A 46,389-nucleotide genomic window follows, 5' to 3' on the forward strand; every position below is an offset into this window, starting at 1 on the left:
ATTTATTTAGCATAATAGACAGAGATTGCGACAGAGACAGAGGTTGTGACGGTATAGGCGATTCATTACTGTTCTTCTTCCTTCTATTAGTAATTTTATTCTGTAGCTGTGGTGGATTCGGTAGATGCTAAACTATTTTACTAGTCGTGGCTTGTCCCCGATTTTTTCTTTGTTATACCATTAAGCTCTTTCTGCTATTCCTTAACAACCTCAAATCTTCTCGATACCTTATTATTAGAGTTCTTTGTTGTCTTAAGTTTTCTTCTAAGCCATGGTCTACGCCGATTTTCTTTTTTTCCACTTCCTTAAGATAATTTAAAAATAATTTAATTTTAAAGTAACGTATTTTGAGTAGCAGCATATTCTACTACTGTGACCTAAAAAAATAATTAAGGAGGTATTATTATGGTTGATAATGAGCGTGGCGGTTTGCTTGGTGGTTTATTTAGAGGCGAAAGTTTTGACGATTCATTGCTGTTCTTCTTTTTGTTATTAGTGATTATTTTCTGTAACTGTAATGGATTTGGTAAAAGATGCTAGATCATCACACCAGTCGGGGTTTATCCCCGATTTTCTTATTTTTACCTCTTGTTTTTCTTTACCTTTCTTAAAATAATTTAACTTTAAACATTAACGTTTTATTAACAATTTTCATATTGTGTAATAGGGTTTTAGGTACCCTATTTCTAATCAGGAGGTGTTTATTATGACTCGCAGAAGACCAGATGATTCTCTATTATTCTTCTTTTTGATATTGGTGTTTATATTCTGTAACTGTGATTTCTTCTAATCCATCATGATTGAATCGGGGCTTGACCCCGGTTCTTTTATGTCCATCTACCTTTTCCTTTCATCCTTGATATTGCTCCATTTATATACCCTATATATTCCTGTTCTTCAGTATCTCTTGATTTATAACAGCTTTTATATTTAACATACTTCTCACATTTACTATGACAATTGAAATGTCTGTTTTCACAGTACAAGCATGGTGAATTCATGGTATTCCTCCTATGCTTCTTCTTTCGCCTTCTCTTTCTGCTCCTGGACTTTCTTGTGATGCTCTTCTCTCTTTCTTCTAGCTTTTGTTGGATTTCAATTAACTCAAAATCTTTGTTCTTACCTATAAAACCTGCTATAAATTTCAAATTATTTCGTCTCCTTTCTGAGTTTTTAGCCATTCAACTAGTTCACTCTTGAACATCCTAAATTCACTTCCTACTCGATATGCTGGAAATCCTTCAATCTTAATTAATTCATAAGCCTTAGATCTACTTACTTGAAGGAATTGCTGCATATCTTTAATTGTCATAACTTCCTCTGGTTCTTTATTCTCCTGAAGAAGAACATGCAGAAAATAAATATGACAAAGACGAAGCTGAAATAAAGAATTGAAAAGTGAAATCCTAGAAAATAGAAAAATTTAAAATCCTAAATCATATATACTCATAATAGTAATTAATGCAACTAGATTTTCTATGCTAAAAGGTGGGAATTGAATTGAAGGAATATACGTGGATAAATGATTATATAATTGGTTTATTTGATATGTATAACACTGAAGATATTTATAAGCTTTAATATGTGTGGTCATATTAGAAAAAGAGGATCTACTTATTCAATAGTAGTTGATATAAGAATAGATCCTGCAATGGGTAAAAGAAAACAAAAATGGTTTAGTGGTTACAAAACACAAGATGAAGCAGAACAAGCAATGACCAAAATAATTACACAAGTTTATGAAGGAACTTTATTACTCCCTTCAGATATGATTTTAAAAGATTATCTAACAACGTGGATAGAAAAAGAAAGAAAAAACTTTCACCTTCATCAGTATCAGGCTATTTAGCAATAATCAATAAACATCTTATACTTTCTTTAGGATATATTAAATTAAAAGACATAAAACCCTACATCATAGATAAATATTATGATACTAAGTTGGAGACTTTATCTGGCACTACTGTCTTACATCATCACAGATTACTTAATAAAGCTATGGTTGATGCAGTTAAAAAATATCGTCTTATAGCATCTAACCCATTAGATGGAGTGGAAGCTCCCAAGGCTACAAAATATAAAGCAAGTGTTTTGAATACAGAAGAAATACAATTGCTTTTTAAAGCCTTAGAAGGCAATTTACTCGAAATTCCTATTAAAGTAATGTATTTCCTCAGTTTACGTCGTGGAGAGCTCTTAGGGCTTAAATGGGAAGACATAGATTATAAAAACAAAACTATTACTATACAAAGAAATTTAATTAGAGGTGGAGATGAAGGAACTGAGTTAATTTTGACAACTCCTAAAATAGAAGGAAGTAATAGAACCATAGTTCTATCAGATAATATTATTGATTTACTAAAAGTTCATAATAAAGCACAAGAAAATTAAAGAGAAGCCAAGGTAAAATATATAAAGATAAAGGATTTATTTTTTGTAATGAAGACGGATCTAATATTAACCTAGCCTCATTTAGTAAAAGATTTGGAGAATTTATAAAAGAAAGTAATCTTAAACACATAAGACTACATGATTTAAGGCATACCGATGCAACAATGATGCTACCTATCAAAAGTACCTGCCAAAGTTGCATCAGAGAGACTAGGGCATTCAAACGTGTCAATAACACTAGACCTATATAGCCATGTCATTGATGAAATGAAACAAGAAGCTACTAATAGAATAGACGATATATTATTTAATACTAAATAGCATTTAGTATATTATTTTCACCCTCATGTTTGCAAAAGCTATTTTAAAAAGATTATATTTGTAAAACAAAAAACAAAAAAACAGCCGAAGCTGTTCTATTTACTATGGCGGGAGTATGTGGGAATCGAACCCACCCAAGAAGCTCTTAACCCCTCGCGCTGGTTTTGAAGACCAGAGGACCCACCAGGACCCATCTACCCCCATAATTGCAACAAGAACTATTATACAATATATATTTACTATTTTCAAGTATTTTTATCACAATACCACATTTTTTGACTTTATTTTAGCTTATTCACAAGCAATACAAATATCATTAAATCACTATTAATTGCCTCTAAAATAATAGCCTACTCCCCACTTAGTTAATATATATTCTGCATGGCTAGAATCCTTTTCTATTTTTTCTCTTATTCTTCTAATATGAACATCTACCGTACGTAAATCACCATAATATTCATATCCCCATACTAATTTCAAAAGTTCTTCACGAGTAAAGATTTTACCTGAATTAGAAACTAAAACAAGAAATAAATCAAATTCTTTTCCTGTTAAATTTATATTTTTATCGTTTATTGTCACTTTTCTTCCTAAAGTATTAATAGTAAAATCTTGAACTGTAAAGACTTGATTACTCATCTCTGTAGTTTTATAATTTATTCTTCTTAGTATAGCCTTTATTCTAGCTTTTAATTCTAATATATTAAATGGCTTTACCATATAATCATCTGCTCCATACTCTAAAGCCAATATTTTATTTATGTCCTCACTTTTTTTTGTAATAACTATGATAGGTACATGAGAAAAATTTCTAATGGATTGACATATATTCAATCCATTAGTATCAGGTAAAACTAATTCTAATATTATTAAATCATACTCTCTTTTACTTGTTTTCTCTAAAGATTCCTTCCCCATAAAAGCTACATCAACACTATAACCATCTTGCTCAAGACTGTATTTTAAACCTTTAACAAAAGACTTATCATCATCGACAATTAATACTTTTGTATCCATTAAATCACCTCAAAATAAATAAAGTCTTTATTTACTCAATATTCTCTTATCTCCATCTCGTTTCGTAACCTTAATCTGATCAAAATATTCTAAGAGAGATAAAGCCACTTTTCTATTGGTATTTAATAAATCTCTATATTCTCCTATAGAAATTGGACCATTGTTATGGATGTATTTCTCTAACTTGTCTAAAGCAATATCATAATTTTCCTTCAATAAATATATTTCATCACTTAATTTTATAATGTCACCATTGTTTACAATAGAAACAAAAACTTCCTCTACATCTTCCTTACTCATATTTAACAACTCTAATAATTCTTCTTTCCTAGGTGGCAAAAAAGGATTTTCTTTAAATTTATTAATAATATCTTCTTTAATTTTTAGCTGAGAAGAGTTATATTTACTCTCAAATCCCTTTATGCATATGTTTTCCAATCGTTGTTCTAAATCTCCACTGTTAATTAATGAATCTATAAAGGCCTCAGCAACCTTTGGTTTAGCATTTTTTAAAAATTTACTTCTTATTTCTTCTTTTCTCATACCATTTCTAAGTGGATATTTATTATGATAAAGTTCTAATTCCTTTATAATCTTATCTTTAACTTCATTAAAATATTTCTTATGAATAGTATATAAATCCTTTGTTAGAGGAAATATTACTAATCTATCATCTTTAACAAGATGCTCTACTTCTTCTTTAACCTTTTCTTCTAACATAGCTGTAAATACAGCTATGTCTTTAATAGTAGGAAACTCTTTACTTTTATCTTCAATTATCTTTTCTATAATATCTATTGAATTACCTAATTCTTTTATTTCAAGTTCTTTCAAAGTATCTTTGTCAAATCTTTTCTTTTTCGTTGGATTTGGTTCTAAAATTTCTCCACCACCAATAGTAAACATAGGCGAATAAAATCTTATTATAAACTTGTCTCTCCTCTTTACAACAATTTCTTCTTCTAATCTAAGTTGAGCGTATGCTTCCTCTCCAGGATTTAATTCTTCTCTATCTAACAAAACAATACGGCACAAAACTTCTTTTGTTCCTATATAAAGTCTTAATCTTGTTCTGTTTTCAATGGATCTATTTATACTTTTTAATAGTTTAACTTTTACATCTAACATCATTGTATCCTTCATAGAACTAATAGGAGCTAAAACAGACCCTCTTTGAGCATCTTCTTTTTTTATTCCCGCTATATTAATAGCCACTCTTTGTCCTCCATAGGCTATATCTGCATCATTATCATGAACTTGCAGTGATCTTATTCTTCCTTTTTTATTTCCGGGGAAAATCTGTACTTCATCCCCTACTTTAAAGAATCCTGATAACAAGGTACCTGTAACCACAGTACCAAATCCAGATATGGAAAAAACTCGATCTACAGGAAGTCTAGGCATATCATTTATATCTCTATCTTCTATTTGTTCTGTTAAACTATCTATTAGGCTGATTGCCTCATCAATGCCAGTTCCTCTCGTAGATGAAACTTTTATTATTGGTGAGTTTTCTAGAAAAGTTCCTTTAACTTCATCTTTTATATCTTCTTCTACTAATTCTATCCATTCCTCGTCTACCAAATCTGATTTAGTTAATACTATAAAGCCCTTTTTAATTCCAAGTAAGTCTAATATAGCTAAATGTTCTAACGTTTGAGGCATGATCCCTTCATCTGCTGCTATTACTAAAAGTACTATATCTATACCTATAACACCAGCTAACATATTCTTAATAAATTTTTCGTGTCCTGGAACATCAATTATACCTGCTCTTTTTCCACTAGGTAAGTCAAAGTAAGTAAATCCTAATTCAATAGATATTCCTCTTTCCTGTTCTTCCTTTAATCTATCTGTATTTCTTCCTGTTAGAGCTCTTATCAATGTGGTTTTCCCATGGTCAATATGACCTGCAGTACCAATAATCACATGCTTCATTTAATGCACTCCTTTAACCTTACTTAAAGTAAATCTTAATCCATTTACTATAGTACTAAATTCCTCTTCATTTACTGTCCTTAAATCAATATATACCCTATCTTTATATAATCTAGTTATTATTGGTGTTTCATATTTCCTAAGATTATTTTCAAACTCTTGGGTACTTAAGTTATCAAGAGTTATAACTATACATTTTGTAGGTAATTTCTCTAAAGGCAATGATCCACCACCAACTTCTGAATAATTATTTTCTACATCTACTTTAAAATTTTCATCTTTAATATTATCTGTAATCTTTCTTAATAACTTATTTGCTTTATTCTCTATTTCTTCTATACCCATAGTTAACATATTTAATGTTGGAATTTGTTTGACTGCCACAGCTTCATCAAGATAATACCTCAATGTTGCTTCTAAAGCAGAAATAGTGAATTTATCTACTCTAAAAGCTCTAGTCAATGGGTTTTTTTTCATTGCTTCAATATATTTTCTTTTACCGACTATGATTCCTGCCTGAGGCCCACCTAATAATTTATCTCCACTAAAAGTTACAACATCTACACCATTTTTTAAGGATTCTTGTACTGTCGGTTCATATTCTAATCCATATTTAGATAAATCAATCAGCACTCCACTTCCTAGATCTTCAACTAGTGGTATGTTATACTTTGTTTTTAATTGATAAAGTTCTTCTGAATCTACAGAAGATGTAAATCCTAATATTCTATAATTACTAGTGTGTACCTTTAAAAGAGCAGCTGTATTTTCATTTATAGCATTTTCAAAATCCCAAAGATGAGTTTTATTTGTAGTTCCAACATCAACTAAAGAAGCCCCACTTTGTTCCATCACTTCAGGTACTCTAAAAGAGCCACCTATTTCTATTAGTTCTCCTCTAGAAACTATAACTTCTTTACCTTTTGCTAAGGTACTTAGAACTAGGAGTACTGCTGCAGCATTGTTATTAACCACCATGGCTGCCTCTCCACCAGTAATTTCAATAATTATATCTTCTAAGTGACTATATCTAGATCCTCTTGTTCCTTTTTCTAAGTCATATTCTAAATTTGAATAGTTAATAGCTATTTCTTTTATATTATTCATTATCTCTTCGTTAATTAAGGAACGGCCTAAGTTAGTATGTATCACTACTCCGGTACCATTTACTACTCTTCTAAGCTTATATGCATCTTTATCCTTTGATCTATGTTTTATTAAATCTTCAATTACTTCGATCCTTTCTATTATTTCTTCTTCAGTTACTTCTTTATTTTTAATACAAGTTCTTAATAAGTCTATCTCTTCTCTTATTGAATCTACTACAATTTTTCTTGGCATATAAGTCAAGAGTTCTCTTATATTTTCCTTGTCTAATAGTTCATCTACTTTAGGTATTAAGGTGAATAAATTTTTTTGAGCCATATAATCCCTTCCTTATCTATTATTCTACTATTAAAAAATATTCTTGTTTTTCTACTACTTCACCAACAATTCCATACTTAGTTGGTGTATCTTCTAACTCCTCCATTAATCTCTCCGCTTTATCCTTTGGGACAGATATCAATAAGCCTCCTGAAGTCTGAGGATCAAATAGAACGTCTTCTATATCTTTAGGAACATCCTTGTTTATATATATTCTATCTCCTATATATTTTCTATTAGCATAAGCACCCGCAGGTACCAAGCCCATTTGAGCATATTCTAATGTATTGATTATTAGTGGTATGTTATTATGATTTATCCTTATTGTTACTGAACTTCCCATTGCCATTTCTAAAGCATGACCTAATAATCCAAATCCTGTGATATCTGTTAAACTATTAGCTCCTCCTGCTCTATCTAGAGCCTCCTTACCATATTTATTTAATGTAGTCATAACCTTTACTGCTTCATCATAGGAATTTCTATCTGCAATTTCTCCTTTTATCGCTGTATTCACGATACCTAATCCTAAAGGTTTAGTGAGTATAAGTAAATCTCCTGGCTTTGCATTACTATTAGTAAGGACTTTATTTGGATGAACAAATCCCGCTACCGATAAACCATACTTTGGTTCGTCATCTTCTACAGTGTGACCTCCAACTAATATAGCTCCTGCCTCTTGAACTTTATCAGATCCTCCTTTTAGTATATCTACTAATACATTAGGATCTAAGCAGTTTGGAAAGCATACTATATTCATTGCAAGTTTTGGCTCTCCTCCCATAGCATAAATATCACTTAGAGAATTAGTAGCAGCTATTTGTCCAAAAACATAAGGATCATCTACTACAGGTGTAAAAAAGTCTAAAGTTTGTATAAGAGCCAATTCATCACTAATTCTATATACCGCTGCATCGTCAGAAGTATCTAAACCAACTATTAAATTATCATCAAAAGATTTTGGTAAATGACACAAAACTTGTGCCAAAACATCGGGTCCGATTTTAGCAGCTCATCCCGAACTCTTAGTTAACTGAGTTAACCTTTTTTCCATAATCATACACTCCTTTTATTTAACTGTTATCATTTCTTTTATACCTTCAAATTTCTTTTCTCCTATTCCTGAAACATTCTTTATATCATCAATACTTCTAAAAATGTTGTTGTCTCTATATTCTATTATTTTACTAGCGGTTACTTCTCCTATACCTGGTAAGGACATTAGCTCTTCTTTAGTACAGGTATTTATATTTACTTTACTTTCTACTGTAGAATTTGAATTTTCATAGTGCTCAGAATCTATCTCTTTATTAATATCTTCACCTATTTTAGGAATAAAAATTTTCTCTTCATCTACTAATTTCTTAGCTAAATTAATTCTATCTAAATCCGCATGTTTTTTCAATCCTCCAGCTAAATCTACAGCATCTGCTACTCTTGAACCTAAAGTTAGCTCTACAATTCCTGGATTATAAACTTCACCACTAATATGTACCATTATAATTTCATCTGTTTTATCTATTACAATATCTTGGTTTTCTTCATCCATTTCATTATCCAAACTAATTACTTCAACTGAATCTTTAGAGTTACTCTCTAGAGACATATTATTCCTAGGTGTGAAGTTAAATATGGCAATAGAAATAATTATAAAAACAATTAATAGTATAACTATTTGTTCTCTCTTTGTAAAGGAATCCATATATTATCCCCCTTCTCTTAGTTCTTTACAATACTTCCATATTCTACTTTATTATTACTTTTCCTCTTTTTTATATAAATAATCTTATAATTTACTTAAAAAAAAGCTGATTTTCTGGTATACTTTAATAAGAATAATAAGGTGGTGTTTTAAATGAAGAAAGCAATAATTGCAATAATAGTTTTTCTCTTACTTAATAGTTTTTCTCCTTCCTATGCAACAGATAACTTGATTTTAGCAGGAGAAGCTGGTATTTTAATTGATGGTGAAACTGGACAAGTCCTATATGAAAAAAATGCTCATTTACAACTTTATCCCGCCAGTACAACTAAGATAATGACAGGTATATTAGCTATAGAATTGGGGAAAATGGATGATATTGTAACAGTTGATCAAGAAGTTGTTAACTTAACTGATGGAAGTCATATAGCTCTAGAACCAGGAGAGCAAGTGAAACTAGAATATCTAATGTATGCACTTTTAGTTGAATCCGCTAATGATTCGGCTTTAGCCATAGCTAAACATATATCTGGTAGTATCGATGGTTTTGCTAAATTAATGAATGAGAAAGCAAAGAAAATAGGAGCCTTAAATACTAATTTTGTTAATCCAAATGGACTTCATGATGAAAATCATGTTACTACAGCATACGATCTTGCTCTTATAGCTAAATATGCTATGCAAAATGAAAATTTTAGACAAATTGTTGCCAACTATACTTATTTAATTCCTCCTACAAACAAAAAAACTGAAGCTAGACCATTGAATTCAGCTAATAAACTTTTATATAGTAATCAGAAAATTGATGTAGATGGAAAAGCTGTACCTATCAAATATGAAGGAGTTAATGGGGTTAAAACTGGCTATACTCAAATGGCACAAAATTGTCTTGTAACATCTGCTCAAAAAGGAAACCAAAAATTAATTTCTGTAGTATTAAAATCAAATGGAAGAAACGTATATTCTGATACTCATAAGCTTTTAAACTATGGATTTAATAATTTTGAAAAAGTAACTTTAGCTTATAATAATGAATTCATAGATAATATTAAAATTCAAAATGGAAAGTTACCTTTAATTGCAGGAATCATAAAAAATAGTCTTACACTCACTATCCCTAAAGGTAGTAAAGACAATATTGAAAAGAAAATTATTCTTAACGAAGCCATAGAAGCTCCTATTGAAAAAGAGCAAAGTCTTGGCAAGGTTGAATATTTCTTAAAAGGTGAAAAAATTGGAGAAACTGATATTGTTTCCAGTTTAGCTGTTGAAGAAATTCCTAAGGTAGGTATGTTTAAGAAAATATTAGATAAATGGTATATTATTCTTTTTTTAATTTTAATCATTAGTAGAAGTGTTTATCTAATAAAGAAAAAGAAAAGAAGAAAGAAGAGATCTAGTTTATATAAAGTTCCAAGCTCATTAAAATAACCTCGTCTAGTAGACGAGGTTATTTTATAATGATTATAATATAGCAATTGCCTCTATTTCAATATCTCCTCCTTTAGGAAGTTGTGAAACTTCAACTAAAGTTCTTGCAGGTTTATGTTCACTAAAATATTCTTCATATACTTCATTAATCATTGGAAAGTTTTTAATATCGGTTATGTAGATAGAAACTTTCACTACGTCCTTTAAAGTTGCATTTCCTTCTTCTAAAACAGCCTTTACATTTTCTAAACACAATCTAGTTTCTTTTTGAATATCACCCTTTAATAATTCTCCTGTTTCTGGTACTATTGGTAGCTGTCCAGAAGTATATATGATATTACCCGCTTTCATCGCTTTCATTCCTTGTGAATAAGGACCTACAGCAGCTGGTGCTTTACTAGTTGATATAGGTATTAACGCCATACTCTTCACCTCCTTACAGTATATTGTCTAAAGTAAGTTCTTCACTATCAGCCCATAATCTTTCAAGATTATAAAATTCTCTTTCTTCTCTATGGAAAATATGAACTATAATATTACCATAATCCATTAATATCCACCTAGCACTTTGATAGCCCTCTTTACTTACTTCTTCAAAGCCTTCTTCCCTCATCTTATCTTCTACTTCATCTGCTATAGCCATTGTTTGACTAGATGAGTTTCCACTTACAATTACAAAATAATCAGCAATTGAAGTCAACTTTGATATATCTAAAACTTTTATATCTAATGCTTTTTTATCATCACATGCTTTTACTACAACAGATAAACTTTTATCTAATTCCTTCACCTAATTCCCTCCTGATATTTTAATTCGCTTCATCAATGTTGTTTCTTATACTTTCTACAGCTTCTTGATTTAAGAACATTTCCTTTACTAATCTACCGCTTTCATCCTTATAGGGTATATAGTAAGATATTCCTTTAATTGTCTTTGGTTCACCCGGTAATGTTGCAGTATGCATAGCCGTGGTATCAAAAGATTTTGCTTTAACAGCAAACTTCATTATCAAATCTAATGGAATATTAGTATCTACATTATCATAATAGGTTTTTACCATCTGAGGAACTTTCATTATATTAGCTGGTTTTAAAGATTGATCTACTAAAGCTTTCATAAAAGTCTGTTGAGCTCTTATTCTACCTAAATCTTGATCTTTGTACCCTTTTCTATATCTTAAAAATTGTAAAGATTTGTCACCATCTAATACTTGTAATCCTTTCTTTAAGTTTATATGAAGAGGTGGATCTGCCACTGGATCATCATATTTCATATTCATCGGAACATCAATTTCCACTCCACCAATTAAGTTAACATATTCTTCTACAATTCCATAGTCTACCCTAACATAATAATCTAAATCTATACCTAATAAATCTTTAACAGCTTTCATTGATAATTCAGGCCCACCATATGCATGAGCATGATTAATTTTTTCTTCATACTTTCTTCCTCTAATCATAGCTTTCGTATCTCTAGGTATAGATAATAATGAAATCTGACTTGTAGATTTATCTACTTTACACAACATCATGGTGTCAGATCTGACTTTATCGTTTTTCTTTGTATCTTTCCCATCTACGCCCAATAATAAAAAGGTAATTTCATCTTGGTCATCAAGCACTCTATCTAAAAAACTTTCCTTAGAAATAGTGTCCTCCTCATCTGGCTTAAGCATATAAAAATATATAGTTCCACCATAAATTAAAACGAAAGCCATAAAAGAAATAAGAAAAGTCTTTAAGAATCTTTTTTTCATTTGTCTCACTCCAACTTTAATCGAATTTTAAGATAATTTCTAGATTTTATAGTATCTAAATGAATCAACTGACCTTTATCAATGACAAATTTAATAGTATTGTCCATAGCTAATAAGATACTTTTATCTAAATTTTCATAAGCAAGTTTTCTAACTTCATTAACACCTTTAAAATTCCTGCCTGGCTCAATATAGTCAGCTATATAAATTATTTTATCCAGAACAGTCATTCTCTCTCTACCAGTAGTATGATAATAGATGGCATCTAAAACGTCCCTATCCTTAATATTATATTCTACCTCAGCTATTTTGGAACCTATTGGTCCATGAAGGAGTTGTATATTATGCTCCATGACACTATCTAAAATTATATCAAAGTCATATGCCATTTTCAATAAATTTATTTGATCCTTAAACTTAGCACAATCATGAAGGAGTCCAGCTTTCCTAGCCTTTTCAATATCTACACCATAAATTTCGGCAAGTTCTATAGCTGTATTCATAACCCCTAAAGAGTGCTTGTACCTTTCTAATCCTATAGTTTCAATAAGTCTTTCTTCTATCCATTTTTCCATTATGAAAAATCTCCTTTATTTATATAAGCCGTATTTAGTAATATAATCTTCCACTGATTCAGGAACTAAATACTTTATTGATTGTCCCTTATTAACTCTATTCCTTATTTCTGTTGAAGAAATCTCTATTAAAGGGGAGTCTACTTTAACAATATTACTATTATGTAAAGTTTTTAAGTTTTGTATCTTCTCTACTATTTTATCATTATTATAATTAGGTCTTTCAACTACGGCAAAATTGCATAGTCCTAAAAGTTTTTTATAATCTTTCCATTTTTCTATTTCAAACAAAGAATCTGCACCTATAATAAAATAAAATTCATCTTTAGGATATTCTTCTTTCAAAGCTTCAATAGTGTCTATAGTATAAGTTATATTTTTTCTTTCTATTTCCATTGATGACACTTGGAAAAAAGAGTTAGATAAAGTTGCTAAAACAGTCATCTCTAGCCTATGGTTTAAATAAGCAACTTCCTCTATCTCTTTATGAGGAGGTTTTCCAGTAGGTATAAATAATACTTTATCTAGATTCAAACTATATCGTGTGTATTCAGCCATGATTAAATGACCATTGTGAATTGGATTAAAGGTGCCCCCCATTATTCCAATTTTCATATTTCATATCCCTCCAAAATCTCTATTAATAATTAAACTTCAGAAACATTTATTTCTGAAGTTTAATGAAATATCAATCTATCTTGGTAATTCTATTCTTTTATTATCGACTGATTCTCTATACAATACAAACTTATTTCCAATACTTTGTACAAATTCAGCCATAACTGACTCGGCTAATTCACTAGCTACTTGATTAGCATCTAAAAAGCTGTTTTTTAGTACTTTTATTTTAATGATTTCTCTTGCTTCCAAAGCTTCATCTACTTGTTTTATAAAGTTTTCTGTTACTCCATTTTTACCTAATTGAAATATTGGATCTATGTTATTAGCAATACCTTTAAGATAGCTTCTTTGTTTCCCAGTTAGCAATTAATACACTCCTCTAGTTTAAACTTCTATTTCTTTTCTGGATTGTCTTCTATGGATTTCGTAGCTCTTAGTTCCCTTCTTCCAGCCAGTTCTTGACTTTTCTTCTGGCTCATAATTTTCATTAATAACTACTTGATTTTTGGATAAACAATAATATGTTGGTTGATTTTCTTTGCAGTTTCCACAATTTAAACAGTCCATTTTACCTATAAACCCTCCATTTAGTCAAAAAATTCAAATTCATGCCCACAAATAAATACAGAGTCATATTCTTCAATACCTAACTTCTTAAGTCTTTCCACAACTCCCCTCTTTCTTATAACATTTTGGAAATATCTTAGAGAATCAATATTGTCAAAATAAGTTGAATATAACAACTTTTCTATGAAATCTCCTTCTACTATAAATTTTCCATCTTCTTTTTTTACTATAATGGATTCTTCTTTATCTTCAAACTCTTCTAATTCTTCATCGAAGGTTTCATAGTCTATTTCAATGTTAGATAATATATCCCATATTCCATACTTAAGCTCATTAACACCTTCTAATGTAGCAGCAGAAATTGAATATACTTTATATCCTTTGGATTCAAAAGTTTCCTTTATTTTTTCTAGACCTTCCTCAGCCTCCGGAATATCCATTTTATTTGCTACAATGATTTGAGGTTTTTCTCCTAATCTTGGATTATATTGAGTTAGTTCATCGTTGATCTTGCAAAAATCTTCTACAGGATCTCTGCCCTCGCTACCTGAAGCATCAATAACATGAACCAAAATCCTAGTTCTTTCAATATGTCTTAGAAAATCATGACCTAAACCTGCTCCTTCATGGGCTCCTTCAATTAATCCAGGAATATCTGCTATGACAAAGCTTTTCTCCTCATCTACTCTAACTACACCTAAATTTGGAGTTAAAGTTGTAAAATGATAGTTGGCAATTTTAGGCTTAGCTGCTGAAAGAATAGATAATAGTGTAGACTTACCTACATTCGGAAAACCAATTAAGCCCACATCTGCTAATAGCTTAAGTTCTAAAAGAATGCTTCTTTCTTCTCCTTTAGTACCAGCTTCAGCAAAACCAGGAGCTTGACGAGTAGGTGTTGCGAATTTCGCATTTCCTCTACCACCTTTACCACCTCTAGCTATAATATAAGTTTGACCATTTTCCTTTAAGTCTACAATAACCTTATCTGTTTTTTCATCTTTTACTAAAGTCCCTACTGGCAATCGCAAAATAAGGTCCTTTCCATTTCTACCATATTGTTTTTTAGATCTACCATTCTCTCCACTTTCTGCACTATAGGAACGCTTATACCGAAAGTCCATTAAGGTTCTAATACCTTCATCAGCCTTTAAAATAATATTTCCGCCATCTCCTCCATCTCCTCCATAAGGGCCTCCTGAGGGTTCATATTTCTCTCTTCTCCACGCAACAACTCCATCCCCACCTTTTCCAGCTTTTACGAACACTTTTGCCACATCAATAAACATATCATCATCCTTACTTTCTCTTGCATATTATTAGTAATTTTATTATATCAATATATATTAGACTGTCAATATTTTAGTGCCAAATTTGTATCTATGCTAATTTAATTTATTTTATTCCATTATTATAAAAATATACTACAAAAAAATATAAGCTTACCAGATGGTAAGCTTATGGATTATGCTAATTCTTCTGCAGGATAAACACTAACTTGTTTTTTATCTCTACCTTTTCTTTCAAATTTAACTACTCCGTTTACTGTTGCAAATAATGTATCATCGCTTCCTCTTCCTACATTATTACCAGGATGGATTTTTGTTCCTCTTTGTCTAACAAGAATATTTCCTGCTAATACAAATTGCCCATCTCCTCTTTTTACACCTAATCGTTTGGCTTCACTATCTCTACCGTTTCTGGAGCTACCTACTCCTTTTTTAGTAGCGAATAGCTGTAAGTTCAATTTAATCATCCATTACACCTCCCCATATTCGAGAGTTACATACTTTGGGTAACTTTCAATAACAGATTTTATACCTACTTCTAAAGATTTTAACACTATTTCAGTTTTATCCAATAATGAAAAATCTATGTCTACTGGTAAATTAACATCTAAATATCCTGTTATGTCATCTATAAAATAATCTATCTTGTCTTCTTCTACACCACATACTTCTACCAACGAAAACAAGGCTGTCTGAGTCAGTACAGATATAGCTGCACATACAATATCTTTTCCATATGCATCATAATTTGCATGTCCTTCAACAGTATATTTCCTGATATATCCCTGTTTATCCTTAAAAATCTTAATTTTTAGCATTTCTCTAGCCTAAAATCTTTTCAACTTTAACTTTAGTATATGGCTGACGATGTCCTTGTTTCTTTCTATAGTTCTTCTTAGCTTTGTATTTGAAAACAACGATTTTTTTAGCTTTTCCTTGTTCTAATACAGTACCTTCTACTTTTGCACCATCAACATAAGGCTTTCCAACAACTACATTGCCTTCTTTTGATACTAGAAGAACTTTTGAGAAATCAACAGTATCTCCTTCTTTTACGTCTAGTTTTTCTACAAAAACTGTATCTCCTTCTTGTACCCTATATTGTTTACCACCTGTCTCTATTACAGCATACATTATAACATTGCACCTCCTCTAACCAAGTCTCGCCAATGTTAGGTGCCTAAGCTTAAAACCCACATTGAGCGGCTCCACACCCAAAAATTTTAACAAAAATACGAGGGTTTGTCAATAGTTAATATCAAGTATTTTCCCTTTCCCCTCACATGTAGGACATTTTTTAAAATAGTTTGCTTCTAAAGTTCTTCTAACTTTTTTTCTAGTTATTTCTACTAGACCTAATTTAGTTATATCAACCATATTAGTTTTATTTTTATCCTTTTTCAAAACCTCTTCTAACTTATCTAAAACCATAGAGACATCTTTTTTATCTTTCATATCTATGAAATCTATAATTATAATACCACCTATATCCCTTAATCTAATTTGTCTTGCTATTTCTTCTGCCGCTTCTAAATTAGTTTTTAATACTGTATCTTCTAAAGATTTAACTCCTACGTATTTGCCAGTATTTACATCGATAGCTGTTAATGCTTCTGTTTCATCTATTACAATATATCCACCACTATTTAGACTAACTTTCCTTTCTAATGCTTCTTTTATACCTTTTTGAATATGTTCATCTTTGTTAATAGCGAAGTTCTTATCTAGCTCTAATTTTTTCCATAATCCTGAAGAAATATAATCTTCAAAAAGAAGTAGATTATCATAAATTTCCCTATTATTTACTATTATTTTACTTATATCTTCATTAAATCTATCCCTTATTACTTGGTAAACTAGATCTAATTCTCTATATACAAGTTTAGGACATGGTAAGAAATTTTTTTCTCTTTCAATTTTCTTATAAATATTAAATAGCATATTGTATTCTTCTTCTAAAATAGATTCTTCTATACCCTCAGATACGGTTCTTAAAATCATTCCCTTATTATCTTTTGTTATTCTTTTTCCTATTTGATAAAGTCTTTCAATTTCTTTAGAATCTTCGATTTTTCTTGAAAGATTGATTTTATTTGAATAAGGAGTAAAGACTATATACCTTCCTGGCAATGCAATATGAGTAGTAACTTTAGGCCCCTTGTTTCCAAAGCCTTCTTTTATTACCTGTACTATTACTTCTTCACCATTTTTAATTATATCATTTATTTTATATTCTTCTTTGGAATACATTAGTTCTTTAGGCAAAGCATTTTTTATATATAAATAAGCATTTTTACCTTCACCTATGTCTACAAAAGCTGCCTCCATTCCCATAAGAACGTTATTGACCCTTCCTCTATATACATTTCCAACCAGCTTTTTGCTGTTTTTTTCCTCAGTATAAAATTCTACTAATCTTCCTTCTTCAACTATACCTACTCTATTTATATCGTCTTTAAAATCAATAAAAATATAATTCATAAGACCTCTCCTAAACTCTATAATGGCTTATAGATTTTATTATTGTTCTCAGCATAAAGTCCTAAACGTTTTATCATAATAGAATCCATGTCAATATTTATAGAAGAATATTTATTTAAAGCTTCCATAAAATCCATAGGCTTTAAGTTTCCTTTATCTCCAGACCTTAAAAGTACATCTATAATTATATTATTATCTTCTAATTTTTTTATAACAATATTTCCTATATGGGTCTTAATATCTTCATCTTTTTCAACTCTATTTTTACCTTTTTTCCTTAACCTTGTAATTATTATTTCATCTAAATTTAACCATTCTTCAATAATATTTTCTAAGGTTAATTTATCTAAACCTCTATTAATGTCAAAGTTTATTTCATAAAAAGCCCAACTAATAAGAGAAGATATAGATTCTCCTTTTTTTAAATATACTGATTCCAGTATTTGAACGTCTTTAGGTAATACTTTATTCATCTTTTCTTTAAAATCTTCTACTGATATTTTTGTTTCTAAATCTATGTCCATATATTCCTCTTCACTTTCTATTCCTAAGGACAAAGGATTGGCTATAGAAAATTTAGGATGAGGATTAAATCCTTCTGAATATTTAATAGGTATCCCTGCTCTTCTAAAATTCCTTTGAAATAGCCTCATTAAATCCAAATGAGAAATATATCTTAAATAGTTCTTTTTAGTAAATTTTACTCTCAATATCAATTACATACACCACCTGTAAAACATTTATTTATACCACATCCTGTACAACCTAACCTACAGTCCTTTGTAAGTTCACCTTCTACAGCTTTTTTATATTCTTTTATTAAATATTCTTTAGATACTCCTGGATTAATGAAATCCCAAGGAAGTATTTCTTCTATATCTCTTTGTCTTAAAGCATAAAAGCTTCCATCAATACGAGATTCTTCAAGAGCTTCAATCCACTTATCATACTGAAAATGTTCAGACCATCCGTCAAATTTACAACCTTTTTCCCAAGCTTTAACTAAAACCTTTGACAACCTTCTATCTCCTCTTGCTACAATAGCTTCAAGATAACTTAATTTAGAATCATGATAATTAAAAGTTACTTTATTATCCTTTATGCTATTTCTCAATAAATTAATCTTTCTATTAAATTCATCAATAGAATCTTGTGATACCCATTGAAACGGAGTAAAAGGTTTAGGTACAAAACAGGAAGCACTAGCTGTTACCTTAAGATTACCCTTTCTCTCTTCCTTTGGCATACTAAAGAACATATCTTTAACCTTATACGCTAGATTTTTAATTCCCATTACATCTTCATCAGTCTCCGTAGGCAATCCTATCATAAAATATAATTTAATAGTAGACCAACCTTCTTTAAACGCATAAGATACAGCGGTTGTTAGATCTTTTTCATTTATACCTTTATTTATTACATCTCTTAATCTTTGGCTTCCAGCTTCTGGAGCAAAAGTAAGTCCTGTTTTTCTAACTTTTTCTATTTCTTTTATAACATCAATACTAAAAGAATCTAATCTTAAAGAAGGTAAAGATACTCCAACCTTTTTTTCTTCAAATCTATCCATGAGCTGTGAGATTAGAAGTTCAAGCTGTGAATAGTCACAAGAACTTAGAGAAGACAAAGAAATATTTTCATAACCTGTACTCTCTACTAATTTTTCTGCTAATTCTAATAATCTTTCAGTGCTTTTCTCTCTAACAGGTCTGTAAATCATACCAGCTTGACAGAATCTACAACCTCGTGTACAACCTCTAAATATTTCTAAGGTAATCCTATCATGAACAGTTTCTATAAATGGTATTATCATCTTTTCTGGAGAAAACATTTTATCTAAATCTTTAATCATTCTTTTCCTAATTATTTTAGGAACACCTTTCTCAGTAGGTTCCATTTTCTGTATTGTACCATCTTCTTTATATGTCACCTCATAGAATTTTGGTACATATACTCCCTCAAGTTGTGCAATTTCTTTTAGAAATCTATCTTTATCATAATTATTTTCTTTATGCATTTTATAAATATTTAATATTTCTAAAGTTACTTCTTCCCCTTCTCCTATGACAAAAAAGTCAATTATATCTGCCAGGGGCTCTGGGTTATATGCACAGGGACCTCCTGCAATTATAAAAGGATGATTATCATTTCTATTTTTAGATAATAAAGGAATATTGCTTAAATCTAACATATTTAAAATATTAGTGTAACTCATTTCATATTGAAGAGTAAAACCGAGGAAATCAAAATTGCTTACTTCTTCTTTATTTTCCAACGTAAAAAGTGGTAACCCTTCTTTTCTCATTTCTTCTTCCATATCTATCCATGGAGCAAAAACTCTTTCACAAGCAATATCTTCTTGACTATTTAATAAATTGTATAATATATGGAGCCCTAAATGAGACATACCTACTTCATATACATCAGGAAATGAAAAGGCAAACTTTACATTAACATTATTTAAATCCTTCTTTATGGAGTTCTGCTCCATTCCTATATATCTAGCAGGCTTTTCTACTTTTTTCAAAATTCTATCTAATTTCTTCGTATTTATCATCACTATTATCACCTTTCATTAGTACTGTATTTATTATATTATCACTTTTTCTTTGGTTTTAGTAGACAAATTTAAAAGAACCCTAAATTTTAAAAACCTCGAGCATAAGCCTCGAGGTTTTTATTTCATTACTATATAGTCTATAGGATTTACAGGTTTTCCTTTCACCCATACTTCAAATCGTAAATACTTATTACCATCTTTATTAGTTCCAAGAGTTCCAAGTATGTCCCCTGTTTCTATAGTATCTTTTTCTTTAACATAAACCTTTGTTAAATATCCATATACCGTATCCATATTTTCGTGGCTAACGTATATAAAATAACCTTTATTCCCTTTATCCTCTATTTTGGTTACCACTCCATCACTAATTGCTACTGGCTCTTTATTTTCTTCGGGAATAATATCTATTCCCTCGTTAAAGCTATTATTTCCTTTTATATTAATAGTTTCACCAAAGGTTTTATATATTTTCCCATCAATAGGAGGTGGATATTTAACTGTTGATTTAATATTAAATACTTCAACTGCTTTTTTGGATACATTAGAAAGCTTTTTAGCATAACCCCAAATTTTTTTCCCATCTTCTTTAATACTAAACTCATGATTAATACCTTTGTTAATTATTCCAATTATATTGTTTGAAACAGAATAATTTAACCTCTTCATTACAAGAAGTATAACCAAGATAGTTAGCACATAAATAACTTGATTTAACTGTTTTTTATAAAAATATTTATTTTTATAAAAGGGAACTTTTGAATTATAACTAATTGCTCTTCTTTTCATAATATCACCTACCTTAACTTAATACTATGATATTTAGTTAAGGTAAGTTTTATTCCTTAATTAATATTCCTTTATATTAAAATTACTATTACCTTCTTTTAATTTAAAATTATTATCTAATTTTGAAGGTATGTGGATTATTTTATCTTTAGATATAAAAATTGCTTCTACTCCATTTAATGAATTAACTAATTTCATTCCCTCATCTACGCCCAATACAAATAAGGTAGTAGATAACGCATCACCATCTATTGATTTATCTGAAACTATACTTACTCCTGTGACTTCATTATCAGTAGGATAACCAGTTTTTACATCAATAATGTGATGATATCTTTTCCCATTATGCTCAAAATATCTTTCATAATCCCCTGAAGTTACTATAGTTTTATCTTTAACTTCTAAAATACCTAGATAATTTCCTGTAAATTCAAAAGGATTTTGTATACCTATTTTCCATTGAGAACCATCTGTTTTCTCTCCTAAAGCATAAATATTTCCCCCTAAATCAATTATAGCTGAATTAACTTCATTTTCAATTAATATTCTTTTCACCTCATCAGCTGCATAACCTTTAACAATTCCTCCAAGATTTATTTTCATGCCTTTTTCTTTAAGAAACACTTTATTATCTTCTAATATTTCTAGTTTTTTATAATCTACAAGAGCTTTTTTTTCTTTTATCTCCTTATCACTAGGAATTAAATCTCTTTCCTTTTCATCACCTTTAATATTCCATAATTCTACTAAAGGACCTATAGTTGGATCATAGGCACCTTTTGAAATTTCTGCATAATATTTTGCTGTTTTAATAACATAATATACATCATCATGAACTTCAACAGGATTAATCCCTGCTTCCTGGTTTACTCTGTTTACATCACTACTATCAATAGTAGCACTCATTCTATTTTCTATTTCCTTCAATCTATCAAAGACTTTATCCATTATTTTTTCATCATTTTTATCATAAATTTTAATAGTTACGACCGTATCCATTAAAAAATCCGTCTTAGATATTGGCTCAAAGTTAGCCGATTTTTTAGTACTACAACCTGTTAAAATTAAAAGTGTTGCTATAATTAAACTGGGTACTATAACTTTTTTAAATTTCATAATACTATCCCTTCTTAATTTATTTGAAAAAACCCCAACTTTTCTAGTCAGGGTTTTTATTTTCACTATTTTGCAGTATTTAATGCTTGGCTTACAAGATCTACCATTGTAGTTCTTGTATTAGTTGCGCCAGTAATTCCATCTAAGCTTAAACTTTCAGATCCATTATTATCAATAACTAATTTTTGAACAGCATTAATAACATTAAAGGATTCTTCATAAGTATAATTCTCTGCAGACTTTCTATCTCCAGTTTTAACTCCATCCATATCTTCCACAGCTATTTCAGCATAGTCAACACCAACAATTTGTCCTTCTTTAACAACAACTTTAGCTTGTGCTAACCAACCATGACTTGCCTCTGCAGCTTTTGCTTCATATTCACCATCTTTAAATGCAGGTGTATATTCTTCTCCTTTAGCAGCTTTATCTATTAGAGCAGCTACTACTTCTTTAAAACTTTCTTTAGTATGAGTTGCTCCTGAAACTGCATCAAAATCAACTTGACTTAAATCTTTCTTTTCATTAAATTGTTCATTTAAATCTTTTATTACAGCTAATCCTTCTGGATATTTATAGTTTGATTCATTCTTTTCTTCTCCAGAATCTGCTAAATATTCATTATAACTAAATCCAGCAACTTGTCCATCTTTTACTTCTAATGTAGCCATTGGATAATTTCCGTGATCACTTACTGGCATTTTAACTAAATAACTACCATCTTTTAAATCTTTACTTGTTTCGGCAGATGTTTCAGCTGAGTCATTTTCATTAACAGGCGCTTCTTTCTTAGCACATCCTGTAAAAACAGCAGCCATTAAAACCAGCACTAATCCTAAAGATAAAAACTTTCTTTTCATTTGTTTATTACCTCCTAATATTTTAAAATAGTTTGTCGCGAAGGAATTAACATAATTCCCTTATATATTATACCTAAATCCCCATATTTTTTCAATACTTCATTTTTATTTCAAATTACTATCTTTTACTTTATTTATGGGTATATTAGCTACCAAAGCAGAGATTGGTGATATATCTCCTTCTTTTTTCATTCTAGTTAATTTTATATCTAAGCCTTCTTCATCAATTTCAGCATATTCAGATATTACTCTTATAATGTCTCCTTTAATCATTTCTAAAAACTTTGGTGATAAATCTGCTCTGTCGTGAACCAAAACAAGTTTAAGCCTTTCTTTAGCTACATTTTTACTTTTCTCTTGATTTTTACTAAACAATTTAAACAGATCCAAAGTTCCTCCCCCCTTTATTTACCAAACAATAGTTTAAGTATTTTAGTAAATTTCCCTTCATCATTACTGTCCAAATCAAGTAATTCTACTTCTTCTCCTATTATTCTTCTGGTAATATTTCTAAAGGCTTTACCTGACATGGCTTTTTCCTCTATAACTACAGGTTCTCCTTTGTTAGTGGATATGACTATAGCTTCGTCATCTGGAACAATTCCTAATAAATCAATAGCTAATATATCGATAATATCATCAATATTCATCATATCGCCTCTTTTTACCATTTCTGGTCTAATCCTATTTATAACTAATCTTGGATCTTGCAATCCTTTCGCCTCTAACAAACCTATAACCCTATCTGCATCCCTTACAGCAGAAATTTCTGGTGTAGTGACTATTATAGCCATATCTGCTCCTGCTATAGAATTTTGAAATCCTTGTTCTATTCCAGCTGGGGAATCAATTATTACATAATCAAACTCTTTCTTTAAATTATTGACCAACTCCAACATCTGTTCAGGCTTTACTGCTGACTTATCTTTTGTTTGAGCTGCTGGTAAAAGATATAGTTTATCATATCTTTTATCTCTAATTAATCCCTGCTTCAATCTACAGTTCTTTTCTACAACATCTACAATATCATAAACTATTCTATTTTCAAGCCCCATAACTACATCGAGATTTCTAAGTCCAATATCTGAATCTACTACTACTACAGATTTTCCTAATATTGCTAACCCTGTTCCTATATTAGCTGTAGTAGTAGTTTTTCCAACTCCACCTTTTCCAGATGTTATTACTACGGCAGTTCCAATCTTTTCATTCTCCATATTTCTTCCTCCTTTTCATTATTTTTTAGGTAAGTATGGCTCTATCATTACTTCGCCACCATGTACTTTTGCCACCTCAGGTAACTTATAGGAAATTATATTCTCATCTGGTGGTCTGGCAATTTTATCAGCAATCCTTAATTGAGTGGGCTGTAGATTATATGCCGCAACTATTGCTTCCAAATTTCCATCTATTCCAGCATGGGCAACTCCTCTTAAAGTTCCGAGAACTACTATATTTCCTTTTGCTTTAATAAGTGCTCCCGGATTCACATCTCCTACAATAACAATATTTCCAGAATATTCTACTACTTGTCCTGATCTTAATGTGCCATTTATGAACTTTGTCATACCTTCTTCTATACCCTGAAATATATCATTATCGGCCAAAGGATTATTAAAACTTTCTTTTAAATCATCTAAAATATCTTCTTCATTTAAGTATTCGGGTAGACCTTCCTCAGAAATACTTAAATTATATTTGTCCTTAATAATTGATTTTATCTCATTAATTTCCATGTGGGACAGGTTCCTTCCTCTAACACCTAATAATTTAGCACCTTGAAAGAAAACTATGGAATCTTTAAGTTTTTCATCTAATTCCTCTTTAACAAGATGTAAGTTGCCACTTTTTATATCAATGAAAATTCCTTCTTTGACACCTTTAAAAGTTATTACATCGTCCTTCACTTCAATTATTACCTCCAAATAATTTATCTATTTAATATTCTGCAAATTTTTCTAGATTCCTTCTTATTCTTTAAAAAAAGTGAAATGGAAGGTATTACCTAGCCAATTCACTTTCAAAAGGTAATGTTTCTTTTGTTTCATCAGCATTTAATCCAAGATACTCAGCAATAATTTCTCGAGCTAAGGGACCTGCATATCCTCCACTACCACCTTGAAAAATTACTGCCGCTACTGCAATTTCTGGTTCCTCATAAGGAGCAAAGCCTACAAACCATGCAAAATCATCATAGGTATCTCCTGTAGATGGATTAATTCCACTTTTTTCAGCAGTCCCAGTCTTAGTTGCTACTTTCACAGGAAAGCTAGCAAATATCTTCCTAGCTGTACCTTCTGTAGATACCTTTAACATACCAAGCTTAACATGTTCTAAATTATTGTAATCATTAAGTTGAATTCTTTCTGGATTGACTTTATGTTCATATACAGTTTTAGAGTTATCAAAATTCTTTATACTATCTACAACAGTAACATCATGTCTGTATCCTCCATTAGAAAGTGTAGAAATAAAGTTTGCCATTTGTATAGGAGTATAAGAATTTTGACCTTGACCTATGGTTACATTTAAGGTGTCCGATATATTCCAACCTGCTTGATTTAAATAAGTATACTTAATTTTATCAGCTAATCCTTCTCTATCACCTGGTAACCTTTTCTCTGGTTCTAAGCCCAAAGCATTTAACCTTCTTATAACCTCGCCTCTAGTTAATGGCTCTTCCATTTCTGTCCAACTAACAATCTCATCAATAACTTCCTTTATTTCAGATTCGGTTAACTTTACATCATCTTTTATATATCCTTGAATATTTCTGTTTAGATCCTTTTTTAATGAATTTTTTGTAATTATTATTTTTCTTTGAGGATCTGGTACACCGCCAGACATTTCTGAAGGAATATTGGTTTCAATACCAGTCTTGTCATTTAATCCCAACTGTTTAGATAAATTAACTATATCTTCAATATCTACCTTCATTCCTAAAGATTCTCCTGTTCTTTGGTTCTTCCCTAAAGCCACAGAATAAAAGTAATAGTTACAAGAATCTCTTAAAGCATCATATACATTTTCATAACCATGACTTCCTCGACTTTGAGTCCATATCAAACATTTAAATGGTTTATTACCTACTTCTACATACCCCATATCTCTAATAGTTTTTGTAGGACTTAAACCTTTTTCTAAAGCTGCAAGAGCAGTCACCATCTTAAAAGTCGATCCAGGCTGAACTGCTGTCTGAATAGCTACATTATACAAAGGTCTAGGGGCTAATGGATCTTCTTCGTTTTCAGGAAATAGACTTATCCAGTCTGTACTAGATATTCCTGTAGAAAATAAATTTGGATCATAAGATGGATAGCTAACCAAAGCTAACACTTCACCAGTTTTAACATCAATGGCAACTACGGCTCCAGATGTAGCATTAACGTAAGGTCTACCTTTCTTTCTATTTGTTCCAAATTTATAGTCACCCCATTTACTATCATAGGTTCCTCCTCTTTGAATTTGCTCTAAAGTTTTTCTCAAAGATTCTTCTGCGACCTTTTGTAATTTAGAATCTATAGTTAAGTAAATATTGTTTCCAGGTGTAGGTTTTTCTTCATCAATTACACTGGTAGTGTTTCCTTTCACATCTACTTCAACTCTTTTAATTCCATTTTTTCCTCTAAGCTCACTTTCAAATTTTTCTTCAATTCCCGTTTTCCCAATAATATCATTAGGAGAATATTTATTTTCATCTACATACTTTTTTATTTCATTAGGCTGACTAATCTTACCTAGATACCCTAATATGTGAGCAGCTGTATTCCCTTCTGGATAATATCTAACAGGCTCAACAGAAACTTGTATTCCTGGTAACTCCATTAGCCCTTCTTCAATTTTAGCTACCGTAGTATCCTTTATTCCATAGGCTATGTTAATTGGTTGATACGCCAGATAACCTTGTTTATCTAATTGTTCATGTAATGATAATATAGATCTACTTTCAAATTTACTTAAAATATCTGGTATTTCATATCTCTCTTTTATATGATTAAAAGCTTCTTCTGCTGAACTTCCCTCTTCAATTTTATAACTGTTATTCCACTTATTTTTATTGTTAATAGCCACATATTCAAACCCTTTAGAAATAGAAATTCTAGGATTTATTCCATTACTTAAAAGTTGTTCTTGAGCTAAAACTTTTATATTATCATCTGTAATAAAATCTTCTAGAGTCTTAGTTTTCTTTCCATAATCTATTAGTATATCTACAGGTCTCTTTTCTCCAATTGTGTCTTTTCCTGTATATTTATATAAAATTGTATTTTCTTCCTTATTTAGCTCAGCAGTAATAGGTACATCTGTTCCTTTTTCTTTTATCATATCAATTAATATTTGACCAGGAATAATAGTTTTACTGTTTCCTTTACCTTCCTCTGAAACTATAGTTTTTTCAAGCATACTTTCTAGAGAAGTACTAATGACTATGTTTACAAAATCCTCTTCTGCTGTAGTAGTTAAAGTTACTCCAGGATAACTTTTCATCAAGGTTCTCTTTTGCTTTAAATACTCTTCATCAAAAGTAAGAGAGTACTCAACTAAATTAATATCTTGAGAGAGATTTTGCCCTTCTAAAAGTTGAAATACTAATTGACGTGATATAGGATGATCAATTATTTTTCTAATAATAGTCTTATCATTGTTAATTAATTTCATTAAAGCATTTACGGGCTGTGTATCTACACCTAAACTATATTGCTTTTTCCATTTTTCTATATCCTTGTTAGGGTCATAAGCAATATTTAATCCTTCCTCCGATAATTTGGTAATTATAGGAACGTCTATTCCCTTGTTTTCCAAAGCATTTATTGCTCTATTAGCTGTAATAAATTGATAATGTTCTTTATATTCTCCATGCTGATAATAAGTACCCAATATTTCTGGTAATAAATTGTTATTAATTATAATATCAATAACCTTATCGTTGGGGTTTAAGTTTTCGTTTAAATAATCTTCTTCATTCTTATATTTAAATACATTTAATTCTATAGGGAATTCATCTACATAACTAACTCCGTCTTCTTCTAAAAGTCTAGCTAAAGATAATAAGGCTTTATTTTTTTCTGTCCTATCTTTCCTAATTAATTCATCTTTTAAAATTTGAACAGTAAAACTAGGTTTATTTCCAGCAAGTAATCTTCCATACCTATCTCTTATTTCACCTCTAGGTGCCGTAGTATAAACCTCTTTAAGCCTTTTATTATCAGCTGTATATCTATATTCATCCCCTTTGACTATAGTTAATGTAGCCAATCTAAAAGATAAGACAAGCATCATTAGTGAAAGAAATATTATTAATATATTATATCTATTCTTTAACTTTTCTAATAGCTTCAATTAACTCACTCCTATCTTCTGCCAAACCTTATAGAAGGCACTATTAATATTTTAGAAAAAATCTTGTAAATTCCAATAGATATTAAACTATTGTATAAAACTTCAATAGATACTATGTTTTTAATTAAAGGTAGAAAAAGAATCTCTCGTGATAAAAAGAACATAAAAACATAATAAGCAAAATTATAAAACAGTGTTGACACGATAGAAATTAAAATAGGTATTAGCACACTATCCTTGGATAGTTTATTTTCAGCTAATCCTATAAAATATCCTACGAAGAAATAAATAAATCCATTGATTCCTATAACAGGACTAAATATAATATCCTGTAACAATCCCATTATTAAGCCTGTAAAACTTCCATAATACTTTCCTCTTAATAAAGAAATAATAACAACAACAACAAGGGTTGTATTTGGAACAACCCCTAATATGCCAATATACGGAAGTATAGTGCTTTGTAATATAAAATTAATTATTATGGTTAAAAATATTATAAGTATTGTCACTTTCATCCCCCGATTACTAATCCGAAATTACATATACTCTATATAACTTCTTAAAGTTTATGGCTGGATTAATGGTTATTCTCTTTATTAAATCCTCATCATGTTTAACTACCTCACTTACTTCACCAATGTATAAATCTTTAACAAAAGCTCCTCCTAACCCAGATGTATATAGCTTGTCTCCTTTTATGACATCTGCTTTACTATCAAAAAGATATCCGCTTATTTGTCCATCTATGCTTCCAGATAAAACTCCTCCGTCTTGAGTCCTAATTATCTTAAAAGATATGTTACTAATTTCATCAATTATAGTAACCACTTTTGCCCAATTATCTCCTACATCTATTACCCTTCCAACTATGCCCTCTTGGAAAACATTTTGATCTATTTCTACACCTTGAATAACTGTAGCACCCTTCTTAACACCATCTTTTAAACCTTTATCAATAGTGAATCTATCATACCAGTTACCAGGTTCCTTTCCAATTATTTGGGAAGTAATTAGGTTGTAGTTAGTTTCTTCCATTAATTTGGCTTCATTCTTTAAGTAATCTGTCTTTCCAATAATATCTTCATACTTTCTATTATCTCGCTCTAATTGGGTGATTTTTTTCTTCAGCTCTTCATTCTCTCTTTTTAATTTCGATATATTTTTTATAGTTTCAAAAAAATCCGTGACTTTTTTTCCAGCATTATATACTATTTTCTCAATAGGAGATAACATATTACCAATTATCTTCTCAAACTTCGTTAAAGCCATCCTCTCACTACTTGTTGCCCCAATTATAATAATTAGAATGATAGCAACACTGGTTACTACCATTCTATCCCTATATTTTTTGAAAAAAGACATATCATCACCACTTAGCCTATTCTCTTATTATTAGTCAATGTTTTCTTAAGGACTTCAATGCTATCAAGAGCTTTTCCAGTACCTATAGCTACACAATCTAATGGATTTTCTGCAATATGAACAGGCATTCCTGTTTCAGCTTTAATTAGTCTATCAATTCCTTCTAGTAAAGCCCCTCCTCCCGTTAACATTATACCTAGTTCCATAACATCAGCCGCTAATTCTGGCGGAGTCTTTTCTAAAGTAGATTTAATTGCTTCCAAAATACTATATATAGGTTCTTTCATTGCTTCATAAATTTCTTTAGAAGTTATCTCTATAGGTTTTGGAAGACCACTAATTAAGTCTCTTCCTCTAATTTGCATTTTAGACTCTTTAGCTTTTATATCAGCTGAACCAATAGTAATTTTTACTTCTTCAGCTGTACGTTCTCCTATCATTAAACTATATTCTTTCTTTATATAGCTTACTATGGACTCATCCAATTCATCTCCACCTACTCTAATGGACTTACTTGTTACAATTCCTCCTAAAGATATTATCGCTACCTCTGTAGTTCCACCACCAATATCTACTATCATACTTCCTGTTGCTTCTTGAACTGGTAGACCTGCTCCTATAGCGGCAGCCATAGGTTCTTCTATTAAGTAAGCATCCCTAGCTCCAGCATGAATAGCAGCTTCTTCTACAGCTCTTTTCTCTACTTCAGTTACTCCACTAGGTACGCAAACTACTACCCTTGGCTGAAAAAGAGATCTTCTTTGAGTAGATTTTCTAATAAAATATTTTAACATGTTTTGAGTAACATCAAAATCTGCTATAACTCCATCTCTTAAAGGTCTTATAGCTACAATATTTCCTGGAGTCCTACCAATCATTTTTTTTGCTTCTTCTCCTACGGCTAATACTTGCTTTGTATTAGTCTGAATCGCAACTACAGAAGGCTCTCTTATAACTATATCTTTTCCCTTTATATATACTAAAGTATTTGCAGTTCCTAAATCAATACCCATATCCTTTGAAAATGCACTAAATAATCCCATTTTATTTACTCCTTCCTTTCACAAAGCCTAAATTAGATTTTTTTCCTTAAAACTTATATATCTATTGTCTCCAATTATAATATGATCTAACACTTTTATACCTACTATATTTCCTGCTTCTATAAGTCGATTGGTGATATTAATATCTTCATTACTTGGACTAGGATCTCCACTTGGATGGTTATGTATTAGTATCATAGAATTCCCACTTCTTTTTATTGCTACATTAAAAACCTCTCGTGGGTGAACTATGGAAGCATTTAAATTACCAATAGATATATTTTCAATAACTATAACTTGATTTTTAGTATCAAGTATAGCAATTTTAAAATGTTCTTTCTTTAAGTATCTCATTTCACCCATTAGTAAATCTACTAAGACTGAAGGAGATGTAACCTTAATCTTGCTTTCAGTTCCTCTACTGTTTAATCTTTTTCCAATTTCAATAGCTGCTAATATTTGAGCTGCCTTACAGCTTCCAATTCCCTTTATCTCGGTCAACTCTTCTAATGTAGCATCTGTTAAAAATCCAATGCCTCGATTATCTAAACTTAAAATTCTTCTAGCTAAATCTATAGCTGTATCTTCTTTATGTCCTGTTCTTATGATTATTGCTAACAATTCTACATTAGATAAAGTTTCTACTCCATAATTATATAATTTTTCTCTAGGCCTTTCACTTAAAGGAAGATCCTTTATAGTGTAGCTCTTACTAACATCTAGTTTTCCCCCCATACCCTCACCTACTCATTTATAATATATTTAATTTATAATATATTTATATTAAAAAATTTATTCAGCAAGTGGTCTAATTTCCCTAAGGGTAACCCTACTACATTTGAATAACATCCCTCTATTCTTTCTACTAAAATTTCACCATATCCTTGAATTCCATAAGCACCTGCTTTGTCTAGATATTCCTTAGTGCTAATATACTTTTTAATCTTATCTTCAGATAAATTTCTAAATTTTACTTTTGTTCTCTCATAATCTACTAACTTAATATTGGTATTTACTTTAATAATACTTATACCAGTAATAACATAGTGTTCTCTCCCACTTAATAATTTTATAATTTCATAAGCTTCTTTTTCATCTTTTGGCTTTCCTAAAATGTTTTTTTGAAAAGCTACAATAGTATCAGCTCCTATAACAATCTCGCTTTCGTTAAATCTTGTACTAACTTCATAGGCCTTCTCAAAAGCCAAAGACATAGCTATTTGTTCAGGTTCTTCTCCACTAATAATTTTTTCTTCAATATTGCTTTCTACAATAACAGGATTTAACTTATATCTATTTAATAACTCTCTTCTTCTAGGAGAAGAAGAAGCTAATATTATCTTATCCATAATATCTCCTTTACTTAAGCTAAAAAAATACATTAAAAGTTTTTTTTAAGTTTTTTACTATAAAAATAGACGCTAGCCCTACAAAATATCCAGTAAAAAGACTGGTTAACAACAATATTGGTAAATATGAGTAAATCTTCATGTTGTTCATTATAATTACAGCTATGGTTACTTGAGCAAAATTATGAGCTACTGCTCCAAAAATGCTAACTCCTATTAAACTGAAAATTGATGGAAAATATTTGTATACTAGAAACATTAAAATACAGCTTAGTATAGCACCAGATAGGCTATAAAATAGACTAGATATACTGCCAGTAACTAAAGTAAACACCAAGCTTTTTAATATACCTACTATTAAAGCTTCTTTAAATCCAAAAATAACCAGCGTTACCAAAATTACCATATTCGATAAACCAAGCTTTGCACCTGGTACTATAACAGGCATAGGCATTGCAGACTCTATAACGCTTAAAGCTAATCCCACAGATACAAGTAGAGATAAAAAAATTATCTTTTTCATTTTCTTCATAACTATCAATCTTCCTCTTAATGACTAATATAATCAACATCTCTTTCTTCTTCTAAACCTTTTATCTCGATTACTAATTTATTAGGTAGACATACTATGACTTCACCTGGTTTTGAAATATATCCCTGCTTAACATCTAGTTCATCAGGACAACTAGCTTCAATAACCCTTACTTTTTCATCTCCAATTTCAATTAAATTATAGCCAAACTCAGTTTCAATAGGGAATGTCTTTCCAATTATTTTTTTATCAAATATAATTTTTTTATACTCCTTACCATTTACTTGAATACTTACATATTTCTCTTTATAGTTGATTGCTTTATTCTTTATAAATCCTAATGAAATAAGACTAATTACTACTATAAAAATTATCAAATATTTGTCACCTTTTGTCAATAGTACCACCCTTTTTAATATAGATCTATGCCCATTCCATATCATATTTAGTTTACCATTTATACTTTTTATTTACAAGTTACAATTTAATAAAAACAAAAGAGCCTAATAAAAGGCTCTACTGTTTTACTGCTATACTCTTCTTTAAAGTTGAATAAATGGCTTTTGTCGGACATTTTTCGGCACAAATTCCACAATTTGTACATTTATCATAATTTATCCTTGCCAAGTTATTCTCAAATGTAAATGCACTAACAGGACAATTTTTAACACATATTTGACATCCTATACATCCTATACCACATTGACTTCTTACTTCTTTACCTGAATCATTACTTTTACACTTAACCATTACCTGTTGATCATAAGGAACTAAATCAATAATTTTCTTTGGACAAACACCTATACACATCTTACATGCAGTACATTTTTCTTTATCTATTACGGCTATTCCATCTACTATTTCTATGGCTCCAAATTGACAAACCTCTTTACAAGTTCCACATCCAAGACATCCATAAGAACAAGCTTTACTTCCTCCTGCCAATATATTAGCAGCTCTACAGTCTTTTAAACCTTCATACCTATATTTTTCTTTAGCTTTTTCACAATCTCCTTGACAAAGAACCACTGCAACATTTCTTGCTACATTTGCAGCATTAACGCCCATTATATTCGCAACCATTCCTGCTACCTTTTTACCGCCAACACTACATGCATTAACAGGTGCTTTTCCTGTAGCAATAGCACTTGCTAATCCATCACAGCCCGGAAATCCACAAGCTCCACAATTGGCTCCTGGTAAAACACTCCTCACTTCTTCTACTTTTGGATCTACTTCTACAGCAAATACTTTAGAAGCTATAGAAAGGCTTACTCCAAACAATAAACCTAATCCACCTAACACAATAATTGGGTAAATTATTCCAGTCATATTCTTACCTCCTAAACAAGTCCATTAAAGCCTAAGAACGCTATAGACATTAATCCTGCTGTAATTAAGGCTATTGGAAAACCCTTTAATGATTCTGGAACATCTGCTAGTTCAAGCTTTTCTCTTATTCCAGATATAAGTATTAATGCTAAAGTAAAACCAAGTGAAGCACCTACAGCATTAAAAATAGTTTGTATTAAATTAAAACCTTCTTGTATATTTAAAATTGCTACACCTAAAACTACACAGTTGGTTGTAATTAAAGGTAGATAAACTCCTAGCGCACTATATAATGTGGGACTCATTTTCTTAATTACCATTTCAACAAATTGAACCAATGCAGCTATTACTAGAATAAATACTATAGTTTGTAAATATTCTAATTCTAGTCGGTGTAAAATAGATTTTTGTATTACATAAGTTATTATGGATGATAAAGTAACTACAAATGTAACCGCAATACCCATTCCTGTTGCAGTTTCTGTCTTGTTAGAAACTCCTAAGAACGGACATATTCCTAAAAAACGAGCCAATACAAAGTTGTTAACAAAGATAGTACTTATCAATATGGTAAATATGCTCATTTAGCCTTCCTCCTTATCTATATTTCACTTGAAGCTTTTTTCCTTCTAATATTATTAAAAATACCAATTAATATACCAAGTAAAATAAAGGCACCTGGTGGCATAATAAAAATTAATGCAGGCTGGAAACCAGGTCCAAATAGACTTTTTCCAAATATGCTACCGGCACCAATTATTTCTCTTAGACTACCTAGTATAAGTAGTGCCATAGTATATCCTAATCCCATGCCAAGACCATCTACCACAGATGCTACCACACCATTCTTTGAAGCAAATGCCTCTGCTCTTGCTAAAATTATACAGTTTACTACTATCAACGGAATAAAAAGTCCTAGGGATTGATAAATTGATGGAGCGTAAGCTTTCATAAACATTTCAATAATAGTAACAAAAGTTGCAATAACTACAACGAAAGCTGGTATACGAATCTTATCAGGTATTACATTACGAAGTAACGATATAACTAAGTTTGAACCAACTAAAACTACAATAACAGATAATCCCATGGCTACACTGTTTACAGCAGAAGTAGTAACAGCTAAAACAGAACACATACCTATTAGTTGTACAAATATAGGATTATCTTTTATTAAACCATTATAAAAAACTTTGGATAATTTCAACGTTCACACCTCCACACAGTTAGTTTACAAGTTTTGAAACAAATACTTCCCTTGCAGCATTAACTCCTGCTAAAACAGCATTAGTAGTAATAGTGGCACTTGTCAATGCTTGCACTTCACTTTCTCCAGAAGGATTTTTACTTGCATATAATTCATTTGTTACAGATTTATTCTTGAAGGAATCAGAAAAATAGGATTTTGTTGAATTCGCACCAAGTCCTGGTGTTTCACTATGATTTAGCACCTTCATTCCAGTAATCTTTCCTGCTAAAGAGAAACCTGTAATCATAACTACATCTCCTCCATATCCACTGGAAACACTTTTTATTGTATATCCTACTAAAGTGCCATTACTATAGGCTTCTGATATTTCTAAAATATTTGAATTGGCATTTTGGATTTCCTTTAATTTATTTTCATCTAAAGTTCTAAATTCATCAGCCTCTGCTACTATCTCTTTCTGAGCTTGTTCATTGGCTATTTTATCTGCCTCTGCAATTCTTTCTGCAGTTATATTATTGGATACAGCCAAAACTCCAGCAGAAATTACAGTTATCAATAATAAAATTAATCCTAACTTTAATGTTTCGTTCATTTATTTCACCTCCCCAAATACTTTAGGGCTTGTAAATTTTTCTATCAATGGAGTAGCCACATTCATTAATAAAATTGAATATGAAACTCCCTCTGGAAAGCCGCCTTTAATTCTAATTAAAGCAGTTAAAACTCCAGCCCCTATACCAAATATTAATTGTCCCATCGGTGTAACAGGGGATGAAGAATAATCTGTTGCCATATAAAAAGCACCTAATATTAATCCACCGCCTAACATGTGATACATTAGATGTTCTGTTTCAACTCCTAAAACTAATAACATAACAAAGGTTGTAGCTAAATATGCAAAAGGTGTTTTCCAACTTATAACTTTTCTAATTATTAAATAAGCTGCACCAATTAATAATAATAAAGCTGAAGTTTCTCCAAGAGCACCACCAATATTTCCAATAAACATATCTTTTACGGCTGGTAGAGATGCCCCTGCTTCTGCTACAGTTGCTGAAGCTCCTGCATCTGCCATACCATATTTCATTATAGATAAAGGAGTAGCTGCTGTCACAGCATCTGGTCCTGGTGAAACAAAGCTTGACATTATAGTAGGCCAAGAAGCTAATAACATAGCTCTTGATGCAAGTGCTGGATTCATAAAGTTTGATCCAAGACCTCCAAAGAATTGTTTAACAACTATGATACCAAAAGCAGAACCTATAACTGGTATCCACCAAGGTGCATTAGCAGGTAAGTTAAAAGCAATTAAAATTCCCGTGATTACTGCACTATAATCATTTATTGTTATTTCTTTTTTAAACAGTTTTTGTATAGTAGCTTCAAAAAATATAGATGATGCTATAGATATTAAGATTAATTTTAATGCATTAATTCCAAAAAAGTAGACACTACCAATTATTGCAGGTATTAAAGCTATAACCACATCTAACATTATCCTCTTAACAGACTCATTTGATCTTATATGAGGAGATGAAGAAACTATTAACATATTATCTAGAACAGCAGTATCTGTTTTAGAAGAATTGATTACTTTGCCTTCCATTGCATTTCCTCCTAACAACTATGATTTTTTCCTTTTTGCAATTATTTCTCTTTTTGCAAATCTTATAGACTCTACTAATGGTCTTTTAGCAGGGCATATAAATGAACAGCCTCCACATTCAATACAGTCTAAAGCATGATATTTTTCCGCCCTTTCAAATTGACCTTTAAGAGCATACCCACTAATATAAAGAGGTTGTAGTTTTACTGGACATACCTCTAAACATTTTCCACACTTAATACAAGGTGAAATAGGTTGAGGCGCTGCTTCTTTTTCAGTTAAAATTAATATTCCTCCTGACCCCTTTATTACTGGCACATCAGCAGTAAATTGGCTTAATCCCATCATAGGTCCGCCCATTATGATTTTACCTGGCACTCCATTAAATCCACCACATTGTTCAATAACTTCTTCAAAAAGAGTTCCAATCTTTACAATTAAGTTTTTAGGTTCTTTTACTCCATTACCTGTTATAGTTACTATCCTTTCATATAAAGGTTCCCCTTCTAATATAGCCTCAGCTATGGCTTTAGCAGTACTTACATTATTTACTACGCAGCCTACATCCATTGGCAATCCACCTGAAGGAACAATTCTACCAGTAGTAGCATTAATTAGTCTTTTTTCATCTCCTTGAGGATATTTTGCCTTTAGTGTAACAATCTGAATATTATCTTCATCCTTTATTACTTCCTTTAAGGCCTTAACAGCATTTAATTTATTGTTTTCAATACCAATAAATCCTTTTTCAACTCCTACAGCTTTCATTATAGCCTTTAAACCAAATATAATCTTTTCTGGCATTTCCAACATAAGCCTATGGTCAGCTGTTAAATATGGTTCACATTCAGCACCATTTAAAATTATTGTATCAATTTTTTTATCTGAAGGAGGTGATAACTTTACATGAGTTGGGAAACCTGCTCCTCCCATACCAGTTATTCCTGCTTCTTTAATAATTTCAATTATCTCTTTTGAAGATAATTTATCCAGATCGCCTTTTGGTTTAACTGATTCATCCATTTCATTAGTGCCATCTGATTCTATAACAACACAATTAGTCCTAATCCCTGTAGGTGTAGTTATGGTTGTTATATTTTTTACAGTACCAGCTACACTTGAATGAATTGGAGCAGATACAAAAGCTTGAGACTGTCCGATTTTTTGTCCAACCTTTACTTTATCTCCTACTTTAACTAAAGCTTCACAAGGTGCACCCGTATGTTGGTGTAAAGGAATATATACAGTTTCTGGCTCTTTTGCATACTCTAATGACAAGTTTTCTGTTAACTCCTTATAATGTGGTACATGTACCCCACCTTTAAAAGTGAGATTATCAAGTTTCATTCTTTTTCCACCTCTTTATCCATATTATAATTAAACTTTTATTAAAATAAATAAGCCCAAATTATGTGTGTGGGCTTATTGTATTCTTTTATTTTATTATAACATTAATTTAATTCGTTGTATATAAAATTGGTCAAATTAAAGACTGTCAATTATTCTTCAAACATAAGCTTAAACCGTTAAAATATCTCTTATACACCACTTATCCACAAGAAGGTACCATCTTATTTTTTAACATTTTCTGACTTATTATGTTTATTTTTACACAGTTCTCAATATCTATTCTTATACTGTATCTTATCAGTATATCCAGCATAACAATTAATGTTTTTTAAATAACAATCATAGTATTTTTTTGGTAATTTTCTATATTGTAATTATGTTTGGATATTAACAATCTTCTTTTGATATGCTATTTTTTTATCAAATTATTACATTAAATTCATATTCTTAATGTGTTTATAAATCATTATAAATAAAACATATTTTCTGTCATAGATTTATACTAAGCTGAATAGGATCTTTTGGATATATGAAGTTAGATATAGATAAACCTATCAACCTTATCTTCTTCGATAATTTAAACTTACTAGTTAGAATATATTTACTAGTTTCAAATATAATCGAAGAATCATTTGTAGGTATAGTTAGGCTAATAGTTCTAGTTTCAATAGAAAAATCATAATATTTAACTTTAACTGTAATAGTCTTTATAAGATATCCATTTAATTTTAATTTTTGTGATAGGTTAAAAGAATACTCTGCTAGTTTTTTTAAAAGTAAATCTATATCATCTATGTCTTCTTCAAAAGTTTCCTCTTCTCCCAACGATTGGCTCATATTTTGACTTTCTACTGGTCTGTTATCTACTCCATTAGCAAATTCAAATATCTCTTTTCCTCTCTTGCCAAATAAATTTATTAAAACTTTCTCATCATAACTTTGAATATCACCTATGGTATATATACCAAGCCGATTCAATTCTTTTTTAGTTTTAGGTCCTACGCCCCATATTTTAGATACAGGTAAAGGACATAAAAATTTTAATTTTTCTTCTTCTTTTATAATAGTAAATCCATTAGGTTTATTTACATCAGAAGCTAATTTTGCTAAAAATTTATTTACTGATATACCTATGGAAGATGTTAATCTAAGTTCTTGCCATATATCATCTTTAATCTTTCTTCCTATAAAGATTGGATCTCTATTATTTATATCTATAAACGCTTCATCTATAGATATAGGCTCTATTATATTAGAATATTTTTCTAAAATATCATGAATTTCTTTTGAAACTTCTTTGTATTTCTTCATATTTACAGGCAAAAAAATTCCCTTAGGACACAACTGCTTAGCCTTACTAATAGGCATGGCTGAGTGAATTCCATATGTTCTAGCTTCATAGGAAGCTGTAGCAACTACACCTCTTGAATATTGAGCTCCTCCAACTATAACCGGCTTCCCTCTAAGATTGGCATTATCTCTTTGTTCTATAGATGCAAAAAAAGCATCCATATCCATATGTATAATTGTGCGTTGACTCATATAAATCACCTATAATTCCTTATAATAAAAATTTAATTAATATATTAATCAAGACTTTTAAAGCAGTTTAAATTAATTTATATCAGGATCACAATCTTCTATATATTAAAAAATCATATACATATGTATATGATAAATGGTGCAGGAGAAGGGATTTGAACCCTCATGAGCTGTGCTCGCTACCCCCTCAAGATAGTGCGTCTGCCAGTTCCGCCACTCCTGCGATATTTAAGTGTCTATATTATATTATAGTCATTTTTGAACATTTATCAACTAATTTTCTTGCTGGAATTCTTTTGGAATATACCACTTTTCTATACCTTCATAAGGATTATAAAAATTAGGATTCATATCTCCTATGATTTTTTTATCTACTAATAAAGCTTTATTTTTAAAGAATAAGCTTACATAAGGTAAATCTTTAGTAATAAAACTTTGTAAATTTCCATAAGCTTTTATTTTATCATCTCTTGTAGATGCATTAAAAGCCTCTACTAATAACTGATCCATAGTTTCATTGGAATACTTTATAATATTAGTGTTATACTTAATCTGAGAAGTATGGAAAGCGAAAGATAACTCTGGTATTACAGATAAACGCCATCCTAATAAAGCAACATCAAAATTACCTTTATTAATTTTTTCATTTATTTGTTCCCACTGTTTCTGAACCATTTCTTCTGTTAAATTATTAGGTAAATTCTCATCAAAATCTTTTATAACTTCTATTCCAATCTTTTTCAAATCGCTTGCTATCATTTCGGCAGCTTTTAATCTTAATGAATTATAAGAATTAGTAGTTAAAGTTATTGATAATTTTTTCCCATTTTCATCTTCTAGTATCCCATCTTTATCTGTATCTTTAAAACCTAATTTGGCCAGTTCTTCTTTTGCCTTACCTTGATTAAATCCATATATATTAGAGTCTTCAGATATTAGCCAAGAATCTGGATGAATTGGTACATCAGTTTGAGTTCCATGACCTAAATATACTTTCTGAATTATAGATTGTCTATCTATTCCATAAGCAATAGCTTTTCTTAAACCTTGACCTTTTTCACCTTTAAAAATTTCTTTATTAAAATTGAACCCTAAAAACTCGTAATTTGGAGATACAAATTCTAGTATTTTTACTCTATTACTTTGATCATATTTTTCCCAATCTACTCCTATTGATGTCGTAACATCTATTTGACCTGTTTCAAAGGCTGTTAAAGTTAAATCTTCATTTTCCAATACCTTTCCAACTACTTTATTTATATAAGGTTTACCTTCTCTATAGTTTTCATTAGCTTCAAGATTTACAGTCTTAAGCTTTTCATAACTAACAAATTTATATGGACCAGTTCCAATAGGAGTATATTCTTTTAACTCAATAGCTTTTATATAAGCATTTTTATCTTCTTTTCCTTGAGTAAATTTATGTTTTGGTATTATTGGAAAAGTTAAGGTCTCTAAATTATTGCTAAAACTTCTATCAAAAACAATATCTATATTGTAATTATCCAATATTCTTACATCCATAATTCTACTAATATCAGAATTATTATAACTACCTAAAGCACTTGAGAATATTTTTTTATATATAGTGTCATTACTAGCATATTTAATTGTATTCACAGTAAAAGCAACATCTTCTGCTGTGAACTTCTCACCGTCATGCCATAACACATTATCTTTTAACTTTATATTGATAACTCTTCCTCCATCTTTTATTGAGTAACTATCTGCAAGCTTATTAGCTATATTTAAATTAGAGTCAAATTCAAATAAACTTTCAAATATAAGCTTACTAAAAAAGTAATAGCTATCATTTTCAGTCATTAATGGGTTTAAAGTGTTAAAAGTAGTTAAAGGTAATGCAATTTGTCCTCCTTCTACAGGACTATATTCTATCTGCTCTTTTTTATCTTCTTGATTACTAAAATTATCTTTAACTATATTGTCTTTATTACATCCAGTAGCTGTAAGTACTATTAAAACAATTAAGACTAAAGATAAACACTTTTTATATCTCAATTTCTTTCCCCCTTAATCATAAGTTTTTTATTGCCTCTTTTATCATACGTCTTATATTATGAATTATACTTATATGAACTGGACTAGAGTCATCAGTTTTATTTAAACCATTCTTATAAAGAAATTTATAAATTTTATAGTTTTTAAGTACTTTTTCTACATACTCTTCTGTTTCTTTAAAAGGTATGACCTTTAAATTTACTCCATCTTCACAGTATCTTTCGTCTAATAGCCACTTATTAACCCTTCCACTTCCTCCATTATAAGCTGCTAGGACTAAATTAATATCTTGATTAAATTCTTTTAAAAGAGTATTTAGATACCAAGACCCTATTCGAATATTTATTTCAGGATCAAATAATAATTCTTTACTATAATTTTCAATTTCTAACTCCTCTGCAGCCCATTCCCCAGTTTTTGGAGATATTTGCATTAGTCCTCTTGCTTCTTTATGTGATACAGCGTTTTTATCATATTTACTTTCAACATTAATAACTGCTGCAACTAAATATGGATCTAAATTGTATTCTTCTGAATATTTTACAATATGACTACTAAATCCTAAAGGGAAGAATGTTGTTACGATTATTCCACACAAAAGTACTAGGATCAGTAGTGCTATAATAAATGTTATAAGCCTTTTAAACATCTTTCTAATTGATAATAACAAATGGATCCCTCCATGGCTAGATTAATTCCTCTAATAATTTGTCTATCTGTTCGTAAAGTTCTTCAATAATGCCACTATTATCAATTATTCTACTGGATCTATTTTTCTTCTCCTCAATTGACATCTGGGCTTTTATCTTAGCTATAGCTTCTTGTCTATCTATTATATCTCTTTTCATTAATCGTTCTATTTGGGTCTCTTCATCAGTATAAACAAGCCATATTTCATGAAATATAATAGAATGCTTTTTCAAAAGCTCTATTTGTTCAAATAACAGAGGTATATCTAGAAATACTAATTTTTCCTTTTCACAATAGTAATTTATATTTTCTTTAATAGCTCGAAACACATAAGGATGAACTATACCATTCAATTTTTCTCTCAAATTAATATTATTGAATATTAATTTGCCCAACTTCTTTCTATCAATAGTTTTATCCATAAGTAAAATATCTTCACCAAAATAATCTACTATTTCTTCATAGGCTGGCATAGATACTTCTACAACCTCTTTTGCTATTTCATCAGCATCTATAACTTTATATCCTTTGCCTTTCAAAATATTGGATACAGTAGACTTTCCTGTACTAATTCCTCCTGTTAGCCCTATTAATAGACACTTATTTTGTTTCATACCAACTTTCACCTACTTTTAAATCTACCTTTAGAGGCACAGCTAATTTTATAGAATTTTCCATAATATTTTTCATAATTCCTTTAACTTTTACAACTTCGTCTTCTGTAGCCTCTATAATCAACTCATCATGAACTTGTAGTATAAGTCTGGATTTTAATTTTCTAGATTTTAACTCATTATATACTTTAACCATTGCCATCTTAATTATATCTGCAGCACTTCCTTGAATTGGTGTATTCATAGCAATACGTTCCCCAAAAGATTTCACGTTAAAATTTTTAGCTTTTAATTCAGGTATATATCTTCTTCTATTTAGAATTGTTTCTACATAACCTTTTTCTTTACCTTCCTCTACTATATCTTCCATATATTTTTTTACTAAGTCATAGTTTTCTAAATAATTTTCTATATACTCTTTAGCTTCTTTTCTAGAAATATTTAAATCTCTAGATAAACCATAATCACTTATTCCATAAACTATTCCAAAATTCACTGCCTTTGCTCTACTTCTCATTAAAGAAGTTACTTCTTCTTTCTCTACTTTGAATACTTCTGATGCAGTTTTTTGATGAATATCCTCATTATGTTTAAAAGCGTCTATTAACTTTGAGTCTTTGGATATATGAGCCAAAACTCTAAGCTCTATTTGTGAATAATCTCCATCTACTAGAAGATAATCATTATTCTCAGGAACAAAAGCCTTTCTTATTTTTCTTCCATCTTCTGTTTTAATAGGAATATTTTGCAAATTAGGTTCCGTACTACTAATTCTACCTGTATTTGTAATAGTTTGATTAAAACTAGAATGTATTCTATTAGTATCTTTATCCACTAAAGTCATAAGTCCATCAATATAAGTAGATTTAAGCTTAACAATTTGTCTATATCTTAAAATATTGTTGACTATTGGATGCTGATTTTTTAATTTATCTAATACTTCTGCATCTGTAGAGTATCCTGTTTTAGTCTTCTTAATAACTGGTAAACTTAGCCTATCAAATAAAATTTCTCCTAATTGTTTTGGAGAATTTATATTGAATTCTAATCCAGCTAATTCATATATTTCCTTTGTTAGTTTTTCTATTTCATTATCATATTCTTTTCCTAAAACTTTTAATTCTTCCAAATCAATTTTAAATCCTATAAATTCCATACTAGCCAATACTTCTACTAATGGTAACTCTACATCATAATATAAGTTAACCATTTCTTGACTTTCTAATAACCCCTTAATAATATGCTCCACTTTAAATACTGTATCTAGAGTAAAAGAAATATAATGGGCTACTTCTTCAATTTTTAAATCTGAATATTTTTTCTTTCCCTTTCCTTTACCTAATAATTCTTCTTCATCAATACCATAATAGTTTAAATACTCACTGCTTAAATCATTAATACTATAACTAGATTGAGCTGGATTTATTAAATATTGACCTATCATAGAATCAAAAGTATAATTTTCAATCTCAATACCTAATCTTAACAATCCTACTAAGTCCAATTTCAAATTATGTCCAATTTTTTCTATGTCCTTATCTTCAAATACAAACTTGAATTTATCTGCAAATATTTCTACATTATCGGATAGATCAATATAATTAGCCATATCGTTGGAAGTTTTTATACCTACTCCCATGATTCTACTTTTCATATAGTTCTCATCTTCAAATATAAACTTAAAGGCAAACTTCTTATCTTCTATTATTTTCTCAACTAATAATTGATAACTTTCTTCTTGAATTATATTGTACTCATAAGAATTATGTTCTTCATCTTTGCTATTAATATGTTCTGTAGGAATTTTATTTATTAAACTTTTAAACTCCAAGCTTTCATAAAGCTCTTTTAATTTTTCCCAATTTGATTCCTTAATTTTTAATTCTTCCATTTGAATATTAATGGGAACATTTATAATTATTTCTCCAAGTCGTCTACTAAGAAAGGCAATACTTTCATTCTCTATTAAAGATTCCTTAAGTTTTTTTCCTCTTATATTATCTATATTTTCATATACCTTTTCAATAGTACCATATTCTTTCAATAATTTTAATCCAGTTTTTTCTCCAATTCCTGGAACCCCAGGAATATTGTCAGATTTGTCCCCCATTAATCCCTTTAGGTCAATAAATTGTTTTGGAGTAATACCATATTCTTTTACTATTTTTTCTTCATTAAATTCTTCCAATTCTGTAATCCCTTTTTTAGTTATTAGTACTCTAGTTTTATCTGAGGCTAACTGGAGATAATCTCTATCTCCTGTAACTAAAGTTACATTCAAGGATTCTTCTTCTCCAACTTTAGCCAAAGTTCCCGCTATATCATCTGCCTCATAACCATCTAATTCTAATTGACTTATTCCCATAGCTTTAAGTATTTCTTTTAAAATAGGAAATTGTTGTACTAATTCACTAGGAGTAGATTGCCTATTGGCTTTATATTGATCGAACTCCTCATGTCTAAAGGTAGGTCCTTTTTTATCAAAAGCTACACAAAGATAGTCAGGATTATATTCTTCATTTATTTTATATAACATAGTTAAAAATCCATAAACACCATTAGTATATATGCCATCCTTAGTTGATAATAAAGGAAGGGCATAGAAAGCTCTATGTAATAAACTACTTCCATCTATAACTATAAGCTTTTTATTTTCCACATTATCACTCCCTATTAACAAACTTCATAATATTTAGTATACCTTAAATACATCTATGAGTAAACAAAAGCTAAAATAAAAATCTTGCTTTTTTCCTATTAATATGCTAATATATCTTTTGTAATACTTTATGCCGCTGTGATGGAATTGGCAGACGTAGTGGACTCAAAATCCACCGGTGGCAACACCGTGCCGGTTCGACTCCGGCCAGCGGCACCATTACTACTGGCACGAACAGTAAAATATAAGAAAAAAGATAGGAAATAATACACCTATCTTTTTTTGTTTTTCTATAAACTTCATAAATATAATGTTTTCTCTTTCCTTTTTTAGTAATATCAGCCATTCCCCTCACTCTTGAATTTCTTTTAAACTTACTTTGTTAGCGTTCAAAAAGTTTGTGCAGATATGCCGGAAATCATGAGATTAACTATAAAAGCTTTAGAAAAATCTTTCATATTCAAAACCTTAGTAACTCTTTAATTTTTCATAGTAATTTTGGTATCTAATATATAAGTTTAAAATAACTTATCCTTTTATTAGTAATAGTATTCATAATACAGAAAAGACGACTGGTATAAACCAGCCGCCCTCGAAAGAATGTTTGTTATTAACCAAGGTGTTTAGCATCATTTTTTCTATTAGGATCAATAACATTAATAGATTGAAGAGTTCTACTGTCTGTTGATATTGTGACTTCTGTTTTTTGCCCTTGTTCATCCGTTACGATGATCTGAACAAATATTTCATAGGCTCTACTGTTAGTTGACTTCGAAAGAGATTTTTCATATTTAATACTGCTTCCATCAATGAATGCAGATATATCCTTAAATTCTGCTTTAGCTGCTTTAACTCCAGAATGTTTTTCTGCAAACTGTTTTGCTAGCTCTAAGTATTC

General features: G+C 30.1%; 52 protein-coding genes and 3 tRNA genes. 6 read left to right on the top strand and 49 right to left on the bottom strand.

All coding sequences use genetic code 11. From position 1 onward, the window contains the following. The first annotated feature begins 405 nt into the window (after positions 1-405). Positions 406-540, top strand: a complete 135-nt coding sequence (locus KQI42_RS21535; protein ID WP_281420511.1) for a hypothetical protein — start codon at positions 406-408, stop codon at positions 538-540. A gap of 287 nt (positions 541-827) precedes the next feature. Here the strand turns inward: KQI42_RS21535 and KQI42_RS18470 are convergent, their stop codons facing one another. Both KQI42_RS18470 and KQI42_RS18475 read right to left on the bottom strand, forming a co-directional pair. Beyond that, on the bottom strand, positions 828-1,148 hold the full coding sequence (locus KQI42_RS18470; protein ID WP_216521918.1) for a hypothetical protein: 321 nt from the start codon (positions 1,146-1,148) through the stop codon (positions 828-830). Beyond that, a complete protein-coding gene (locus KQI42_RS18475) occupies positions 1,145-1,312 on the bottom strand; it encodes a helix-turn-helix domain-containing protein (protein ID WP_216521920.1) in 168 nt (55 codons plus the stop codon). Before KQI42_RS18475 ends, KQI42_RS18470 begins: the two co-directional genes overlap by 4 nt. A gap of 231 nt (positions 1,313-1,543) precedes the next feature. Between KQI42_RS18475 and KQI42_RS18480 the strand changes: the two genes are divergently transcribed. From KQI42_RS18480 to KQI42_RS21915, 3 genes are read left to right on the top strand one after another with little or no spacing between them, the layout of a single operon-like run. After that, the gene (locus KQI42_RS18480) at positions 1,544-1,849 is read left to right on the top strand and encodes an Arm DNA-binding domain-containing protein (RefSeq protein ID WP_216521922.1); all 306 of its coding nucleotides are present in this window, start codon (positions 1,544-1,546) and stop codon (positions 1,847-1,849) included. Further along, entirely contained in the window at positions 1,795-2,391 is a 597-nt protein-coding gene (locus KQI42_RS18485; RefSeq protein WP_216521924.1) for a site-specific integrase, read from the top strand. Before KQI42_RS18480 ends, KQI42_RS18485 begins: the two co-directional genes overlap by 55 nt. 17 nt (positions 2,392-2,408) lie before the next feature. Continuing rightward, complete coding sequence (locus tag KQI42_RS21915; protein WP_425519807.1) at positions 2,409-2,642, top strand: tyrosine-type recombinase/integrase; 234 nt, start codon at positions 2,409-2,411, stop codon at positions 2,640-2,642. Positions 2,643-2,817: 175 nt separating this feature from the next. Here KQI42_RS21915 and KQI42_RS18490 read toward each other — a convergent pair. The 6 genes from KQI42_RS18490 to KQI42_RS18515 all read right to left on the bottom strand — a co-directional run bounded on the left by KQI42_RS18490 (position 2,818) and on the right by KQI42_RS18515 (position 8,794). Beyond that, a tRNA-Sec gene (locus KQI42_RS18490) sits at positions 2,818-2,914 on the bottom strand. Between the two features lie 125 nt (positions 2,915-3,039). Beyond that, complete coding sequence (locus tag KQI42_RS18495; protein WP_216521926.1) at positions 3,040-3,729, bottom strand: response regulator transcription factor; 690 nt, start codon at positions 3,727-3,729, stop codon at positions 3,040-3,042. A gap of 27 nt (positions 3,730-3,756) precedes the next feature. Beyond that, the gene (selB, locus tag KQI42_RS18500; protein ID WP_216521927.1) at positions 3,757-5,667 is read right to left on the bottom strand and encodes a selenocysteine-specific translation elongation factor; all 1,911 of its coding nucleotides are present in this window, start codon (positions 5,665-5,667) and stop codon (positions 3,757-3,759) included. Beyond that, positions 5,668-7,092, bottom strand: coding sequence for an L-seryl-tRNA(Sec) selenium transferase (selA, locus tag KQI42_RS18505; RefSeq protein WP_216521928.1), 1,425 nt, complete (start codon positions 7,090-7,092; stop codon positions 5,668-5,670). A 19-nt stretch (positions 7,093-7,111) separates the two neighbouring features. Further along, positions 7,112-8,152 (bottom strand): selenide, water dikinase SelD, encoded by a 1,041-nt coding sequence (gene selD, locus KQI42_RS18510; protein ID WP_216521929.1) that lies wholly within the window; start codon positions 8,150-8,152, stop codon positions 7,112-7,114. 9 nt (positions 8,153-8,161) lie between these two features. Further along, entirely contained in the window at positions 8,162-8,794 is a 633-nt protein-coding gene (locus KQI42_RS18515) for a helix-hairpin-helix domain-containing protein (protein WP_216521930.1), read from the bottom strand. Positions 8,795-8,947: 153 nt separating this feature from the next. Between KQI42_RS18515 and KQI42_RS18520 the strand changes: the two genes are divergently transcribed. Then, entirely contained in the window at positions 8,948-10,225 is a 1,278-nt protein-coding gene (locus KQI42_RS18520) for a D-alanyl-D-alanine carboxypeptidase family protein (RefSeq protein ID WP_216521933.1), read from the top strand. A 33-nt stretch (positions 10,226-10,258) separates the two neighbouring features. On the opposite strand, the gene KQI42_RS18525 is transcribed toward KQI42_RS18520, so the two are convergent. The 40 genes from KQI42_RS18525 to polA all read right to left on the bottom strand — a co-directional run bounded on the left by KQI42_RS18525 (position 10,259) and on the right by polA (position 45,491). Next, positions 10,259-10,648: a RidA family protein gene (locus KQI42_RS18525; protein ID WP_216521935.1), complete on the bottom strand. Its 390-nt coding sequence runs from the start codon at positions 10,646-10,648 to the stop codon at positions 10,259-10,261. Between the two features lie 13 nt (positions 10,649-10,661). Beyond that, positions 10,662-11,015: a ribosome silencing factor gene (rsfS, locus tag KQI42_RS18530; protein WP_216521937.1), complete on the bottom strand. Its 354-nt coding sequence runs from the start codon at positions 11,013-11,015 to the stop codon at positions 10,662-10,664. Between the two features lie 19 nt (positions 11,016-11,034). After that, a complete protein-coding gene (locus KQI42_RS18535; protein ID WP_216521939.1) occupies positions 11,035-11,985 on the bottom strand; it encodes an LCP family protein in 951 nt (316 codons plus the stop codon). Between the two features lie 5 nt (positions 11,986-11,990). Further along, positions 11,991-12,560, bottom strand: a complete 570-nt coding sequence (yqeK, locus tag KQI42_RS18540) for a bis(5'-nucleosyl)-tetraphosphatase (symmetrical) YqeK (RefSeq protein ID WP_246566741.1) — start codon at positions 12,558-12,560, stop codon at positions 11,991-11,993. A 15-nt stretch (positions 12,561-12,575) separates the two neighbouring features. Beyond that, complete coding sequence (gene nadD, locus KQI42_RS18545) at positions 12,576-13,175, bottom strand: nicotinate-nucleotide adenylyltransferase (RefSeq protein WP_216521940.1); 600 nt, start codon at positions 13,173-13,175, stop codon at positions 12,576-12,578. A 78-nt stretch (positions 13,176-13,253) separates the two neighbouring features. Beyond that, positions 13,254-13,547 (bottom strand): ribosome assembly RNA-binding protein YhbY, encoded by a 294-nt coding sequence (gene yhbY, locus KQI42_RS18550; RefSeq protein WP_216521941.1) that lies wholly within the window; start codon positions 13,545-13,547, stop codon positions 13,254-13,256. 18 nt (positions 13,548-13,565) lie between these two features. Then, entirely contained in the window at positions 13,566-13,748 is a 183-nt protein-coding gene (locus KQI42_RS18555; protein ID WP_216521942.1) for a hypothetical protein, read from the bottom strand. A 20-nt stretch (positions 13,749-13,768) separates the two neighbouring features. Next, positions 13,769-15,037: a GTPase ObgE gene (obgE, locus tag KQI42_RS18560; protein ID WP_216521944.1), complete on the bottom strand. Its 1,269-nt coding sequence runs from the start codon at positions 15,035-15,037 to the stop codon at positions 13,769-13,771. A gap of 176 nt (positions 15,038-15,213) precedes the next feature. Next, entirely contained in the window at positions 15,214-15,504 is a 291-nt protein-coding gene (rpmA, locus tag KQI42_RS18565; protein ID WP_216521946.1) for a 50S ribosomal protein L27, read from the bottom strand. Positions 15,505-15,507: 3 nt separating this feature from the next. Beyond that, on the bottom strand, positions 15,508-15,855 hold the full coding sequence (locus KQI42_RS18570; protein ID WP_216521947.1) for a ribosomal-processing cysteine protease Prp: 348 nt from the start codon (positions 15,853-15,855) through the stop codon (positions 15,508-15,510). 4 nt (positions 15,856-15,859) lie between these two features. Further along, the gene (rplU, locus tag KQI42_RS18575) at positions 15,860-16,171 is read right to left on the bottom strand and encodes a 50S ribosomal protein L21 (RefSeq protein WP_216521948.1); all 312 of its coding nucleotides are present in this window, start codon (positions 16,169-16,171) and stop codon (positions 15,860-15,862) included. Between the two features lie 111 nt (positions 16,172-16,282). Further along, on the bottom strand, positions 16,283-17,518 hold the full coding sequence (locus KQI42_RS18580; protein WP_216521949.1) for an Rne/Rng family ribonuclease: 1,236 nt from the start codon (positions 17,516-17,518) through the stop codon (positions 16,283-16,285). Between the two features lie 17 nt (positions 17,519-17,535). Then, complete coding sequence (locus KQI42_RS18585; RefSeq protein ID WP_216521951.1) at positions 17,536-18,234, bottom strand: TIGR03936 family radical SAM-associated protein; 699 nt, start codon at positions 18,232-18,234, stop codon at positions 17,536-17,538. After that, on the bottom strand, positions 18,231-20,075 hold the full coding sequence (locus KQI42_RS18590; RefSeq protein WP_216521953.1) for a TIGR03960 family B12-binding radical SAM protein: 1,845 nt from the start codon (positions 20,073-20,075) through the stop codon (positions 18,231-18,233). The genes KQI42_RS18585 and KQI42_RS18590 overlap by 4 nt, the downstream gene beginning before the upstream one ends. Positions 20,076-20,195: 120 nt before the next feature. Beyond that, entirely contained in the window at positions 20,196-20,864 is a 669-nt protein-coding gene (locus KQI42_RS18595; protein WP_216521955.1) for a murein hydrolase activator EnvC family protein, read from the bottom strand. Between the two features lie 60 nt (positions 20,865-20,924). Continuing rightward, complete coding sequence (locus KQI42_RS18600) at positions 20,925-21,980, bottom strand: FAD:protein FMN transferase (RefSeq protein WP_216521957.1); 1,056 nt, start codon at positions 21,978-21,980, stop codon at positions 20,925-20,927. A 65-nt stretch (positions 21,981-22,045) separates the two neighbouring features. Continuing rightward, entirely contained in the window at positions 22,046-22,840 is a 795-nt protein-coding gene (locus KQI42_RS18605) for an FMN-binding protein (protein WP_216521958.1), read from the bottom strand. 105 nt (positions 22,841-22,945) lie between these two features. Continuing rightward, complete coding sequence (gene minE / locus KQI42_RS18610; RefSeq protein ID WP_216521959.1) at positions 22,946-23,230, bottom strand: cell division topological specificity factor MinE; 285 nt, start codon at positions 23,228-23,230, stop codon at positions 22,946-22,948. Between the two features lie 14 nt (positions 23,231-23,244). Continuing rightward, the gene (minD, locus tag KQI42_RS18615) at positions 23,245-24,057 is read right to left on the bottom strand and encodes a septum site-determining protein MinD (RefSeq protein ID WP_246566742.1); all 813 of its coding nucleotides are present in this window, start codon (positions 24,055-24,057) and stop codon (positions 23,245-23,247) included. Between the two features lie 18 nt (positions 24,058-24,075). Then, positions 24,076-24,747, bottom strand: a complete 672-nt coding sequence (gene minC, locus KQI42_RS18620) for a septum site-determining protein MinC (protein ID WP_216521960.1) — start codon at positions 24,745-24,747, stop codon at positions 24,076-24,078. Between the two features lie 94 nt (positions 24,748-24,841). Beyond that, the gene (locus KQI42_RS18625; protein WP_216521961.1) at positions 24,842-28,180 is read right to left on the bottom strand and encodes a penicillin-binding transpeptidase domain-containing protein; all 3,339 of its coding nucleotides are present in this window, start codon (positions 28,178-28,180) and stop codon (positions 24,842-24,844) included. Between the two features lie 11 nt (positions 28,181-28,191). Then, positions 28,192-28,698 carry a rod shape-determining protein MreD gene (mreD, locus tag KQI42_RS18630; RefSeq protein ID WP_246566744.1) on the bottom strand — a complete coding sequence of 169 codons (507 nt, stop codon included), beginning with the start codon at positions 28,696-28,698 and terminating at the stop codon, positions 28,192-28,194. A 10-nt stretch (positions 28,699-28,708) separates the two neighbouring features. Then, positions 28,709-29,545: a rod shape-determining protein MreC gene (gene mreC / locus KQI42_RS18635; protein WP_216521965.1), complete on the bottom strand. Its 837-nt coding sequence runs from the start codon at positions 29,543-29,545 to the stop codon at positions 28,709-28,711. A gap of 11 nt (positions 29,546-29,556) precedes the next feature. Beyond that, positions 29,557-30,588, bottom strand: coding sequence for a rod shape-determining protein (locus KQI42_RS18640; RefSeq protein ID WP_216521966.1), 1,032 nt, complete (start codon positions 30,586-30,588; stop codon positions 29,557-29,559). A 27-nt stretch (positions 30,589-30,615) separates the two neighbouring features. After that, positions 30,616-31,323, bottom strand: a complete 708-nt coding sequence (radC, locus tag KQI42_RS18645) for a RadC family protein (protein WP_216521967.1) — start codon at positions 31,321-31,323, stop codon at positions 30,616-30,618. A gap of 32 nt (positions 31,324-31,355) precedes the next feature. Beyond that, a complete protein-coding gene (locus tag KQI42_RS18650) occupies positions 31,356-31,937 on the bottom strand; it encodes a nucleoside triphosphate pyrophosphatase (protein ID WP_216521969.1) in 582 nt (193 codons plus the stop codon). Between the two features lie 19 nt (positions 31,938-31,956). Continuing rightward, positions 31,957-32,469, bottom strand: a complete 513-nt coding sequence (locus KQI42_RS18655; RefSeq protein WP_216521971.1) for a Gx transporter family protein — start codon at positions 32,467-32,469, stop codon at positions 31,957-31,959. A gap of 17 nt (positions 32,470-32,486) precedes the next feature. After that, the gene (locus KQI42_RS18660) at positions 32,487-32,867 is read right to left on the bottom strand and encodes a NusG domain II-containing protein (protein WP_216521973.1); all 381 of its coding nucleotides are present in this window, start codon (positions 32,865-32,867) and stop codon (positions 32,487-32,489) included. A gap of 118 nt (positions 32,868-32,985) precedes the next feature. Then, positions 32,986-33,801 (bottom strand): RnfABCDGE type electron transport complex subunit B, encoded by an 816-nt coding sequence (locus KQI42_RS18665; protein WP_216521974.1) that lies wholly within the window; start codon positions 33,799-33,801, stop codon positions 32,986-32,988. 11 nt (positions 33,802-33,812) lie between these two features. Continuing rightward, entirely contained in the window at positions 33,813-34,385 is a 573-nt protein-coding gene (gene rsxA / locus KQI42_RS18670; protein ID WP_216521975.1) for an electron transport complex subunit RsxA, read from the bottom strand. 17 nt (positions 34,386-34,402) lie between these two features. After that, complete coding sequence (gene rsxE, locus KQI42_RS18675) at positions 34,403-35,008, bottom strand: electron transport complex subunit RsxE (RefSeq protein ID WP_216521976.1); 606 nt, start codon at positions 35,006-35,008, stop codon at positions 34,403-34,405. Between the two features lie 19 nt (positions 35,009-35,027). After that, positions 35,028-35,603 carry an RnfABCDGE type electron transport complex subunit G gene (locus KQI42_RS18680; RefSeq protein ID WP_216521977.1) on the bottom strand — a complete coding sequence of 192 codons (576 nt, stop codon included), beginning with the start codon at positions 35,601-35,603 and terminating at the stop codon, positions 35,028-35,030. Beyond that, positions 35,604-36,617, bottom strand: coding sequence for an RnfABCDGE type electron transport complex subunit D (locus tag KQI42_RS18685; protein ID WP_216521979.1), 1,014 nt, complete (start codon positions 36,615-36,617; stop codon positions 35,604-35,606). A gap of 18 nt (positions 36,618-36,635) precedes the next feature. Then, complete coding sequence (gene rsxC / locus KQI42_RS18690; protein WP_216521980.1) at positions 36,636-37,964, bottom strand: electron transport complex subunit RsxC; 1,329 nt, start codon at positions 37,962-37,964, stop codon at positions 36,636-36,638. 492 nt (positions 37,965-38,456) lie between these two features. Next, on the bottom strand, positions 38,457-39,509 hold the full coding sequence (locus KQI42_RS18695) for a DNA polymerase IV (RefSeq protein ID WP_216521981.1): 1,053 nt from the start codon (positions 39,507-39,509) through the stop codon (positions 38,457-38,459). A gap of 137 nt (positions 39,510-39,646) precedes the next feature. After that, a tRNA-Leu gene (locus KQI42_RS18700) sits at positions 39,647-39,732 on the bottom strand. Positions 39,733-39,782: 50 nt separating this feature from the next. Next, entirely contained in the window at positions 39,783-41,528 is a 1,746-nt protein-coding gene (locus tag KQI42_RS18705) for a peptide ABC transporter substrate-binding protein (protein WP_216521982.1), read from the bottom strand. A gap of 16 nt (positions 41,529-41,544) precedes the next feature. Continuing rightward, complete coding sequence (locus tag KQI42_RS18710) at positions 41,545-42,198, bottom strand: lytic transglycosylase domain-containing protein (RefSeq protein WP_246566745.1); 654 nt, start codon at positions 42,196-42,198, stop codon at positions 41,545-41,547. 16 nt (positions 42,199-42,214) lie between these two features. Beyond that, positions 42,215-42,832: a dephospho-CoA kinase gene (gene coaE, locus KQI42_RS18715; protein ID WP_216521983.1), complete on the bottom strand. Its 618-nt coding sequence runs from the start codon at positions 42,830-42,832 to the stop codon at positions 42,215-42,217. Then, positions 42,819-45,491, bottom strand: coding sequence for a DNA polymerase I (gene polA, locus KQI42_RS18720; protein WP_216521985.1), 2,673 nt, complete (start codon positions 45,489-45,491; stop codon positions 42,819-42,821). The genes coaE and polA overlap by 14 nt, the downstream gene beginning before the upstream one ends. 132 nt (positions 45,492-45,623) lie before the next feature. Between polA and KQI42_RS18725 the strand changes: the two genes are divergently transcribed. Next, positions 45,624-45,710: transfer RNA gene (locus KQI42_RS18725), tRNA-Leu, on the top strand. A 391-nt stretch (positions 45,711-46,101) separates the two neighbouring features. On the opposite strand, the gene KQI42_RS18730 is transcribed toward KQI42_RS18725, so the two are convergent. After that, positions 46,102-46,389 (bottom strand): hypothetical protein (locus KQI42_RS18730; RefSeq protein ID WP_216521987.1); only part of this gene is annotated, 288 nt, incomplete at its 5' end.

The organism is Tissierella simiarum, from assembly GCF_018917865.1.
GTDB lineage: Bacteria > Bacillota > Clostridia > Tissierellales > Tissierellaceae > Tissierella_C > Tissierella_C simiarum.

Excerpts from the sequence above, each read along its gene's own strand:
- mreC (WP_216521965.1), bottom strand. The coding sequence starts at position 29,545 with ATGTCTTTTTTCAAAAAATATAGGGATAGAATGGTAGTAACCAGTGTT.
- KQI42_RS18655 (WP_216521971.1), bottom strand. The coding sequence starts at position 32,469 with ATGAAGAAAATGAAAAAGATAATTTTTTTATCTCTACTTGTATCTGTG.
- rplU (WP_216521948.1), bottom strand. The coding sequence starts at position 16,171 with ATGTATGCTGTAATAGAGACAGGTGGTAAACAATATAGGGTACAAGAA.
- selB (WP_216521927.1), bottom strand. The coding sequence starts at position 5,667 with ATGAAGCATGTGATTATTGGTACTGCAGGTCATATTGACCATGGGAAA.
- KQI42_RS18665 (WP_216521974.1), bottom strand. The coding sequence starts at position 33,801 with ATGACTGGAATAATTTACCCAATTATTGTGTTAGGTGGATTAGGTTTA.
- KQI42_RS18680 (WP_216521977.1), bottom strand. The coding sequence starts at position 35,603 with ATGAACGAAACATTAAAGTTAGGATTAATTTTATTATTGATAACTGTA.
- KQI42_RS18695 (WP_216521981.1), bottom strand. The coding sequence starts at position 39,509 with ATGAGTCAACGCACAATTATACATATGGATATGGATGCTTTTTTTGCA.
- KQI42_RS18515 (WP_216521930.1), bottom strand. The coding sequence starts at position 8,794 with ATGGATTCCTTTACAAAGAGAGAACAAATAGTTATACTATTAATTGTT.
- KQI42_RS18535 (WP_216521939.1), bottom strand. The coding sequence starts at position 11,985 with ATGAAAAAAAGATTCTTAAAGACTTTTCTTATTTCTTTTATGGCTTTC.
- KQI42_RS18600 (WP_216521957.1), bottom strand. The coding sequence starts at position 21,980 with ATGAAATTTAAAAAAGTTATAGTACCCAGTTTAATTATAGCAACACTT.
- KQI42_RS18605 (WP_216521958.1), bottom strand. The coding sequence starts at position 22,840 with ATGAAAAGAAAGTTTTTATCTTTAGGATTAGTGCTGGTTTTAATGGCT.
- radC (WP_216521967.1), bottom strand. The coding sequence starts at position 31,323 with ATGGGGGGAAAACTAGATGTTAGTAAGAGCTACACTATAAAGGATCTT.
- mreD (WP_246566744.1), bottom strand. The coding sequence starts at position 28,698 with ATGAAAGTGACAATACTTATAATATTTTTAACCATAATAATTAATTTT.
- nadD (WP_216521940.1), bottom strand. The coding sequence starts at position 13,175 with ATGAAAATTGGAATAATGGGGGGCACCTTTAATCCAATTCACAATGGT.
- KQI42_RS18555 (WP_216521942.1), bottom strand. The coding sequence starts at position 13,748 with ATGGACTGTTTAAATTGTGGAAACTGCAAAGAAAATCAACCAACATAT.
- KQI42_RS18570 (WP_216521947.1), bottom strand. The coding sequence starts at position 15,855 with ATGCTAAAAATTAAGATTTTTAAGGATAAACAGGGATATATCAGGAAA.
- KQI42_RS21535 (WP_281420511.1), top strand. The coding sequence starts at position 406 with ATGGTTGATAATGAGCGTGGCGGTTTGCTTGGTGGTTTATTTAGAGGC.
- KQI42_RS18525 (WP_216521935.1), bottom strand. The coding sequence starts at position 10,648 with ATGGCGTTAATACCTATATCAACTAGTAAAGCACCAGCTGCTGTAGGT.
- rsxC (WP_216521980.1), bottom strand. The coding sequence starts at position 37,964 with ATGAAACTTGATAATCTCACTTTTAAAGGTGGGGTACATGTACCACAT.
- KQI42_RS18595 (WP_216521955.1), bottom strand. The coding sequence starts at position 20,864 with ATGAAAAGAAGAGCAATTAGTTATAATTCAAAAGTTCCCTTTTATAAA.
- KQI42_RS18475 (WP_216521920.1), bottom strand. The coding sequence starts at position 1,312 with ATGACAATTAAAGATATGCAGCAATTCCTTCAAGTAAGTAGATCTAAG.
- KQI42_RS18640 (WP_216521966.1), bottom strand. The coding sequence starts at position 30,588 with ATGGGATTATTTAGTGCATTTTCAAAGGATATGGGTATTGATTTAGGA.
- KQI42_RS18495 (WP_216521926.1), bottom strand. The coding sequence starts at position 3,729 with ATGGATACAAAAGTATTAATTGTCGATGATGATAAGTCTTTTGTTAAA.
- KQI42_RS18685 (WP_216521979.1), bottom strand. The coding sequence starts at position 36,617 with ATGGAAGGCAAAGTAATCAATTCTTCTAAAACAGATACTGCTGTTCTA.
- KQI42_RS18520 (WP_216521933.1), top strand. The coding sequence starts at position 8,948 with ATGAAGAAAGCAATAATTGCAATAATAGTTTTTCTCTTACTTAATAGT.
- KQI42_RS18590 (WP_216521953.1), bottom strand. The coding sequence starts at position 20,075 with ATGATAAATACGAAGAAATTAGATAGAATTTTGAAAAAAGTAGAAAAG.
- KQI42_RS18650 (WP_216521969.1), bottom strand. The coding sequence starts at position 31,937 with ATGGATAAGATAATATTAGCTTCTTCTTCTCCTAGAAGAAGAGAGTTA.
- rpmA (WP_216521946.1), bottom strand. The coding sequence starts at position 15,504 with ATGATTAAATTGAACTTACAGCTATTCGCTACTAAAAAAGGAGTAGGT.
- rsxA (WP_216521975.1), bottom strand. The coding sequence starts at position 34,385 with ATGAGCATATTTACCATATTGATAAGTACTATCTTTGTTAACAACTTT.
- obgE (WP_216521944.1), bottom strand. The coding sequence starts at position 15,037 with ATGTTTATTGATGTGGCAAAAGTGTTCGTAAAAGCTGGAAAAGGTGGG.
- KQI42_RS18580 (WP_216521949.1), bottom strand. The coding sequence starts at position 17,518 with ATGAATTATATTTTTATTGATTTTAAAGACGATATAAATAGAGTAGGT.
- yqeK (WP_246566741.1), bottom strand. The coding sequence starts at position 12,560 with ATGGAAAAATGGATAGAAGAAAGACTTATTGAAACTATAGGATTAGAA.
- minD (WP_246566742.1), bottom strand. The coding sequence starts at position 24,057 with ATGGAGAATGAAAAGATTGGAACTGCCGTAGTAATAACATCTGGAAAA.
- coaE (WP_216521983.1), bottom strand. The coding sequence starts at position 42,832 with ATGAAACAAAATAAGTGTCTATTAATAGGGCTAACAGGAGGAATTAGT.
- selA (WP_216521928.1), bottom strand. The coding sequence starts at position 7,092 with ATGGCTCAAAAAAATTTATTCACCTTAATACCTAAAGTAGATGAACTA.